Below are 55,411 nucleotides of genomic sequence, written 5' to 3' on the forward strand. Positions count from 1 at the left end.
GAGATCAGACATGTTCACCGCTCGTTTTTGAACCGTGAATCACGCCGCAAAACGGAAATCAATGGGTCCTGACCCTAAGCCGACATTAGCGCCCCCCTCCGACTGGGCAATGTGCTCAGAAAAAGCACGCGCCCAACAAAGGCGATCCGACCAATCCTTGAAGCCACAGCATTGATCCCCATCTTAACCCGCGACCGTGCGCCCTCTGGTACTTTCTGCACAAGCAGCGTAAAAAGGGTGCTGCGCGAAATATTTGGAGCCTCGCATCGATGAAAGAACATCGTGGCCGTCTGACCAAGGACGGTATCCGTATCTATGAACAGGGTGACTTTGCCGGCATGCAGGCGGCAGGGGCTTTGGCTGCGCGGATATTGGATGATATTGCCGATCATGTGTTCGTCGGCCAGACCACTGGCGCGATTGACGGGCTCATAACGCAGATGGTCGAGGATGCAGGCGCAACTTCGGCCACGATTGGATATAAGGGCTATCAGCATGCCAGCTGTATCAGCGTCAATCATGTGGTCTGCCACGGCATTCCCGGCGACAAAAAGCTGAAGGATGGCGATATCCTGAATATCGACGTGACCGTTATTGTCGACGGCTGGTTCGGGGATACCTCGCGCATGTATGTAGCGGGAAAGCTGCCGCGCAAAGCCGAACGGTTGATCCAGATCACTCATGATGCCCTGTTCAAGGGCATCGAGATGGTCAAACCCGGCAACACGTTCGGCGATATCGGCCACGCGATTCAATCATTTGTCGAGGCACACCGGATGAGCGTAGTCCGCGATTTTTGCGGCCACGGGCTGGGCCGGGTCTTCCATGCACCGCCAAACGTTCTGCACTATGGCCGTCCGGGCACTGGTGCGGTTCTGGAAGAGGGCATGTTCTTTACCATCGAACCGATGGTCAATCTGGGCCGCCCCGAGACCAAGACGCTGGCCGATGACTGGACCGCCGTGACGCGCGACAAATCACTGTCGGCACAGTTTGAACACTCGGTCGGTGTAACGGCAGATGGGGTCGAGATCTTTACCCTGTCGCCAGGCGGTAAGTACCACCCGACTTATTCTTCCTGATCCGCGGCCTGATCCCGTAACAGCTTTAGCAGCAAGGTTTCCGGCCCCCATGGCGTGACCGCATCATGGATGAAGACCGGCGCGCGCAGAGGCGTGCGCTGGGGATCGGTTGCGGTGTCAGCCTCTTGCGGAAGTGACCAATTCGAAGGGGTCAGTGCACGGTCCATACCTCGCAGGGTAACATGACCCGGTCAAATCCCCAAAAGCGCCGGAACCTGCGCCATGTTAGAGAAGACTTCGCCCCCCGCAGCGGCCAGTTTTTTATCGCCTCCATGCGGCGCATAGGCCAAACAGCGCATATGTGCCCTGCTGGCTGCGGTCACACCGCTGAGGCTGTCCTCGATCACCACGGGGTTTACGGCGTTGAAACGCTCAGCCGCTGTCAGAAACAATGTCGGGTCCGGCTTGGCCGTTCCCAGGACATGGGCCGAAAAGGCGAAATCGCAAAACCGCTCCCACAACCCGTTCTGACCCAAAGTGATCTGCATCTTGTCCGGGCTGCCGTTCGAGGCGACACAGAAGGGCAGCCCGTTTGCCTCGAGAACCGCCAGCAGGTCCGCCACGCCGGGCATCAGCTGCACGCCAAGTCGGAGCCGGTCATAGGTTTCCGCATAGACCTCATCAACCCAGCCTGTGGGCAGCTCCGCGCCCAGCGCCCTTGCCTTGTCCCGCACCCCGGTCATGGTGCCCCCAACGAACAGCTTCATACTGTCTTCGATTGTCAGGTTCAGGCCATAACGGGCAAGATTGTCGACCAGTACCTGATTGGACAGCGGCTCACTGTCGACCAGGACTCCGTCGCAATCAAAGATCACCAGATCATGCATCCGGATCGCCATTCCACATCAGGGTGATATGCGTGTCGCCATATTTGCGGCTGTTATGCAACACGAACCCCTCGGGCGGCTGCATGGGCGCGTTTTCCTCCCAGACGACAAGGGCGCCTTGTGCGAACCAGCCGTCAGACAGAGCCGCAATCGCCTTTTGCCCAAGGGATTTGCCATAGGGCGGGTCCAGGAAGATCAGGTCATAAGGCGCTGCAGGATTGGCCCCCAGCCGCGTTGCGTCGCGACGGATCAGCTCGGTACAGTCAGAGCTGCGGGTCAGGTCGATATTCTTGCGGATCAGACCCTGTGACACGCGGCCATCATCGACAAAGCTCACATGTGCCGCACCGCGCGACAAGGCCTCAAGCCCCAGCGCACCGGTGCCTGCGAACAGGTCCAACACGCGCAGCCCGTCAAAATCAATCTGATGGGCCAGTACGTTGAACAGGCTTTCGCGTACCCGGTCTGTGGTCGGGCGCAGATGCGCGCCGGCGTCCCCCTTGCCGACCGAGGCCAAAGCCCGACCTCGGAAGGCTCCGGCGATGATTCTCACGCTCTGAGCAGCGGTTTCAGGTCCGCATCCGGGTCGGCTACAATAGCAGGATCAGCTGTTTTTCCGCTTTCAATCAGACGCTTACCAACCATATAGGCACGCGGATCGTTCATCGCGTCGACAGCGATCAGCTGATCGCCCTTATAGTACCAGAAGGACACGGTCTGCCCGTCACCATTGCGGGTCACCACCCGGTCATACCCGGTGTTCAGGCCCGCGATCTGCAGTTTGACGTCATACTGATCCGACCAGAACCACGGGGTCGCAGTATAATCCTTTGCCGCGCCCAACATGTTCTGGGCAACAATCTCGGCCTGATCAATCGCGTTTGGCACGCTTTCCAGACGGATACGCCCGCCAGCATGCGGGAATGAGGCGCAATCGCCCGCCGCCCAGATCGACGGATCAGAGGTGCGCCCATGCGCATCGGTCTTGATGCCATTGTCCAGCTCAAGCCCGGCCATCTCGGCCAGTTGGGTTGCAGGAGCGATGCCAACGCCGACAACAACGAAATCGACCGCCAGTTCTGTTCCATCGGTCAGCACCGCGCCAGTGACCTTGCCGTTTTCACCCAGCAGTCGGTCCAACCCGACACCTTCGCGGATATCGGCGCCATATTCGGAATGCAGTGCTCGGAAATAGTCACTGGTTTCGGGGGCGGCGACCCGTTGCAAAATGCGGTCGGCCATTTCGACCAGGGTCACCTTGACCCCGCGCTTGGCGCAAACGGCTGCGGCCTCAAGCCCGATGTATCCCCCACCCACGATCAAAGCGCGCGCACCTTCAGAGACGAAGGGTTCCATTTCGTCCACATGGGCCAGATCACGCACCACATGCACCCCGTCCAAATCGCCGCCAATAGCGGCTGGAAGGCGGCGCGGATCCGATCCGGTGGTCAGGGCCAGCTCGTCGTAAGCAACAACCTGATCACCCAGCGTCACGGTCTTGGCCTGAGGGTCGATTCCGGTCACGCGCTGACCAAGGCGCAGGGTGATATTGTTATCGGTATAGAAGTTTTCGGGGCGCAGGAACAGGCGCTCTAGCCCCATCTCACCCAGAAGATAGGCCTTAGACAAAGGCGGTCTCTGATAGGGCAAATGCGGCTCTGCGCCGATCAGAGTAATCTCGCCGTCGAACCCATCTTTGCGCAGCCGGGCGACAAGCGAAGCACCTGCCTGGCCGGCGCCAATCACGACAATATGGCTCATATTCCCCTCACCCTGTCGAATTCCCGTGGTCACTTTTGTTGGCTCACCTATATTGCGGCTAGGCCCGACTCTGCAAATCCAAATGACAGGAGCGAAAAAATGATTTCAACAGGTGACACTCTGCCCGACGCCACATTGACCCAAATGGGGGCAAATGGCCCTGAAGAGGTCCGCGTTTCGGACAAGACCAAAGGGCGCAAGGTTGTCATTTTCGCCGTGCCCGGCGCCTATACCGGCACGTGCACAACGGCGCATGTTCCAAGCTTTATGCGTACCAAAGACCAGTTCGATGCAAAAGGCGTGGAAGAAATCATCTGCATCTCGGTCAACGACCCCTTTGTCATGAGCGCCTGGGGCGAGTCCACAGGCGCAACTGCGACTGGCCTAACCATGTTGGCCGATGCGGCGTCTGAATTCACCAAAGCCATCGGGATGGATTTCGACGCCCCGCCCGTTGGTCTGATCGGCAGGTCCAAGCGCTATGCGATGCTGGTCGAAGACGGCAAAGTGGTCGCCATGAACCTGGAGGAAAATCCCGGCGTCTGCGAGATTTCCGCAGGTGAAGGGCTGTTAGAGGTTATCTGACCTGATCTGGCCCCAGTGCTGCTGGGGCCATTTTCGCAATTTAACTTGCGGCACTCTCATGATGGGCGAATACTTGGTACATATTCATCAGGGAGTTTGTTTATGAACCTAAGGACATTTACCTTTCTTTTAGGTCTGACCGGCGCACTTGGCGCTTGTGGACCGGCCCCTACCCCGCAGCAACAGGCCGCACGACAGCATGAGATCGCCTGCCTGAGCGGCACAGTGGGTGGTGCCTTGCTGGGCGGTGTCATCGGCAATCAGTTTGGCGGCGGTTCCGGGAAAACCATCCTGACGGCAGCGGGTGCTGCGGTCGGCGGCGTTGAAGGTCAGAGGTTCGCATGTTGAGAGGGATGAAGATGAAAACCGCAATCGTCCTGTCGATGTTGTCCCTGGCGGGTGCCGCAACGGCCGAAACCGTGGCAGAGCTGCATGAGAATGAGCTTAAGGCCATCGACACCAATAATGACGGCTTCCTGTCGAAAGATGAGTTCGACGCCTTTTCCGACTATGCGTTCCAGACGATGGATGAGGACAAGAACGGCACATTGGGCCTGGATGAAGCCAAGCCGTTTCTGGATATAAAGCAATTCCAAAAGGTTGACCGGGACCGGGATAGTAATATTTCAAGAACGGAATACGATCAGCATATGACCGAAGATTTTATTTCTGCCGATCAGAACAGCAACGGTCAACTGGATTAGGCTCTGCGGCCCTGGACCAGACAGGAGTATGCAATGACCAAATGGAGCGCTCTTTTTGCGTTGGGGTTGCTTGCGGCATGTGATGTGCCGCAGGCCCCTATTGTGACCGGCCCTGATGGCCAACCGAGGATAGAGATCAGTACCAATGGCCTGACCTGCTATGACCGGCGTTGTCTCGACATCAACCCCGCAGCACGGTCCGTGCGCATGATCGGCAACAGAACTACCCGGATACCTGCCGAAATCGACGTTAGTGACAACCTGGTCACCCCAGCCGAGTTCAGGCGGCTGGGTCAGGTTGCCAGCCTTGCCGGTGGTGTCGGATCACGCGGTGACAGCGGCTAGACCAGGCTGTCCATCTTGCGGGCCAGTTTGGCGTCCAGCGCCGAAAGCCCGCCGACATCATGGGTGGACAGCGTCACCTCGACCGAGCGGTAGACATTGAACCATTCGGGATGATGGTTCCATTTCTCGGCAAACATGGACACTTGGGTCATCCAGCCAAAGGCGTGGACGAAATCTTCGAAGGTAAAGGTCTTGGTGATCGCATCCCGGTCCTTGACCATGGTCCAGCCGCTTTTGAACAGCGGGTCCAGCAAGGGGCCACGGGTCTCGGTCGACAGAAGTTCAGTCATTGGTATTCCTCCGGGTTCGACTTTCTGAACGGGCCATAATCAGTCAGAATCTCGATTTCTTCTCCCACTGCTTGGGCCTCGGCGTCCAGATATTTTTTGATCGCATCGGCAAAGCTGGGGTCATTGACCCAGTGCAGGCTGTGCGTGCGCGTGGGAAGATAGCCGCGCGCCAGCTTGTGTTCGCCCTGCGCCCCAGCCTCGACCCGAGCCAGGCCTTGGGCAATGGCAAAGTCGATTGCCCTATAATAGCACAGTTCGAAATGCAGGCAGGCATGATGTTCGACGCAGCCCCAGTAACGGCCATAAAGCGTCTCGCGCCCGATAAAGTTCAGCGCCCCCGCAATCGGATACCCGCCGCGCTCGGCCAGAACCAATGCCATGTCATCCGCCATGGTTTCCTGAGCGATATCAAAGAATTGCCGCGTCAGATAGGGCACGCCCCATTTCCGAGCGCCGGTATCCTGATAGAACTCCCAGAACGCGTCCCAATGTTCAGGGCGCAGGTCATCACCCGTCAACGCGCGGATTTCGCCGCCAAAGGCGCAGGCCTGCGCGCGTTCCTTGCGAATGTTCTTGCGTTTGCGCGAGGATAAAGCGGCCAGAAATCCATCGAAATTCGCATACCCGTCGTTCAGCCAGTGAAATTGCTGGGAATGGCGCAACATCAGGCCCATCTGTTCGCCCGCCAGCGCCTCATCTTCAGTGCAAAAGGTCGCATGGACCGACGATACCTGATTATCCGCGGCCAGCTGCACCGCCCCCTGCACCAAGGCGGACATTCCCACCGCCTGATATCCCGGCCGCAGCAGAAAGCGGCGCCCGGTGGCCGGGGTGAACGGCACGGCAATCTGCAGTTTGGGATAATACCGCCCGCCGGCGTTTTCATAGGCATGCGCCCAGTTGTGGTCGAAGATATATTCGCCCTGACTATGCGATTTGGCATACATCGGGGCGGCCCCGATCAACATTCCATCCAGATAAACCGTCAGGTATTGCGGCTGCCAGCCGGTACCCGGCCCGACCGACCCGCTCTCCTCCAAAGCCAAAAGAAAGCGATGAGTGGTAAAGGGATCAAGCGGACGGCCCCCATCCGCAGCCTCGGGGCAGGCACAGCTGTCCCACTCTGCCGCAGTAATCTGCGAGAGCGATCCAAGTACCCGAACCTCGATTTGTGCCTGATCCATGTGCCCTCTGCGTTTGATCTTTATCTGTGACGGAAGGGGCGCGGTTCAACCCGGATGCGCGGCTAAGTACCCTTCGAAAGTCACATTATCGGCAATCTTGCGAGCCTCGGCCTCTTGCGCGGCCGAGCGAACGGTCCAGCACAGGACCGGAACACCCTGCGCCTTCAGCTCGGCAACCCTTGGGCGGGACAGGTCTTCGACTTCGTGGCTGATGAAACTGGCCCCGACCCTTACGAAATCCGGGATGTCCCGCAGGTAATCGCACACCGCCGCAGGCAAAAGTTCGACTTTGGGCTGATACGAACAGGTCGTGATCCCCCTGGGCAAATGCGGCGCCAACCGCGCCAGTTCAGCCACCGAATTGGGGTTGAACGACATCAGCGCCACCGGACCTTCATAACCCTCAAGGGCTCGTACAGTATCGCGCTCGAGCGGGCCCACATTCGGGCCCATCACACCGTCCTGATCCTTAAGCTCGATCAGCAGGGGCACCTTGCCCGCCACGATTTCCAGCACATCATCCAGTGTCGGAATACCGTCATCAGCGTGCAACAGCTGTGTCTCGGACGCTACCTGCGCCGAAATCTGCCGAACTGGCCCCGGTCGCCCGGTCAGTCGCCCCAGGTCATAGTCGTGAAAGACCAAAGCCCGGTTGTCGGCGCTCAACTGCAGATCAATCTCAATCCCGTAACCGGCCATAACAGCGGCACGAACCGCCGCCCGGCTGTTTTCCGGGCGGTTGTCCAATTTGTCGTGCAGGGCCCGATGCGTGATCGGGGCCTGTAGGAACGTAGCGGGCAGTACCGGGGTCATGCGATCTCGAAGATGCCTTCGATCTCAACCGCGACGCCCAACGGCAACGACGCTGCACTCACGGCCGAGCGCGAATGGCGACCAGCCTCGCCCAGCGCCTCGACCAGAAAGTCCGACGCACCATTGATCACCTGCGGCTGGTCGGTGAAATCGGCGGTTGAATTCACGAACCCTGTCAGTTTGATCACACGCACCAGCTTTTCTATATCGCCACCGCAAGCAGCCTTGACCTGCGCCAGAAGATTGATCGCGCAGACCTTGGCGGCCGCAGCACCCGCTGCAACATCCATGTTATCACCCAGCTTGCCGGTGATCAGTTCCGCATCCTTGGAAATCTGTCCTGAAACGTAGACGATATTGCCGACCCGCACGAAAGGCACATAGTTGGCGGCGGGCGCCGGCCCGTCCGGCAGACTGATTCCCAGGCTTTCCAGTTTTGCTGCGATACTCATCGGTTGATCCTCACCTGATATAGACTCGGCCGGACGCTATCCGGGATCGTTCGGCTGGAAAAGTGTGAAACCAGTAAAACTGCGGTCAGTGGCGTATTAAGCGTAACTTCTCTTATCCCGAGGTGTTGAACTTGTGTCACTTTACCTGATGCAGTCGGCCGGGTTAAACGCGAACTGTTTCAAAATGGGACCAAAACCTTTATGTGACGACAGATTGAGCCGCAAAATGGCCGCAGGCATTATTGATTGAGCGTCCAGCCCCACTCACAAAACGGCTGGCGCGTTTGGAGTTGAAATACCGTGTTGAGCAAGATCAGATTCAAGCCCCTGATTGTCGTGACCCTGATGACCGTTCTTGGCGCTTGTGCGTCCCAACCCGCCGATCAGGCCGCGCGAGGCGATACTTTCGATCCCTACGAGAATACAAACCGCGGCATTCACAAGTTCAATCTGGGCGTCGACCGGTTCCTGTTCCGTCCGGCCTCGAAAGGCTATGTGAAGATCGTGCCCGATCCGATGGTGACCAGTTTCAACCATTTTGCCGAAAACCTGACTATGCCGGGTCAGGCTCTGGATTATCTGCTGCAGGGCAATCTGAAGCAGTCGGGCAATGCCCTGCTGCGGTTCCTCATCAATACGACCGTTGGTGGCGCGGGTCTGTCTGACCCGGCCAGCGAATTGAACCTGCCGCCCGTGGATACCGATTTCGGTGAAACCCTGCACGTCTGGGGTTTTGGCGAAGGTGCCTATGTGGAATTGCCCTTCTATGGTCCCTCAACATCCAGGGATGCGGTCGGCGTCGTCGTCAACCTGTTTTCGAACCCGATCAACTTCACACCGGTGCGCCCGGTTGAGAATATCGGCGTCTACGCCGAAATCGTAAGGCGGATGGGCGACCGTGGACGGTTCTCGGACACAGTCGATTCCATCCTCTATGAAAGTGCTGACAGCTATAAGCAGGCACAAACAATTTACCTGCAAAATCGACGTTTCGAACTGGCACGCGATGATGAGGACGCCTATCTGGGATTGTATGACGATCCCTATGCAGATATCGGGACCGACCCTGTCAGAGACCCCTACCTTGACCCCTACGAGGATCCATATGCCGAGTAATTATTTGAAGAGAAGAGAGTTTATTGCATCTGGCATCGCCGGCCTGGCGCTAGCCACCCTCCCCTTGCCAGGCTTTGCCCAGACAGAGGCCAGTGCAAAAGCGTTGGTCGTTAGCGTTGTGGATGACATCAACCGCGTCATCAGTTCGGGAAAATCCGAAAAGAGCATGATCCGCGATTTTGAAAAGATCTTCGTGCAATATGCCGACGTTCCGATCATGGCCCGCTATGTGCTGGGGGCCGATGGCCGCTCGGCCAGTGCGTCACAGATAAAGCAGTTCACCGACGCGTTTCAGGGCTATATCTCGAACAAATACGGACGTCGCTTTCGCGAGTTCATTGGCGGCGAGGTGACCGTTCGAAATGCGCGCAAGATCAAAGCCGGATACGAGGTGCGTACCTCGGTCAAGCTGCAGGGCTCCTCGCCTTTTGAGGTGACCTTCCTGGTGTCCGACAAATCCGGCCGCGACAAATTCTTCAACATGTTTATCGAAGGCGTGAACATGCTGCTGACCGAACGCACCGAGATCGGCGCCATGCTGGACGCGCGCGGCGGTGATCTGAACCGTCTGATCAAAGATATGAAGCGAACCGGGTGAATTCACAGCGAATTGCTGCAGTCAAAACTTTCAAATCCGCTCGTAGTTTCGACCAGTTCGGCCTCATAGTGTGCGATCATTGGCATTGCAATGGGTTCGATCTGGTCATTCCAGACCGCCTCACCATAGAAGCTGTCCTTTATCCTGTCGCGTTCTTCCAACGAAGAAAACGCGCGCATCCAATGCACTTTGTCAGGATTTTCCAGGTCTCTGAGCGGCCCAAACACAAGCATTCCTGCATCCCGCAACGCAGCGCGATTGTGTTTCTCAAAGAATTCTATGAACGCTTCTCGGCGGCCCGGTTTTAGTGTGTAATGTCGAATTTCCAGTATCATCATATACCCCGGGCAATCTCGTTGGCCTGACATGGCGTCAGTACTTGGCGAAATTGCCCGAGTTTAGCAAGAACAAGTCCTGCGCAGTGCGCTAGTTCAACCGCTCGCCGGTTTCCTTGGCAAAATAGGACACTTTGCTCATGTCAAAGGCCAGGTTCAGCTCTTGTCCGGCCTGGGCGCTGGTTTCCGCGTGCAGGCGCGCAGTGACCTGTTTACCGCCCAGTTCGGACACTACATAGGTGTCAGCTCCGGCAGGTTCGACCATGTCGACCATGCAGACCGCCTCCTGCACACCGTCGCCTGCGCGGAATCCGGCCTCGGCGATATCCTCTGGGCGCAGGCCCAGAATGACATCCTGCGGCAGCGACAGATCACGGGCATCCTTCAGGACTAGCGTTTCACCCGATGACCGCTCGATGGCAATTTCGGTGCCTGTGCCGTTCTTGGTTGCCTTTGCAGGGATCAGGTTCATCGCGGGTGAGCCCATGAAATCAGCCACGAACAGGTTGGCAGGGTTGTTATAGATCTCGGCCGGGCTGCCGATCTGCTGCACGATCCCGCCTTTCAGAACCACAATCTTGGTGGCCAGCGTCATCGCCTCGATCTGGTCGTGGGTCACATAAACGATAGAGGCATCCAGAGTCTGGTGCAGCTTCTTTATTTCTGTCCGCATCTCGACCCGCAGCTTGGCGTCGAGATTCGACAGCGGCTCGTCAAAAAGGAACAGTTTGGGGTCGCGCACCAGCGCCCGTCCCATCGCCACCCGCTGACGTTGACCACCGGACAGCTGACTAGGACGGCGGTTCAGCAGCGGTTCGATTTGCAGCAGCGCGGCCACATCCTTTAGCTTAGCGTCCATCGTAGCCTGATCCACGCCGCGCACTTTCATGCCAAAGGTAATGTTCTTGGCCACCGACATGGTTGGGTACAGGGCGTAGGACTGAAACACCATGGCGATGTCCCGGTCCTTAGGGCTGACATGGGTCATGTCTTTGCCACCAATGGCCAGCGTACCGCCGGTGATCGGTTCCAGCCCGGCAATGCAGTTCAGCAAGGTGGATTTACCACAGCCCGATGGGCCGACCAGCACCAGAAAGTCGCCCGGTTCGATCGAGATGTTGATATCCTTCAGGATCTCGGTTGCGCCGTAGTTCTTGTACAGCTTGTTGATATCAAGGATGGGAGCCATCATTCTATCCCTTCACAGAGCCAGCGGTCAGGCCGCGGATGAAATACTTACCGGCAACGACATAGACGAGCAGCGTCGGCAGACCCGCGATGATCGCGGCGGCCATGTCGACATTGTATTCTTTGACACCGGTGGTGGAGTTTACGATGTTGTTAAGCGCCACAGTCACAGGCTGTGTGCCCGCCTGGCTGAACGACACGCCGAACAAGAAATCATTCCAGATCTGCGTGAATTGCCAGATCACGGTTACCACGATGATCGGCAGTGACAGTGGCAGGAAGATCGACCAGAAAATCCGCAGGAACCCGGCCCCATCGACGCGAGCGGCCTTGGTCAGCTCGGCCGGGATAGAGACATAATAGTTGCGGAAAAACAGCGTGGTGAAGCCAAGACCATAGATTACGTGGACAAAAATCAGACCCGGAATGGTTCCGGCAATACCCATCATGCCCAGAAGGCGCGCCATCGGCAGCAGGACGACCTGAAACGGAATGAAGCAACCAAACAGCATCAGCGAGAAGATGATGTTAGCCCCTTTGAACCGCCACTGCGCGACAACGTAACCATTCAGAGCGCCCAGCAGGGTCGAGATAGCCACCGCAGGCACCGCAATCAGGACCGAGTTCCAGAAGTAAGGCCGCAGACCTTCGCATTGGATACCCGTGCAGGCGCCCGACCAAGCGGTTTTCCAGGCCTCGAAACTCACCTCACGCGGTAACGATATCAGACTACCGGTACGGATTTCCTCAAGACTTTTGAGCGATGTCGTCAACATCACAAATAATGGCATCAGGTAATACAGCGCGAACAGGCACAGCACCACGTAAAGCAGCCAGCGCAGGACGATTTTGCTTATGTTACTTTGACTGCGGGTTTGGGTGTGGGGCATCGACAGATCAGTCATTTTTAGCCCTCAATTCTGAGTAGAGATAAGGAACCACGATGGCAAAGACGACCAGCATCATGATCATTGCAGAAGACGCCGCCTGACCGATATCGCCGCGCGAAAAGGCCATCGCATACATGTAAGTGGCGGGCAGATCGGTGGCATAACCCGGGCCGCCGCCAGTCAGGGCGATGACAAGGTCAAAGCTTTTGATTGCCAGATGCGCCAACACGATGAAAGCGGACAGGAAAATCGGGGCCATCGACGGGATGATGATCGCGGTATAGATACGCCATGTTGGAATACCATCGACCTGTGCGGCCTTGATGATCTCGCCATCGACCGAGCGCAGACCGGCCAGAAACAGCGCCATCACAAAGCCCGAGCTCTGCCAGAGTGCAGCGATCACAATAGTGTAGATCGCGTAATCGGGGTTCACCAGCCAATCGAATTCGAAGTTGGGAAAGCCCCAACCCTGCACCATGGACTCAATCCCCAGACCGGGGTTCAGGATCCACTTCCACGCCGTGCCCGTGACGATCATCGACAGCGCCATGGGGTAGAGATAGATTGTTCGGATCGCTCCTTCGACGCGGATTTTCTGATCCAGCAGGATGGCCAGCAGCAGGCCCAGCAGCATCGCGATCACGATGAACAGAGTACCAAAGATATACAGGTTGCCAATCGCCGTATCCCAGCGAGGAGAGTCGAACAGGCGCTCATACTGGATGAAGCCATGGATCTCGTATTTCGGCAGCAGTTTTGAGCGTGTAAGCGACACCCATGCGGTCCATCCGATAAATCCGTAGACAAAGATCAATACGGCGATGAACGACGGTGCCAGCACCACCTTGGGCAGGTGGTTTTCCAGCCATTCGGACATGTTTTCCTCCGGGGAAAGATGCTCTGCCCCACACCTTGGGGGCAGAGCGTATTGGATCAGTAGCTGTTGGCCACCGCGTCCGCCAGTTGCTGAACCGCGTCAGCCGAGGACATATCCGAGTTGAAATGCGCGGTCACAACATCTGTGATCGCACCAGCCTGCGACCCGCGCAGCGCCATGCCATGGGCATAAGACGGCAGCAGTGAACCACCTGCCGAGGTCGAGCCCATGTCTTCGGCCGAGATTTGCGCGCAGATGTCAAAGGCATCCAGCGACACATCGGTCCGGGCCGGGATCGAACCTTTGTTCAGGTTGAACACTTCCTGAAAGTTCGGTGCAACAATCAGCTTGGCCAGCAATTCCTGACCGGCGCGATTGTCGTCGCCCTCAACCTCGAACATGGCAAAACTGTCGACGTTATACAGATATCCATCGCCGGGGGTCGAGGCGCAGAGGAAATCCTCACCAGGCTTCTTGCCCGCTGCCAGGAATTCGCCCTTGGCCCAGTCACCCATGATCTGAAAGGCCGCTTCGCCGTTCATCACCATCGCGGTGGCCAGGTTCCAGTCGCGGCCCGAGAAATTCTCGTCCACATAACCACGCAGGGTGCGCATCTGGTCAAAGACCTGGATCATTGTGTCCGAGGTCAACGCCTCGGGGTCCAGATCGACCAGAGCTTTCTGATAGAATTCCGGTCCGCCAAGACCCAGCGCGACGGCTTCGAAAACCGTAGCGTCCTGCCAGGCCTGACCGCCATGCGCCAGCGGGATTACACCGGCGGCCTGCAGTTTTTCGGCTGCGGCGTTGAACTCGTCCCATGTGGTCGGCATCTCGATTCCGTTTGCGGCCAGCACATCGGCATTGGCCCAAATCCAGTCGATGCGGTGAACGTTCACAGGCGCCGCGCACCAAGTGCCTTCGCACATCATGTGACCGGCAATCGACGCGGGTAGAACTTCGGCCCAGCCTTCGGCTGCGGCCACGTTCGAAATATCGGCCAGAACACCTTCTTCATACCATTCCTGAATCGCCGGGCCTTTCAGCTGAACTGCCGTCGGAGCGTTGCCGGCCAGAACCCGGGCCCGCAGCGCCGTCATGGCTGCATCACCGCCGCCGCCTGCGACAGGCATATCGGTCCATGTGCCCCCGTTCGAGGCAAACTCTTCCTGAAGCACGGCCACCGATTTGGCCTCGCCACCGGATGTCCACCAATGCAAGACCTCCGCCTGTGGTTCGGCCACCACAGATGATCCGGCTGCGACGGCCAATGCGGACACAGTCGCAAAAGAAAATCGTTTCATGTTTTCTCCTCCCTGAGAATTCGGTGCCAGTCAAAATGGCAATGCCGCAATACTGTGTCCCTATCTGAGTCTGACAACGCTAAATCCGGGCCAATACCCGGGAATGGCGCAAATTTTCACCGCTTTTGTTACAGCGTGTTACGTTAGCATTGAATCTGTTTCCGTTCGTTACAATGGACGAAGTTTGGGGCCAGAGAACAGGAGGACGAACACTGTGAGCATTCCGCGGCTGTTGGTGGTGGATGACGACCCTGAAATGCGGTCGATGATGACCCAGTTCCTGCAACAGAATGGCTTCATTGCGCTGCCCGCCAGTTCCGAAAGCGAAATCCGCGCCCATCTCAAGTCGGGTCGGATCGACCTGATTCTGTTGGATGTGATGCTGGGGGATGAAAACGGCGTTGATATCTGTGCCCGCCTGCGGGCCGAACAGGACGTGCCGATCATTCTGGTCTCGGCCTTGTCCGCCGATCATCAACGCATGGCCGGGTATGAGGTGGGCGCCGACGATTACATCGCCAAGCCTTTTAATCCGCAACTGATGCTGGCTCGCGTACGCGCCGTCATGCAACGGGCGCGTCGTACACCTTCGCTTGCCTATCGCCGCCGCACCCGCTCCTTTAAGTTTGACGGCTGGCTCTATGACGGCAAACGGGACGAAGTGCATTCGCCCGACGGATATCTGGTATCCCTGTCGCAGCGAGAAACAGCAATGCTCAAGGTTTTTCTGGCCAACCCGCATATTCCCCTGACCCGGGATGAAATCGCCGCGGCCCTGGATGTAACAGGCGCTAATGACAAGAGCGAAGGCCAGGGACGCGCCATCGACATGCTGGTCGGGCGGCTGCGATCCAAGATCGAAGCCAACCCCAAAGACCCGCAAATGCTGAAGACCGAACGCGGTGTGGGCTATATCTTTGCCGCAGAGGTGTCTGTGGACGAAACCGCATGACCGTCCGCGCCACGCGCCTGCGCAGCCTGGGCTGGATCTGGACCTGCGCCGCTTTTACCTCGGGGTTGCTGGCCGCAGGCCTTTGGTTCGCCTCGGCCCGGGCATGGCAGGAATTCCAGACCCGTGCATATGTTGCCGGGTTCGCTATTTACGAGGATTTGCGCATCGGTAAATCCCCACCGCCAGGCATCTCCATCGTACCATTGCCGCCCAAAGCAGCCAGCCTGGCGGATGCCGGGCAGTTTGAGCAACTTCCCGGGTTTTCGGATCGCAGCTTTGTCACCAACCTGTCGATCCTGACTGACAGCTCAGCACCCGTTTCAGGCCGAGAGCTGACGCTGGCTGTGATGTCAGACCGGCTGGTTTACCCGGTGTCCGACATCCTCTCCGGCATCGACCAGACCGGCCCTGAGAAAATGGGCAACCTGACCCGGCTTTTGGCGACCTATTGCAGCGAACCGATACTGATCGCCCGCTATGGGCGCGGCGCATGGCAACAGGTGGACGGGACAGATATCTGGGGATGCCGTGCAGCCCCAACCGACCTGCGTCTGCCTACGATTCTGGTCGCTATTGTCGCGCTGGCGGTGATCCTGACCTCGGTGGGCAATGTATCAGACAGTTTCACCCGCTTTTCTACTGCCTTGCGCGACCGCAAAAGGCGGGGTGGGCCGAACAGTTATGAGGCCGATGGCCCGGCCGAACTGCGCGACATCGTCTCTGCCGTGAACGAGCATCTGGACGCAGAGCGCATGCAACTGGAAAAGCGCGCCACTGTTTTATCGGGTGTCAGCCACGATCTGGGCACCCCGGCCACCCGCGTCCGGCTGCGTGCCGCATTGATCCCAGATGCCGAGCTGCGCGAAAAACTTGAGGCCGATGTCGATCAGATGACCGGCATGATCGAAAGCGTTCTGACCTACACACGGTCCGAGCTGAGCATCGAAGAACCGCGGCAGATTTCACTGACGTCGCTGGTCGAGGCTCTGGTCGCGGACTATCAGGATATGGGACTGCCGGTGACCCTGAAAAAGCTGGCCCCAGTGGCGGTACAGGGCGGCACGTCCGTTTTCATGTCGCGCCGAGGGCATGGATCCCTGCCCGAGACCCGGCGGATACTGGTCGTTGGCAGGCCAATTTCGCTAAAGCGCGCCCTGACCAACCTGATCGACAATGCGCTGAAATATGGGCGCCATGCCGAGGTTCAGCTGGAAACCGATGCCAAAATAGCAACCATCACCGTCGAGGACAAAGGGGCCGATCTGTCCGTCTCGGATATCGAAGCCCTGATGGCCCCGTTCCGGCGCGGGTCAAACTCCGGGTCTTCGGATGGGTTTGGTCTGGGACTGACAATCGCGGCGACAATCGCGGAACAGCATGGCGGCACCCTCAGCTTCGAAGCCGGAGAGCAAGGCCTGCGCGCACGTCTGCAGATCACCAGGCAGTGACGATTCATGTCATATAGCTACGCACCAGCGCGCTTGCGATCAGCGACCAGCCGTCGGCGATGACAAAGAAGGCTAGTTTGAACGGCAGCGACACTGTTGCAGGCGGAACCATCATCATCCCCATCGACATCAGCACAGCGGCCACCACAAGATCAATGATCAGAAACGGCAGGAAGATCAGAAACCCGATCTGAAACGCCCGCGCTATCTCAGAGAGCATGAAAGACGGCATCAAGATCGACAAGGGTGCCTCGGCCGACAAGGACACAGTATCACCCCCAGGGCGTAGGGCCGCCATGGCATGGAAGGTATCGGGATCAACTCGCCCTGCCATAAAGGCACGAAACGGCTGCAACGCGCGCTCCAACGCTGGTTCGACCTCCATCGCTTCTTCGACCATGGGGCGAATGCCTGTGGCCCAGGATTCGGAAAAGACCGGCTCCATGATGAAATAGGTCAGAAACAGTGCGAGGCTGACGATCAGCATGTTGGGGGGGGATTGCTGCAATCCGATCCCTTGCCGCAAGATGGCCAGAACGGTGATCAGGAACGGGAAACAGGTAATCATGATCGCCAGCCCAGGCGCAAGGCTGAGCACGGTAATCAGCAAAATCAACTGAATGGTGCGCGCGGAGATCGAACCACCTTCGCCCAGCGACAGCGACACCTCTTGTGCGGCGGCCAGAGACGGGGTCAGCGTCAGCAACACCGCCACCCAAAACAGGAAACGCATTACCCGATCCCGTTTTGCAGATCCGCGATTTCGGTTAGGCGCACGGCCAGTTGCCCGGCTTGATCACCCTCCATCTCTTCCAGCAGACCGCGCGCCACCAGTTGATCGCCAACATATAGGTCCACAGGATCTTCGATCCGTTTGTCCAGGGTGAGAACAGCGTTTTCCCCCATATTCAGCAGATCTCGGATTAGCGGGCGCGCCCGACCGACTGACACGGTTACCTCGATCGGAACGGAATCAAACGGGCTGGCTTTTTCGGGTTTGGGGGATTGCGGGTCACTCATTGTTCAATGCCTCTTTTGCCTCATACACGTAAGCGTCAAATGCTGAACGGATTGTCTCTAGCAAGGCGCTGCTATCCACCTCTCGCTGCGAGGTACCAACCTGCAGACGTGCCTGACCGGCCCCAAGAGACGGGTCCTCGACAACGCGGGTCGGGGTGGCCAATTCGGGGGGCAACAGCCCTTCGACAACACTCGCGAACCCCGAAGGCACAAAGATTTGCATCGGTTGGCCAATCTGTTCACCGGCCATTTCTGTAAGCTGTTCGACCAGCCGCGTGGCCTGCCCCCGATCCAGGGTGTTCGGCAACACCAGATTGACGAGGCTCTGGAACATGGGCTCCAACGACAGTGTCATCCGGCTCGTCGCCTCATGATAGGTAAAGGACATATCCTCGAGCGCGCGGGCAAGGTTGTCTGATACCTTTCCACGACCCTGTTCCTGGGCCTGAAGGGCATCGTCCCAACCAGCGCTGTAGCCGTGTTCGAAGGCGCCTAGCCGCTGTTCCTCCAGCGCCTCTTCGTCCAGAAAATGAACTTTGCCGCCGCCGGCCTGTACAGTGAAATCCTCAAGAAGATGAGCTATCGACATCACGCACGCTCCTCACTTTCTTCAAGCCAGCTGCGCAGAATTTCCACGGTTTCCTCCTGCTTGTCTCCGATCATGGCGCGCAGCCGATCAACCGGATCAGCGCCTGGATTTGCCGCCAATGCCGGCACGTCTGCTGGGGCGTGCCCCGGAATGGCGGCGAATTGCCCGCCCTCTTCGGTCGCGATCTCACCGGTCAGAACTGCCTCGGGCTCTGGCAGTGTTCCCGCTGGTAAAAGGGCGGGGGCAAGGGCCGGTTTCATCAGGATCGGACGGATCACGAACAATCCCAGAACCAGCATCACGATCGCCAGAACGGCCATTTGGACCAGTGACATCGCGTCAAAATGAACCTGCTGCCAGATCGAGGACGAAACCACAGTTCCGCCAGGCTCTACTGCGGGCAGATCCAGCGATTTCAGGGTGATGACATCACCTCGTTCTGCATGGAACCCAACGGCCGAGGCCACAAGCTCTCCCAATGCGTCAAGCTCGGTCTGAGGCAATGGCGCAAAGCTTTCTGCACCCGAGGCATCAACCGAGCGCATTCCATTCACCAGCACCGCCACTGTCAGGCGCTTGATCGCCCCGGGTGCGGTGTGAACCTCTAGCTCCGTCTCGGATACCTCATAGTTGACCCTCTCCCGCGTCTGTGTGGCATTTGAATTGGATGCATCCTCACCTGCGCCGTCGCCATCGGGCAGGTTCGACGCCACCGTGACATCGGACGATTGGTTCCGGGCGCTGTCAGACCGTTCCTCGACATCGGTGCTGATGGCTACGCGCCCCTTAGGATCAAAGCGCCTTTCACGGATGGATTCGGTTTTAGTGACCGTATCGACACTGACTTCGACGACTGCATTTCCGGCCCCCACTCGGGCCTCAATCAGACGCAGGACCCGTTCGCGCAGCTGGCGCGACTTGTCATCCGCAGAATCTGCCGCAACCGCAGTCTCTTTTGCGCCAATGACCGCACCATTTGAATCAATCACCGCCACATTCTCGGGTGCGAGGCCGCTGACGGCAGAAGAGACCAGAAAACGGATCGCCTTGGCCTGATCCGAAGTGAAATCCGCACCCGAGGACACCAGATAGACCGAAGCCGTCGGCGCGACGCTGCGCTGAAACGGGTTCGTTGACCCGTTGGCAATATGCACGCGTGCCTGACTTATGTGAGGGCTGCCGACAATCGTGCGTGCAAGCTCACCCTCTTTCGCACGCCAATAGGCAGCATCGAACATTTGCGAGGTGGTGCCAAAACCGCTGAGTGAATCCAAAAGCTCATACCCGCGGTTTCCGTTCGCAGGCAGGCCTTCGCTGGCCAGAGTCATGCGCAATTCGTCCCGCTGCGAGCCGGGCACGTAAATCGAACCGCCTCGAATCTCATACTGTACGCCGCGCTGATCCAGTGATCGAACGATATCCCCCGCCGCGGCGCTTTCCAGCCCGGCATAGAGTAGGGTCATCGACGGCGCCGTCGCCAACCGCGACATCGCAAGGACCCCCAAAAACACCAGCACAACTGCACCGGCGACAATGATTTGCTTTCGCCTGTCCAAACTTGCCCAGACAGTTCCGATCTGCTGCACGCTCACCTCCGACTCACCGACATTCTGCCCGGCGCACCCCCTGTTTGGACGATTGCCCTTAACAATCGGTTAGTCCCTGCCGGGTTATGACATCCCCAGACTGAATGAATGAGGACGTCATGACTGACGCGACTGCAGAACAGGCAGAAGCCCCGGAAAAATCGGGAAAAAAAGGATTGATCATTGGGGTGATTCTGGCCGTTGCCGGGGCTGCGGGCGGGTATTTCCTGACCACTTCGGGACTCCTGCCATTTGGCGGCCAACCAGCCGCGGAAGACGCCAAGGAAAAAGACAAAGGGACCGAGGTTAAAGCCCTGCCTGAGGTTGGTTTTATCGACCTGCCGGCGGTGATCGTCTCGGTCAGTGCCGGCGATTCGCGGCACCTGAAATTCCATGCCCAGCTTGAGGTGAACAGCAGCTACGCCTCGGATGTCGAGAAGATGAAGCCTCGAATCATGGATGTTCTGAACGGGTATCTGCGGGCGGTCGAAGTGTCGGACCTGGAGGATTCGCTCGCACTGATGCGCATTCGCGGTCACCTTTTGCGTCGCATTGAAATCGTCGTCGGGGAAGGGCGCGTGCGCGATGTCCTCGTGATGGAATTCGTATTGAATTAGGAGGCCGAGATGGAGCTGATTGCAGATATTTTGCTGGTCGCAGGTGCGCTGGGCGCGGGTCTTTACTGTTTTGTGCTGTCCCGTCGGTTAAAGCGGTTCACTAATCTGGAACAAGGTGTCGGTGGCGCGGTCGCTGTCCTGTCATCCCAGGCGGATGAGCTGAAGAAATCGCTTGATTCGGCACGAACTGCTTCGGACCAGTCGGGCCTTGTACTTGAGGCACTGACCCAAAGGGCGGAATCGGTTGCTCAGCGGCTCGAACTGATGATGGCCTCGATGCACGATGTCATTCCGGCCGAAGAACCCGCCGAAGACATCACGGTTGAAGAACCCAAGCTGCAAGAACCCGGAGCCGAGGAACCAACGGCGGAACCTGAGCCTGATGAGGCTCCGGTCGAAGCGGTGGAAAAGCCAGAAGCCCCTGTCGCGCCCAAATCCGGGGACGCTAAGGAAAAAAAGCGCCCGGGCGGGCTGATGTTTTTCCGCCACGACCGCAATAGCGAAGAGGCCGCGACATGAGCGGACGCGTTGTAGAGAAACGACCAAGAAGCGGTGTGCTGACAGTGATCTCACTGTTGATGCTTGGATCAGCCGCGATTCGGCTGGGGTTTGAGGCTGCACCAGCCCTGGCAAAAGGGGCCGAACAGGCAGAATCAAAACCGAAAGAGACCCAAGCAGAACTGCCCGGTGCCCGAATATTGCTGACCGAATTGCTGCGGCGCGAAGAAGCGTTGAAAAAACGCGAAGCCACAGCCATTGATCGGGAAAAGGCGCTGGCCATTGCCGATGAGGCCATTGAGACCCGCCTGGCCGCCCTGCAGCAGGCCGAAGAGGCGCTGCGTGAGACGCTGGCCATTGCAGAAAAAGCGGCTGAGACAGACCTGACGCGCCTGACGGATGTCTATCAGAACATGAAGCCGAAAGATGCGGCCGCCCTGTTTGAAACGATGGACCCGACCTTTGCCGCCGGATTCCTGTCACGGATGCCGCCCGATGCCGCAGCCGGTGTTTTGGCAGGCCTGAACCCCGAGGCTGCCTATACAATCAGCGTGATTATGGCCGGGCGAAACGCTTCGGCTCCGCAGGAGTAGCCCCCATGATTTTCAACCCTGCATCGGAATTCGCCGGAGACCTCTTATGATCGGAATTGTCGGAATTGTTGTTATTTTCGTCATGGTGTTCGGCGGCTATTTGGCGGCTGGCGGGAAAATGACCATCATCATGAAATCCCTGCCGTTCGAGATGATGATGATCGGTGGCGCCGCGGTCGGCGCATTTATGATCAGCAATGACCTGAGCGCCGTGAAGCACACGATCAAGGATATGGCAAAAGTATTCAAGGGGCCGAAGTGGAAGCCCAATGACTACCGTGATCTACTGTGCCTGTTGTTTTCGCTGATCCGCATCGCCAAGGCCAACCCAGTCGAAGTCGAACAACATATTGAAGAACCCGAAAACTCGCCTCTGTTTTCGACTTATCCTAAAATTCAGGCCGACAAAGAAGCCGTCGACTTGATCTGCGACACAATGCGAGCTGCCTCTTTGAATTATGACGATCCCCACCAGGTCGAAGAGGTGCTGGAAAAGCGGATGGAGGCGAATTTTCACCACGCCATGCATTCTAGCCACGCGCTACAGACTGTTGCTGACGGCCTGCCCGCACTTGGAATTGTTGCGGCAGTTCTGGGCGTTATCAAAACGATGGGCTCGATTGATCAACCCCCAGAAGTGTTAGGAAAGCTGATCGGTGGCGCTTTGGTCGGGACGTTCCTGGGGGTCTTTCTAGCTTATGGGCTGGTCGGCCCATTTGCAGGAAAACTCAAATCCGTGGTGGAAGAAGACAATCATTTCTATCAGTTGATCAAAGAGGTTCTGGTTGCCAACCTGCACAACCACAACCCAGCCATGTGCATTGAGGTCGGGCGGCAGAACACTCCCACCCATAACAGACCGGGTTTCTCAGAACTTGAAGAGGCCTTGAAAGAACTCAAGCAGGCAGCGGCATGATCCGATGCGCCCTGATGGTTTCGGCAGCCCTTGCTGCCGCAGGACAGGTAAGCGCGCGCGATATTCCTGTGCGATCGGGTGAGCATGGCGGGTATACGCGTCTTGTTGTGCAGGTGCCCCCGGGTACGGAATGGGGTCTGAAGCAAACGAAGAATGGCGCAAGACTCGACATAGCGCTTTTTGATGCCGAATTTCAGACCGGGGCAGTGTTTCAGCGGTTGTCGCAGAACCGTCTGTCTGCGATCTCACAGACCAACCCGGGTGATGCGTTAGAGATGGAATTCGGCTGCGACTGCTTTGCCACCGCATTTCTGCATCAAAACACGATGATCGTTGTGGATATTGCGCCGGGGGCAGCCCTTCCACCGATCAGCAGCGACATTCCACCCCCAACGCTGCCCAAAGCCGCTGTGGTAAACGCCCCGCTGCCCGGGCCACAGGCGCTTGATCCTCTGGTATTGCCGCTTTTGAATCTCAATGCGCAGGTATTTGAGGACCAGCTATCGACGCGATTGTTGCAGGGCGCTGACCGAGATCTGGTTAATCTTGAACTATCTCAGATTGGGCCCAGGAACTCGAATGGCAATCAATCGCTCGACATGCCACCGCGTATGGACCTGAACATCGCAGTTACGTCGGTACTGGACGATCTGGATGGCTTGCTGGGACCATCCATTCCACAACTGGAAAAGAAACCAGCCTGCATTTCCAGCGCCGAGCTAGGCTTTGACAGCTGGTCCGATGGGCGCCTGTTCCCCGAACAGGTGGCAGAGCTGCGCACCGGCCTGTTTCAGGAATTCGACCGCGTTGATAAAGAACGGGCCCTGAAGCTTGCCAAGCTCTATGCGTATTTCGGCTTCGGTGCCGAGGCGGTTCGCAGCCTTAGCTGGATGGGTGAAGAGACGCCAGAAACGAACCGGATTTCTGCGATTGCCGCTGTTCTGGACGACCGGCCACTGAAAGGGTCGAATCCATTCCGCGACCTACAGCGTTGCGAAAGTGACGCCGCAATCTGGGCCGCTCTGACCGAGGGTAGGCTCGCCGAAGATGCCCAGATAAGGGTTATGGAACAATCCTTTGCTCGACTACCGGATCATCTGCGCCGGCAAGTCGGTCCTATGCTGTCCGACATTTTCGTTGCAGCCCAAAAACTTGAAGCCGCGCGGCGCGTCTTGCGGGCTGTTGATCGCATCGAAACCAAACCCAGCCCCGGCACAACACAGGCCAAGGCCGGTGTTGCAAAGGCTGAAGGTAATCAGGAAAAATCCGAATCCTTGCTGAATGACGTAGTGAGCAGCTCGGAAGCGGGGCTCGAAGCGCCTCTGGCGCTGGCGCGACTGATTGAACAGCGGTGGGCGGAACGCGGGTCAGCCTCCGCCCGGGAGCTCGAACTTGCCGCATCTTATACGGTCGAATTGCGCCGATCTGAGATCGGCCCACTTATGCAACGTACATATGCGCTGGCGCTGAGTTTGGGCCAAGAGTTCGACCAGTCTTTTGATCTGTTAGAAGATATTCCGAATTCAGCTGAAACGCTGGACCGGGCCGTTCAAGTACTGACTGCGCGCGCCGACGACGATACCTTTTTGCGGCGCATCTTCAACCTGCCCGAACCGATGGCACAATCGCTGACAACCGAAACAGCAATCTCCATTGCCGAAAGGTTGGCATCGCTGGGGTTTGCCCGTCCAACGCTCTTTTGGTCCAACCGACCTCTGGACACTATCAGGCGAAAGGACCGAGCCCTTTTGCGCGCGCAAGCGGCATTGTTGTCCGGCCAGCCACACAAAGCCTTGCTGGAGTTAGGGGATGACCCCTCGGACAAGGCCATGTCACTGCGGGCGCAGGCCGATCTGGATATAGGTGAGTTTGAAAATGCAGGGCGGGTATTGTTGCAGTTTGACAGGGTGAACGAAGCAGAAAGATTGTTCTGGCTTTCTGATAAGGAAGACGTCCCGCAGCCTGCGGTCGACCAAAAATTCGGACAGGTCAGGCGGTCGACTCTGGCATTGGCAGAACCTGTAACCAGGATTGAAGAACAACCATTGGCGGATGCAACTGCCCTGCTTGAAAACAGCGCCAACGCCCGGGAGAATATCGCTCAGCTTCTCGCACTTGTGAGGGCAGACTGAAACGTCTGGGCAAAACTCAGGGTGGCCACCCAGTCAGGGCTGATCTCCTGACGAACCGCGGCATCCAATGCTCTGTTCCAGAGGGAAAACCCCATGAACAGAGCCTGAATTGGTGGGTTTAGTCAGTAAGGCGCCTCGACGTCATTCATCGAGACATAAACCGTTTTCATCTCGCTGAAATGATTGATTGCCAATTTCGAGTTTTCCCGCCCGACCCCAGACATTTTTGACCCGCCAAACGGGGCTTCAACCGGTGCGAGGTTGTAAGTGTTGATATAGCAGCTGCCCGCCTCGAACGCGGCCGCGATACGATGGGCTCGGGTCAGATCTTTGGTGAACACACCGGCTGCCAGACCGAATTCGGTGTTATTGGCGCGGGCCATCACCTCTTCCTCGGTTTCGAAATCCAACACTGACATAACCGGGCCGAAGATTTCCTCGCGCGCGATGGCCATGTCATCGGTCACATCGGCAAAGACGGCGGGCTGAATGTAGAACCCGTCGCCTTCGATACGCGCACCGCCATAGACCAAACGCGCACCTTCTGCCTTGCCTTTTTCAACATAACCCAGAGCGATATTCATCTGGTTTTCGCTAACCATCGGACCGAAATTAACCTCTTCATCCATCGGGTTGCCGATTTTCACATTCGCCAGACGCTGGGACAGGCGATCGAGGAAGGCTTCTTTGATGCCTTTGTGTACAAAAACGCGGGTGCCGTTGGAACAGACCTGACCCGAAGAGTAGAAATTCCCCAAAATGGCGCCAGACACGGCGTTTTCGATATCCGCATCGTCGAACACGATCATGGGGGACTTGCCGCCTAGTTCCATCGTGACATGCTTCATGCCATCGGCTGCCGCGGCATAAACCTTGCGCCCTGTCGGTACCGATCCGGTCAGCGAGACCTTGGCAACACGGGGGTCCGTCACAAGTGATGCGCCCACATCGCCATAACCCTGAATTACGTTATAGACACCCTTTGGTGCCCCGGCCTCGACCAGGATTTCGGCCACTTGCAGAGCAGACAAGGGCGTGGTCTCGGAAGGCTTGAATACCATCGTGTTGCCGCAGGCCAAAGCAGGCGCGCCTTTCCAGCAGGCAATCTGGGTTGGATAATTCCACGCACCGATTCCGACGCAAACCCCAAGCGCCTCACGGATCGTATATACGAAATCCCCACCACCCAGCGGGATATGCTCGCCGGTCAGCGAGGCCGCCAGACCTCCGAAATACTCCAACGCATCGGCTCCGCTAGTAGCGTCGGCAACCAACGTTTCCTGCAGCGGTTTTCCAGTATCGTGGGTTTCGATGATCGACAGATCACGATTGCGTTCGCGCATGATGTCCGCGGCGCGGCGCAGAACACGGCCCCTTTCGGTCCCAGACATCGCGGCCCAGTCTGCCTGTGCCGATTTTGCGCTGTTTAGAGCCTGATCTATGATCTGCGGAGTAGCAGAATGCAGCCGTGCGATCACTTCCCCTGTTGCAGGGTAGATCACGTCTATGGGTGCTCCGGTCGTATCGTCGACATATTCACCGTTGATGAAATGGCTCGCCTTGGGCTGAAATCTCATTGTGGGGATTCCCTGATCAGAAGCTGTTTCCTCCGCATCTATATTTTATTGACTCAGCAGTCAATAAAACTGATCCAGAGCGATTTCCTGCCAATTCCAACAGGCCGCGGCTTGAAATTTTCGGTTAATGTTCTATTTATGTTCTACATAGTCAGAGGATCAACCGATGGCCCATTCATTGCGAAACGCCGCCCCGCACGGCCCGACAAACGACTATCACCTGCTGCCCGCCACCGATCGGCAGATACGCTATGCCCGCGCCATCGCGGAGCAAACTGCACTTGAGATTCCGGTCGAGGCGCAGCGCGACCGTCAGTCCATGTCTGCCTGGATTTCCAAACACAAACCTGATGATCCCTCGCCATTTGCAAATTACCCGACCGGCAAGCAGGTTGCCTTTGCCGAACGTATCTCGCGCAGCAAACGCCGCCCAATCCCGTCGGAGTGCTTTCGCGACAAACAGATGATGTCGCGTTGGATAGATCAAAACAAATAGACGAAATCAGAGCCTAATCCGGACTATGATTGCGGGCATACAACGCCACCGCCGCCGCGACGAACAGGCCCAGTAGGATATAGCCGGTCACCGCCTCGGCCACGGCCAGGGCGCGGCACAGCCCGGTTGGGGACATATCGCCGTACCCAACGGTGGTGAATGTAACATAAGAAAAATACAGGATATCAGCGGGCCCTTGCGCCCCGATGACGCAATTATCCTGGTACCCGAATGCGCCATAGGCAGCGGCGAACAGGAACGGAACGACCTGAATAAAGGACACACCCATCAAAAACAGAATGCGGCGCGGTGATTTCACCTGAGTCATATAGAACCAGGATTGAGACACCATCCACACAACCAGCCCCACAGAGGCGATCGTACCGATCGTGTCACCTGCAGTGCCCTCGCTCAGACGGGACAGACCGAACCATGCGAGGAAACTGGCAACCACCATTGCGGCTGCCGCCAGCAGCGTTGATTTCCATTCTTCCAAAGTCGTGGGTTTTCGGGACATGGAACCTCCAACGCGCTGAAATCTCCGGGATTATCCGGTGGACTGTCCTGCGTGGCAACCAGATTTCAGCAAATCAGTCTGCGCCCAGATGCTCCTGTCCCCGCTGACGTGCCAGCAGGATCTGTTTTTGACGTTCCCGGAACCGGGTTTTGTCGACCTCAGAGGTTTCCTCTATGCATTGATGGCAGGACACGCCGTGTTCGTATTCGGCACGTTTCACATCCTCGGGAAGGATCGGGCGACGGCAGCCATGGCACAGGTTGTGCGGCCCTTCGACCAGCCCATGCCCAACAGATACGCGGTTGTCGAACACAAAGCATTCGCCCTGCCAGGTGCTGTTCTCGACGGGCATTTCCTCGAGGTATCGCAAGATGCCACCTTTCAGGTGATAGACATCCTCGACCCCCTGACCCAACAGGTAATTGGTGGATTTCTCACACCGGATGCCACCCGTGCAAAACATCGCCACACGCTTATTGTGGAACCGGTCCTTGTTTTCTTCCCACCAGGTGGGGAATTCACGAAAACTGCTTGTTTCAGGGTCTAACGCGCCCTCAAACGTACCGATTGCCACCTCGTAATCATTTCGGGTGTCGATCACCACCACATCATCCGAGCGGATCAGATCATTCCAGTCTTCGGGCTCGACATAATTGCCGACACGGGCGCGCGGATCGATATCCGGTTGGCCCATGGTCACGATCTCTTTTTTCAGGCGTACCTTGATCTTGCCAAATGGCGGTTGGTCAGACGTGGCCTCTTTCCACTCCAGATCAGCACAGCCGGGCAGCGCACGGATATGGGCCAAAACCGCGTCAATGCCAGCGCGGGGTCCGGCAATAGTGCCATTGATCCCTTCCTGTGCCAGCAAGAGCGTCCCTTTGACCGATTGCGCGCGGCACAGCTCAAGCAAGGGCTCACGAAGGGCTTCGTGGTTGGCGAACCGGGTGAAATGATAGAGAGCAGCGATCGTATACATGCGCGCGGTCTAAACCCGCGCGGACAGAGTCGCAAGAGACCGGATTGACGCCCCTTGTCGCGCCCACTACCGATAACGCAACCGAAGGAGGTCCCCATGACCCATGCCCTTATTGTGATCGATGTTCAGAACGATTTCTGTCCCGGCGGTGCGTTGGCGGTTCCCGGCGGAGATGAGATCGTGGCTCCGATCAACGCGATGATGCCAGATTTTGACGCGGTGATCCTGACTCAAGACTGGCACCCTGCGGGGCATTCGTCCTTTGCCAGCAGCCATGCGGGCAAAAACCCCTATGACATGACCGAGATGCCTTATGGGCCTCAGGTTTTGTGGCCAGATCACTGCGTGCAGGGAACAAATGGGGCAGCATTTCATGCGAACCTGCGTACGGATGGCGATCTGATCCTGCGCAAAGGGTTCCGCAGCAACATCGATAGCTATTCGGCGTTCTTTGAGAACGACCAGACCACGCCCACCGGGTTGGAAGGGTATCTGCGCACCCGTGAAATCGAGAGACTGACACTCGTCGGACTGGCCACGGATTTCTGCGTCTACTACTCTGCGGTTGACGCAGCGCGGCTGGGTTTCGACGTGTCAGTTCAGATGAGAGCCTGCCGGGCAATTAATCTGGATGGGTCATTGGCCTCGGCAGAGACCGCGATGAAAGATGCTGGCGTTCGGCTGATTTAAGGGGTTGCCCCCGCAGCCGCCAGATACTTGAGCAGTGCAAAGATAATCACCGCCAACCCCAAAGCAAACCCAACCCGGCCTGGTACAGTTCGGCGCTTTGGTCCGACCGATTCCGCCTGCTGTGGCCTAGGTTTCCACATCGGAACCTCTTTGGGCAACCCGGCGCGCGGCTTGGCGGCTTTTACATCGTTCATGAACTTCAGGAAATCAAACTCGCCGCAATATTCGCCTTTGACTCCCGTCGTCCGGATATTGTGAAACAAGGCTCGCAGAATGCGATCCCTGTCCGCCGTATCCTGTGGACGGTAATATCCATGGGTAATCTCGCTGCGCGTCGAATCCAGACCAAAACCGGCATCATGAAAAATTTTGCGTATTTTGGGTGACGCTGCCCGCAATGCATCGGCTGTTTTCACATTCCGAAACAGCGCACGCACCTTGCGTCCGTTTTGCGCCCCTGACGGGGTCGTCTCCGGATCGTTTTCCCCCGAAGCGATCGTTACAATATCAAAGTCGTACTCGAGAACCATTCACTAACTAAACCTCGACTATCCATCCCCCTCTTTCCACTAACCGGTGAAAAGACCCCACAATATGCTCGCATTGTGACTTGACCTTGTCATTGTCATCAATTTAGCGACTCTTGCCATTCCACGCACCTATTGATCTAACAACGGAAATCGCAGGAGTTCCCAATGGTCGATATTGCGACGCGAGTATACAATCACAAATGGAAGATTGACCCGATTGTCCGGTCTTTAATCGACACAGACTTCTACAAACTGCTGATGTGCCAGTCAGTGTTTCGAAATAAGCCCCAAACGGATGTGGTGTTTTCACTTATTAACCGGTCGAATCACATTCCATTGGCTGAATTGATTGATGAGGGAGAGCTGCGCGAACAGCTGGACCACATTCGGTCACTCAGCCTGAGCCGGGGGGAAAGCACTTGGCTGCGCGGCAATACCTTCTATGGCAAACGTCAGATGTTCCGTTCGGATTTCATGGGGTGGTTCGAGAACCTGCGACTGCCGCCCTATCACCTTGAACGCAAAGGTGATCAGTACGAATTGACCTTTGAAGGCAAATGGCACGAGGTCATGCTGTGGGAAATTCCTGCATTGGCAGTCCTGATGGAGCTGCGATCCCGCTCGGTGCTGAATGCGATGCGGCGGTTCGAGCTACAAATTCTCTATGCTCGTGCGATGACCCGTGTATGGGAGAAAATCGAACATCTACGAGGGATTCAGGGGCTGGGCATCGCCGATTTCGGCACCAGACGGCGGCATTCCTTTCTATGGCAGGACTGGTGCGTCCAAGCCATGATCGAAGGTCTGGGCCCTGCATTTACCGGCACCTCGAACTGCCTGATCGCCATGCGGCGCGAGGTCGAGGCCATCGGCACCAATGCCCACGAGTTGCCCATGGTTTACTCTGCGCTGGCTGATACTGATGAGAAACTGGCGCAGGCACCCTATGACGTGCTTAGCGATTGGCACGAGGAACATGACGGCAACCTACGGATCATCCTGCCTGATACCTATGGCACCAAGGGTTTTCTGGACGACGCGCCAGATTGGTTGGCGGGATGGACCGGCATCAGAATCGACAGCGGTGATCCGGCAACCGGTGCAGAAACTGCGATCAAATGGTGGCAATCGCGCGGTGAGGATCCCAAACAGAAACGCGTGATCTTTTCTGACGGTCTGGATGTCGGCAAAATCCGCGAACTGCAAAGTCAGTTTGCAGGCCGCACCAAAGTATCCTTCGGCTGGGGCACGCTGCTGACCAATGATTTCAGAGGGCTGGTTCCCGATGACGCGCTGGCACCCTTCTCGTTGGTCTGCAAGGCGGTTTCGGCCAATGGTCGCCCGACGGTCAAACTGTCGGACAACCCGGAAAAAGCGATGGGTCCGGCAGATCAGATTGAGCGCTACAAACGTGTCTTCGGCGTCGGGGTGCAACAGCCAATCGAGGTCATCGTTTAGGCCCTAACCATGGAACGCAGCTACCGTTTTCACCTGTGAGAACCCGTACAGCGCTTCGAACCCTTTTTCGCGACCATGGCCAGATTTCCCGACACCGCCAAAGGGCAGCTCCACACCGCCGCCAGCGCCGTAATTGTTGATAAACACCTGCCCCGACCGCAACTTCTTTGCCAGCCGCATCTGCCGCGCGCCATCGCGTGTCCAAATGCTGGCAACCAGCCCGTAATCGGTGGAGTTGGCGATCTGCAGGGCCTCTACCTCGGTCTCAAAGGGGATCAGCACTTGGACTGGGCCGAAAATCTCATCCTGTGCCAAAACATGATCAGGGGGTACGTCGGCAAACAGGGTCGGTTGCACATAGGCGCCAGTCTCGGGTGCGTGGCCAACAATCGGCCCCTGGCCCACGATATTCAGATCTGCGCCTTTGTCGATAAATCCAGTCACGATGTCCTTCTGGCGCGCTGAAATCAGGGGCCCCAGGCGCAAATCTTCGGACGCGGGCCCAACGGTCAACTCGGAATAGGCCGAGGCCATGCGCGATTTGACCTGCTCATACACTCCGCGTTGCACCAGAACGCGGGAGGAGGCCGAACAGGTCTGCCCTGCGTTCTGAACGCCCGCATTCACCAGAAATGGCAGGGCCGCATCCAGATCTGCATCGTCGAACACCAGCTGCGGGGATTTCCCGCCCAGCTCCAGCGTCACTGGCACCACGTTATGCCCAGCGGCCTGTTGCACCAACGCGCCGGTGGCAACGGAGCCGGTGAAAGACACATGCTGAATCCCCGGATGCGCCGACAGCGCCGCCCCGGCCTCGGCCCCCAGCCCCGGAACCACGTTCAAAGCGCCCGCCGGCAACCCGGCCTGCTGCGCCAGATGGGCAAAGGCAAGCGCGGTCAAACAGGCCTCTTCCGCTGGTTTCAGCACACAGGCATTGCCCATCGCCAAAGCCGCCCCGACAGAGCGGCCGATGATCTGCATAGGGTAATTCCACGGCACAATGTGGCCCGTCACACCATGCGGTTCACGCAGGGTATAGACGGTATAGCCATCCAGATAAGGGATCGTTTCGCCCATCACCTTATCCGCCGCGCCTCCGTAAAACTCACAATACCGCGCCAGTGCCACCGCATCGGCGCGCGCCTGTGTCAGGGGTTTGCCGACATCCATCGCTTCCAACGCGGCCAGATCATCGACACGCTCCAGCACCATCTGACCCAACCGGGTCAGAATGCGCCCGCGCTCTAATGCGGATTTGCGGCCCCAGTCCCCATCCAACGCTTTTTGGGCCGCGGCCACGGCTGCGTCGATGTCACCGGCATCTCCGCGCGCGATCCGGCAAAGTTCAGATCCGTCCGAGGGGTTGATCAGCGGCAGATCGGCCTGCGAGGCTGGGCGCTGCCATGCGCCGCCAATCAGGCACAAGCTGGGATCGAACCACAAGGGGTTGGTCATGTCAGGCTCCATTTCGTCTCTAACATTGAAGTTTACGCCACATCCTGACCGATATCCGGCAGGATAGGTGCAGCGGCAATCAGAGTTTGGGTATAAACGTGCTGCGGGTTGGAAAAGACCTGTTCCGTCTCGCCCTGCTCGACAATCTGCCCTGCCTGCATCACCAAAACCCGGTCGGTGATTGTACGCACGACGCTTAGATCATGGCTGATGAACAGATAGGTTAGGTCATAAGCAGCGCAGAGCTCGGCCAGCAGATCCAGAATTTGCGCCCGGACAGAAACATCAAGGGCCGAGACCGCCTCATCAAACAGGATCAGCTCGGGCCGGATGATCAGGGCACGGGCGATGGCAATACGCTGCCTCTGCCCGCCCGAGAATTCGTGAATATACCGACCCGCGTCATCGGGGCTGAGACCTACGGCTGTCAGAATCTCGGCGATCCGATCCTGCCGCTCGAACCCGGTTGGAGGATGTTCGAGCAGGTGAAACGGCTCGGTGATCAGGCGCGTGACCCGGTGTCGGGGGTTGAAGCTGCCATAGGGGTCCTGGAACACAACCTGCATCTTACGCCGGACGGCCAGATTGGGTTTGTGCCCGGTGAATACTGGCTGCCCGTCCAGCAGAATCTGGCCGCTCTGCACCTCTTCCAGCCCCAGGATAGCCCGTGTTAGGGTCGATTTTCCGCACCCGGACTCTCCGACTAGGCCCAAGCGCTCGCCTTTGTTCAGTGTAAAGCTGACCCCAGCCACAGCCCTGTGGTGTCGCGGCGCATCAAACAAGCCCTTTCGGGGCAAACGGTAATCCCGGACCACCTGTGCAACCTCAAGCAAAGGCTGTGTCGGTTTGGGTTCCGGCAGGTTGACCTGATGGCCCGAAGCCCGGAACAGCATGCGTGTATAAGGGTGCTGCATGTTCCGCAGCAAGGGTTCGGTGGCGCCGGCCTCGACGACTTCGCCATAGCGCATGACGATGATCCAGTCGGCCATATCGGCCACAACCGCCAGATCATGGGTGATCATTAGCAATCCCATGTCGTATTCGCGCACCAACCCCGTGAGCAGGTCTAGAATCTGCGCCTGCGTAGTGACGTCCAGCGCCGTCGTAGGTTCGTCCGCGATCAGCAACCTTGGGCGCAACGCGATGGCCATGGCGATCACCACGCGCTGACGCTGACCACCGGACAGCTCATGCGGATACCTGGACAGAGGGAACCTTTCGGGCGGAAGGCCGACGCGCGTCAGCACTTCTTCGGCACGGGACCGGGCCTGTGCAGTAGGCATGGCTTTGTGGATCAGGATTGTCTCCATCACCTGATCCCCGATGGTTTTGACCGGGTTGAGCGCGGTCATGGGTTCCTGAAACACCATCCCGACCGAGGCGCCACGCAGGGCGCACATCTCATCCTCGGAACAGTTCAGCAGGTCCAGCCCGTCCAACCGGATCGCGCCCGCGGCATCCGCACCGTTTGGCAGCAGTTGCATCACCGCCAACGCCGTCATGGACTTGCCCGAACCGCTTTCACCGGTGACGGCGACGATCTCACCCGACGCAACAGACAGGCTGACCTGTTTGAGGATGTCCATGCCATGAATCGACAGGTTGAGATTTTCGATTTCCAGCAAGCTCATGCGCGCGCCACCCGTATTCTTGGGTCCAGCCAATCCCGCAAACCGTCGCCCAGCAGGTTCAGCCCCAAAACAGTGACAATGATTGCAAGCCCCGGAATCAGAGCCAAATGCGGGGCAAAACTGACCATCGTCTGCGCATCTGCCAACATCCGGCCCCAACTGGGCGTAGGCGGTTGCGCACCCAACCCGACATAGGACAGGCCCGCCTCGGCAAGAATGCCAAGGCTGAATTGGATGGTGCCCTGTACGATCAGCAAGTTCGCCACATTAGGCATGATATGTTCCGCCGATATCCGCGCCGCGCCCTTGCCCGAGACCCGGGCGGCCAGGATGAACTCTCGCTCCCACAGGGACAGCGCAGCGCCACGGGTGATACGGGCAAAGACCGGAATGTTGAAGATACCGATGGCAATGATGGCGTTGACCGCCCCGGCACCGAAAACGGCAGTGATCAGGATGGCGATGACCAACGACGGGAAAGCAAAAACCAGATCGTTGCCGCGCATGATCACCTCATCCAGCCACGTGCCTTTGCGCGCCGCTGCCGCCAGACCAAGTGGCACGCCCAATGTCATGCCGATCCCCACCGCCACCAAGGCCACAGCGATTGAAGTGCGCGCACCCACCATGATCATTGAGAACATGTCCCGCCCAAAATGATCGGTGCCAAACCAGTGCTGCGCGTTGGGTGGTTGCAGCTTGGCGGGAATATTCAGCGCGGCGTGCGCATAGGGCGTCCAGACAAAGGAAAGTGCGGCCGCCAAGACCACCAGCGAGGAGAGCACTGCACCAAGGATGAGGTTGCGGCTCATGTCCTGCTCCTCAGACGGGGGTCAACGGCGGCATAGGCGAGATCAACCAGAAAATTCACCGTGATCACTGCAAAAACCAGTAGCATGACCACGGATTCCACCACGATCAGATCGCGGGCCGAGATCGCTTGAAACACCAGCCGCCCGAGGCCGGGCAGGTAAAACACCTGTTCGATAATGATGGACCCGGCCAGAAGAAAGGAAAACTGCAGCCCGATGATGGTCAACACCGGGATCAGCGCATTGCGCACCCCGTGACGCCACAGCGCCTGTCGGCGGGACAGGCCCTTGGCCCGTGCGGTGCGCATGAAATCCTCACCCAGAATATCCAGCAGGGCCGACCGCATGACCCTTGCAAGAATCGCCGCCTGTGGCAGAGCCAGCGCTATGGCTGGCAGGGTCAGCGAGTGTAGACCGGTCCAAAACCCATCGTCCCAGCCTGCGAACCCTCCAGCGTTGAACCAGCGCAGATTGATGGCAAAGACCAGCACCAGCATCATGGCAAACCAGAAATTTGGCACGGCGATGCCGAGCTGTGTGGCCCCCATGACCGCCACATCGCCGGGCCGCCCCCGGCGCGCAGCAGCGTAAATCCCTGCGGGAAAGGCGATCAGGGTTGAAAGGGTCAGTGCATAAAGCGCCAGCGGCAGCGACACCCAAAGTCGGTCCGCAATCATCTGCGACACCGGCGTGCGATAGGTGTATGAAGTGCCGAAATCCCCGACCAGCATTCCGCTGACCCAGTTGAAATAGCGCTGCGGTTTGGACACATCCAACCCCAGCTCGGCCCGCAGCGCGGCCAGCGTGTCCGCCTGCGCGTTGACGCCAAGCATGAAGGATGCCGGATCGCCCGGCGCGACCTCGATCACTGCAAAAATGACCACCGAGGCGATAGCCAGGCTGATCACCAGCGAAATCAGACGTTTGAGGGCATAGCGTAGCATTACAAACAGGTTACGGGTGCGAGCGGCGCCTACGCAACAGCTACTTGTAGGACTGCTGCTCTTGCCGGACCAAATCAGTCGCGCAGGTCGAAAGCTTCGCCGCGGGTGCGCTGTCCACCAGCGTTTCCAGATTTGTCTCGGTCCGGGCCAGTGCCGCCCGACGAAGGACCATCAGGCGCGCGCGAGGACTGTCCAGAAACTGCTCCTGCGGGATGAGCGTTTCCAGCGGGCTGTCGATGCGGATGACCTCGAAATAGCCGCCAAACAGGGCAAGGAAGGCAAAGGCGCAGTTTGGTGCCTCGGCCCCGCATTGGTCAGAACAGAGCTGCGCGATGGGGCGGGTCGACTGGGATGTCATCAACCAGTTTTCCACCGCCGGGCGCCAGCTATTGTCCACAGACAGATCGCCATATCCCAGCCCCAGGGCCAGCAATCCCGCCATGCCCAGCGCCTGATCGGAATTCATGTCAACTGGATCAGGCTGAATGTGGCGCAGCGCTGCCAGACCGTCGCCGCGCGGCTCGGGATCGACCGTCAGATAACTCAGATAAGGTTTGAGGTCCTGCATCAGCTGCCCATCCGCCAACAGATCGCCGCGCATTTCTGGATCGCCATAGAGCGCCACGATTCGCGTCGGGTAGTCCGTAGCTTGATGTTCTCCCAACGCATTGAGCTGTGCAATCAGCTTCGGGTCTGGTGTGGGGCGTTTGGCATCCAACAGCGCTTGGGCAAGCTCATTTCCACCTTTCGCCTCGACCAACAGCCAGGATCGGCCAAAGGCCGTCAGGTCTTTTTGACGAAACAGCTTGCGCGAACCCTTTCGGCCCAGCGATTGGCGGAACGGAGATGGTCCAAGATCGGCGGTTTCAATTCGCCCCAACAGCAGACGAGCCTGCGCGTTGCCATCAGCCGCCAGTTCTGCCAGCAGTGGCAGAGCGCGTTCATCATCGCCCTCCAGCCACAGTGTCACCGCCTGTTCAAGCGGCGTATCCCCTTTGGCGACCGGCGCAATCACGGCTAAAACCGCAATCATCAACGCAACGAGGGTTGATCTTCTCATGCGCCGGTCTCCTCTCTGGAACTGGTCTTATTCCGCCCAACTGATGGCGGTCAGGTCGATGGCCGCTGTGGGTGCGTTTTCCCAAAGGCCCTGAACGCCAGCCTTGGCAACGCCAAGCTTGGCCAGCTGGAACAGATACCCGTTGACGTAATCATTTGCGATCAGACGCTGCGCTTCGCCCAACAGGCGGGTACGCTCATCAGGGTCGGTGGTGGCGTTCAACGTCTCCATCAGCGTCTGAAAGTCGATGCTGTCATACTGGAAATAGTAGTCGGGCCGCGCATAGATGCCGATATCCATCGGCTCGGTATGGCTGACGATAGTCAGACCAAAATCCTTGCCCTTGAACACCGATTCCAGCCACTGCGCCCATTCGACATTGATGATTTCAGCCTCAATCCCGACCTCGGCCAGTTGCGCGGCGATGATCTCGCCTCCGCGGCGAGCATAAGAAGGCGGCGGCAGGTGCAGAGTGGTCTTGAACCCTTCGGCATAGCCCGCATCGGCCAGCAACTGCGCGGCCTTCTTGGGGTCATACGCCGAATTGCCGGTCAGATCGACATAGGCCGGGTTATGCGGGGCAAAATGCGTTCCGATGGGCGTGCCATAGCCGAACATCGCGCCGTCAATAATTGCCTGACGGTCGATGGCATGGGCCAGCGCCTGCCGCACCCGGATGTCGTCAAAGGGCGGCTGCTTGTTGTTGGTGGACAGAATCGTCTCACCCTCGGTCGAGCCGACAAGCACCTGAAAGCGCGGATCAGCCTCGAACTGCGGCATGTTCTCAGGCGCCGGGAAAATGTCGAACACATCCACATCCTCGGCCATCATGGCGGCAAAGGCGGCGGTCGGGTCCGAGATGAACTTGAATGTAGCAGACTCTAACGCGGGCTGATCACCCCAATAGTCGGGGTTTCGCGTCAGCGTGATGCTGTCCCCCTGCACCCAGTCCCCAAAGGCAAACGCGCCGGTGCCGACCGGGTTGGTCTTGATCGCCTCTATGCTTTCGGGGGCGACAATCACCGCATCCCCCCAGGCCATATTGAACAGGAAATTCCCGTTTGGCCCTGACAGGGTGACCTTGACGGTCAGCGGATCCACGACCTCAACGCTTTCGATCCCGGCAAACAGGGCCTTTTGTGCATTGGCGCTGTCTTCAGCGCGGGCCCGGTCGAGGCTGAATTTGACGTCCTCGGCATCCATGGTGGTGCCATCGTGGAAGGTCACACCATCGCGCAGCTTAAAGGTATAGACGGTGCCGTCGTCTGATATCTCCCAGCTTTCCGCCAGCCCGGGCACGACCGATCCGTCGCCCATGAACCGGGTCAGACCTTCGAAGATATTGGTATAGACAACCGAATCGATGGCCTGTGCCGCAGCGCTGGTCGGGTCCAGATGCGGCGGCTCAAGCTGCATTGCGATGGTGATGTCGGATTTGGCCAGGGCTTGGGTGGCTATCAAACTGGCTCCAATCGCCAGCGCCGATGCAAAAGACCGAAACATCTGCTTTGTCATATCGTTGTCTCCCCACTGAAACTGCGTGGTCCTGCATGTCGCGGACCGGTCTGCGGACCAATGTCCCTTTAAACCTTAGGTCAATCAAGGAAATGTTCGCGCAACCGGGCTATCTTTGGCCCGGCCCAATCTGCTATGCCGCACCGCAACATGAACCGCGAGGAGCGAGCATGAGCGCCACCGCCCGCAAAAGAGCCCCGAATGCCGTGGATATTCGCGCCCGAAAAGGTGGCGAGCCACTGGTCAGTCTGACCGCATATACAACTCCGATGGCCCGACTGATGGATGATCATTGCGACTTTGTTCTGGTCGGTGACAGTGTCGGCATGGTGCTACACGGGTTGGAATCCACCCTTGGCGTGACGATGGAGATGATGATCCTGCATGGTCAGGCTGTTGCTCGCGGGCTGGACAAGGCGATGATGGTCATCGACATGCCCTTTGCCAGTTACGAGGAAAGCCCCTCACAGGCGTTCCGCAATGCCGCCCGCCTGATGGCGGAAACCGGTGCCGGTGCCGTCAAGCTTGAGGGTGGGGTCGAAATGGCCGAAACCATCCGCTTTCTGGTCAAGCGCGGCATCCCGGTGATGGCGCATATCGGCCTGACCCCACAGTCGATCAACACGCTGGGCGGCTACAAGGTGCAGGGCCGTGATGATCAGGCACAGACGGTACTGGCCGATGCCCATGCCGTGGCTGATGCAGGCGCCTTTTCCCTTGTGTTAGAGAAGGTTCCGCAGGGTCTAGCCAACCAAATCACTGCCGAGGTCGCCATCCCTACTATCGGCATTGGCGCGTCCGCCGAATGTGACGGGCAAATACTTGTGGTGGACGACATGGTCGGCTTTTTCACCGCTTTCAAACCGAAATTCGTCAAACGATATGCCGAGCTGGGGCCACTGGCCGAGGCCGCTATAGCCGAGTACGCCGCCGAAGTGCGCGCACGCGCTTTCCCCGCCGATGAACATGTCTTTGCCGATCAGGCTCCGTCACAGGGCTCAGCTAAATGACCGCTCCGATCCTGCGTCGCCTCTCCGATCTGCGCGCCTTGACCGCCAACTGGCGCAAGAATGGTGAGGCAATCGGCGTCGTCCCAACTATGGGCGCGTTGCATCCGGGGCATCTGTCTCTGGTTGAGGCGGCCAAAAATGGCACCGACCGAGTTATCGTGACGATTTTCGTGAACCCAAAGCAGTTTAACAACCCCGAGGATCTGGCCAATTATCCGCGCACCGAAATCGAAGATGCTCAGAAACTGGCGCCCTATGGCGTTGATGCGATTTATGTGCCGGACCCGGACGAGATCTACCCGCAAGGCTTTGCCACCAGCGTATCTGTAACTGGCCTGACCAATGTGATGGAAGGCGAATTCCGCCCCGGTCATTTCGATGGCGTCGCAACTGTGGTCGCCAAACTGTTCCTGCAAACCCAGGCAGACAGAGCCTATTTTGGGGAAAAAGACTATCAACAGCTGCTGGTCGTGCGCCGCATGGCGCGCGATCTGGATATCCCGATCGAAGTGATCGGCTGCCCCACGGTGCGTGAACCCTCGGGTCTGGCCATGTCCTCGCGCAATCAGCGCCTCTCGCCCGAGGGGGTGGAGATTGCAGCGCACAAACACCGCATCATGCTGGATCTGGCCAACGCGCTAAAGAACGGCGCCCCGTTCGACACACTGGCAGCACAGGCCAGTACCGATCTTTTGGCCGCAGGTTTTACACAAGTGGAATATATCCAACTGCGCTGTGCGGAATCTCTGAACCCGCTGACACATGCCGACCGACCCGCCCGCCTGTTTGCCGCGGCCTGGGCGGATGGAGTGCGTCTAATCGACAATATTCCCGTCTGAACACTCTGGTACGCAACCGACTGTTTGCGCTAAAGTCTCGCAAAACCAAATGCGAAGGGGGGCGCAGGCGTGACCTATATTCTTGCCATTGATCAGGGCACCACATCATCACGGGCCATTCTGTTCGACGCGGACATGCAACGGGCAGGCACCGCGCAGCATGAATTCACGCAGCATTTCCCACAAGAAGGCTGGGTCGAACACGATCCCGAGGAAATCTGGGACAGCGTCCTACGTGTCTGCCGCGAGGTGATGCAGAGCGTTGGCGCAACCCCCGATCAGATTGCCGGTATCGGCATCACCAACCAGCGTGAAACAACCGTGGTCTGGGATAAACAGACCGGCGAGCCTATCCACAACGCAATCGTCTGGCAGGATCGACGCACCGCCGATATCTGCGCCCGCTACAAGCAGGCCGGTTGCGAGGATGACGTGACCCAGCAGACCGGGCTGTTGCTGGACCCGTATTTTTCGGGCACCAAAGTCAAATGGCTACTGGATAATGTCCCCGGCGCCCGCGACCGCGCCGAGGCAGGCGATCTACTGTTCGGCACCATCGACAGTTTCCTGATCTGGCGCCTGACCGAAGGCTGCAACCACGTGACAGACGCCACCAACGCTGCCCGCACACTGCTGTTCGACATCCACAAAGGCTGTTGGAGCACCGAGATCTGCGATCTGTTGGATGTGCCCATGTCCATGCTGCCCGAGGTACAGGATTGCGCCTCGGATTTCGGAAAAACGACTCTGATTGGGGGAAATATCCCGATTCTGGGTGTTGCGGGCGATCAGCAGGCCGCGACCATCGGGCAGGCCTGTTTTCAGCCCGGCATGATGAAATCAACCTATGGGACGGGGTGTTTTGCGCTGTTGAATACCGGGCCACAGCCGGTCGCGTCGAAGAACCGCCTGCTGACGACGATTGCCTATCAGTTGGACGGGCAAAAAACCTATGCGCTTGAGGGTTCGATTTTTGTCGCAGGGGCCGCGGTGCAATGGCTGCGCGATGCGCTGCAGATCATCGAAACCGCCCCGGAAAGCGGCGAGCTGGCGCAGCAGGCCGACCCCAACCAGCATGTTGTGCTGGTGCCCGCATTTACCGGATTGGGCGCGCCCTATTGGAAACCAGATTGTCGGGGCGCGGTCTTTGGCCTGACCCGCAATTCCGGGCGGGCAGAATTTGCCAAGGCAACACTGGAAAGCATCGCCTATCAGACTCGTGACCTTTGGCATGCCATGCAGGGCGACTGGGGTGCAGATACCGATGTCATCTTACGCGTCGACGGCGGTGCCAGCGCATCTGATTGGGCGATGCAAGGCCTGTCGGATTACCTCGGCGCCGAGGTCGACCGACCCGTGATGCAGGAAACCACTGCTCTGGGCGCGGCCTGGCTGGCGGGTATGCGCGCGGGCATCTACCCTGATCAACAACAATTCGCAGAAACCTGGGCGCTGGATCGCCGGTTTGAACCCAAACTATCCGCAAATGACCGCGATGCCGCCTATGCACGCTGGCAACGCGCTGTTCAGGCGGCCATGGCGTTCTGATCGCTGCCGCATTTGGGCTCTGCTTTGTTCAAAGTTGGGTTCTTATGGGGCCACCTGTGCGAACGGTGAATTTCTACGGCAAGTCAGTGCTGCGAGTTAGGCTGATGGTCAATGTCGGTAGAGCGGACAAAGCTGCCCTTGATGTTTCCAGCCCGAACGGCTGCATTGTACTCGTATGCGACAGCCGCGGAACATAGCAAGGACAGGCAACTCAAGTGCTCCGCAACCGGCATCAGGATTCGCTTCGCGTATCGGTGTTCTCCGGCACTGACAGCGCCGTCGGCTATCTGTGTTGTTTGCCCTCAAAAGAGAGACTATCGCAAATCCAGTTTGCAGCGTCGCCGTGAGTTCGCGAACTCAACCGTAATGCATGAATTTGCGACACAACCCGATACGTCTCAGGCGCAATCTCGACAATTTCTCCTCCGTTCTTTTCCCAAATTGCAGCGTAGTGAATGGGGATCAAGCCTACATGCGCCCCCGCGAGGGTCAGATAGGTCGTTGATTCTATGTTGCCTTGAGAGATTTCCGAGTTTTGTTCGAGCAGACGGATATCTAGGCTTTCATCAATCGGATTGCTCAGGAAGCTATGGGCCGAGATCTTGCTTCGCCGAAGCATTTCCTTCAATGCGCCTGGGTTTTTGGTTCCGTTGCAGGGGTGATCCACGTGACAAAAAAGACCGCTGGGCTCGTCGTAGAGATGTCGAGCTTCAATGTCGCCGGGCAGTGTCTCGCCAACTCCAATCCCAACAATCGCAATATCTAGGCGACCAGCACGCAGCTCAGTCAGGCAATCAAGATAGTCGTAAACGCCAACTCTGATATGAAGGTCTTCAAACTCTCGACTTGCAGCACGCAACGTTTCTGCAAGTGGGTTGGCTGGGTCTGTCACAAGGCAATCGACAACCCCGATCCTGACCAGTTGTTCGGTTTTCCGGCCGATCTCATTGAGACGCGAGGCATATGAATCCAGATGCGACAGCAGCTGGTTGGTTTCGTTCAGAACCTCTTCACCATCCGGTGTCAGAGAAAATCCCTGTCGGCCCCGGTTGCAAAGCCGGACATTTAGTCGCTGTTCAAGGTTGGCAATATGTGAACTTATCGCTGGCTGGCTGATTCCCAGTTCGTCCTGCGCTTTGACAAAGCCCCCAGCCTCGGCGACGGCTTTGAAGACGCGCAGCAAACGCAGGTCGATATCGGTCAGTTTCATGTCTTTCCCCGGCGCTGATCTTTCTGAAAGCAAAGCAAAAAACTGGATGCATGTCGATTGGCTTATGCATGTATCACCAGAACAATATGGTTCGGGGGGCGGCGACTGCCTAAGGTTAAAGCAATCAACGATCCGCCGGGGGCGACCCGTGGCGGACAGACCAACAATCGGGAGCCCGAAAGATGAACCTGCGTAAACCAATTGCCCTCGCCGCCAGCGTGATTGCCTTTACTGGCAGCGCCGTGATGGCCGAAGAAATCACCGTCAGCGCGTGGGGCGGGTTCTTTGAAGAAACCCTGCGCGACGTGATCTATCCGGGTTTCACCGAAGAAACCGGCATCACCGTGCGCTCGATTGCGCAGCCCGCCGACCAAGCGTGGCTGACCCAACTGACGAACGCCGCCCGAGCCAAAACCGCCCCCGCCGACCTGTCCCTGGTCGCGGACGAGGTCTTTTTGCGCGGCCAGTCCATCGGGCTGTGGGCCAATCTGAACGCAGACAGCATCCCCAACACCGCCACCCTTCTGGACGGCTTCACGAAGACCAGCGAAGCGGGCGATCTGAACGCCGTGGGGGCCCTGTCGTGGTACACAACTTTCGTCACCAACACCGAAGCCGTGGCTGACGCCCCGACCTCGTGGGCCGATCTGTGGACCCGCGATTGGGACGGCAAGCTGGGCCTGACCTCGAACGCGAATAGCGGGTTGATGGAGGCCACCGCCCTGACCTTCTTCGGTGGCTACGAGATCATGGAGACCCGCGAGGGGCTGGAACAAGTCATCGCCAAAATCGCCGAGCTGAAGCCGCAAGTGCAGCTGTGGTATCGCGACGAAGGTCAGTTCCAGCAAAGCCTTGAAGCAGGCGAGTTGGTGGGCGGTCTGTATTACCATGACGTCACCATGCTGTCGGCTGCCGATGGTCTGCCGGTCGTGTCGACCTTCCCGAAAGAAGGCGGCGTCTTGGGTGACGCCTATTGGATCGTACCGCGCGATTCCAAAAACATCGAGGCAGCCGAGAAATTCATCAACTACATGATCCGCCCCGATGTGCAGGCCGCAATGGCCCGCAACCTTGGCATCGCTCCTGTGGGCAAGCGTGAGGCGATGGACCTGACGGACGAAGAGTTCGCATCCGTCGGCAGCGCAGGCACCCCGATCCGCACCCAGACCCATATCCACCTGCGTGAAGGGGATTGGCTGTCCGACAAATACCTCGAGATGATCTCGCAGTAATCGGTCTCTCCCTGCCGGGTCTGTGCGTCTGCACGGGCCCGGCGCTTATGAAAGTGTTCCGTGATGGCCCAGCTTTTGCTTCAAAACATCCAGAAATCCTTTGGCACTTTCCAGGCGCTGGAAGATGTCAGTCTGGACATTGCCTCGGGCGAGTTCATTTGCCTTCTTGGCGGCTCTGGCTGCGGCAAGACCACGCTTCTGCGCATCATCGCAGGGCTCGAGGAACAAAGCTCGGGTGACATGCTGCTTGACGATGCCGACTTGTCCGCCGTGCAATGCCACAAGCGCAATGTCGGCATGGTGTTTCAAAGCCTCGCGCTGTTTCCCCACCTGAATGTGGGTGAAAACATCGCCTATGGGCTGGAAATTCGCGGCGTCGGCAAGGACAAACGGCTGGAGCGCGCGCGGGATTTGCTTGAGGTTGTCGGGCTTACGGGGCTGTTTGATCGTCCGGTCTCGGCCCTGTCTGGCGGTCAGCGTCAGCGTGTCGCCATCGCGCGCGCCTTGGCCATCGAGCCCGCCCTGTTCCTGATGGACGAACCCTTCAGCGCCCTTGACGCGGGCCTGCGCGAGCACCTTCAGATCGAGGTGAAAAAGCTGCAACGCAAGCTGGGCGTCACAACAATCTTCGTCACCCACGACCAGAACGAGGCGATGTCGATCGCCGACCGGATCGTGATCCTGAACGAAGGCCGGATCGAACAAGCCGGCACCCCGACCGAGGTCTACGCGCGTCCCCAAACCCGTTTCGTGGCCGACTTCATGGGCACCAACAACATCTTCAGCCCCGAGTTTACGGCGGGCGGTCCCGTGATGCTGGATGGCGTCGATCTGGGCGCCGCCGTAGGGGATCTGAGCGGCCTGACCGGCAAGCACACCATCGCCGTGCGCCCCGAGTATGTGCGCTTGCAGACGGCATCCGAAGGCGGGTCCGGCCTGATCGGCACCGTCGATTTCACCCGCCACCTTGGCGCATCCATCGAAACCGAACTTAGCGTCGGGGACCGGACATTCATCCACACGATGGTGTCCGACCGCGCCCCCGAATTCAAAGTCAGAGACCGCGCCGAAATCAAATTCGACCTCGATCACGCATGGGTCATCCCGTCATGAAACACGCGCTTGCTCCATATCTGATCGGGCTTTTTCCGCTGGCGATGATGACGCTGTTCTTCCTCGCCCCGCTCGCCTTCATGGTGGTGGTCAGCTTTTACGAACGTGACCCGCTGGGCTTTTACAAGGTCGCCTTTGTCTGGGACAATTACGCCAAGTTCTTTACGTCCTTTTACTTCACAATCTCGATGCGCTCGCTGTGGTCGGCGTCGCTTGGCGCCGTGGTCGTGGTGCTTCTGGCCTTCCCGGCCATGTATATCATCGTCGACATGCACCGCCGCTGGCAGCTCTTTTGGGTGATCCTTTTGCTGTCGCTCATGTGCCTGAGCGAGGTGATCATCGGTTTCGCTTGGCTGATCCTATTTTCCGAAAACTCGGGCATCCCGAAATTCCTCGGCTGGGTCGGGCTGTGGAGCGACCCGCGGTCCCTGTCGCCCAGCTTCGGCGCGATGCTGATCGGGTTCATCACGCTGGGTTTCTCGCTGGTGGCGCTGATGTTTTTCCCGCAGATGGCGCAACGCGACCGCAGCATTGAAGAGGCCGCTCTGACCCTTGGCACCCCGCCCGCCCGCGTGTTTTCCAAGGTGGTTCTGCCCAACTTCCTGCCCGCAATCCTATCATCCGTCGTGACAATGTTTGTCTATTTCCTTGGCGTCTTCGTCATGCCCACCATGCTGGGCCGCCCGCAAGACTGGAACATGACCGTGATCATCACAGACAAGGCCGTGGGCGACGCCAACATGCCCTTGGGGGCCGCCCTGTCGGTCATCATGCTGGTCTTCACTTTGCTGATCATCGGGGGCCTCATGCTGGCCTCGCGCAAGAAAGGGACGCCGTCATGAGCACCCTTCTGAAACGCCTTTTCGTCACCGTCATCGCCATCGGGCTGATCCTGCCGTTCCTCATCGTCGCTGGCGTCTCGATCAGTGCGGAAAGCAACATTTCCTTCCCCCCAAACGAGCTGTCGGCGCGTTGGTATACCGAGCTATTGACCCAGAAAGACTGGCTGATCCCGATCCGCAATTCGCTGGTGATCGCGGCCTTTGCCGGGCTTCTGGCCGTATCCATTGCGCTGGCCGCGAACTATGTGCTGTGGCGGCTGAAATCGGGCTTCGGCAAGCTGGTCTTCGCGCTTGGCGTCGGGCCCTTCATGCTGCCCCCGATCATCATCGCCATGGGCGCCAGCGTCTTTTGGGCCGAAATGGGCTGGTATGGCCGGGCCGAGGCGACCGTGATCTCACATGGCGTGTTCTTCGTCACCCTGCCACTGGTCATCATCGCGCGCGGGTTTGCCGCCCTGTCCGATGACGTGATCGAGGCCTCGCGTACCATGGGCGCGACCCCGTGGCAGACCTTTGCCAAGGTGATTTTCCCGCTGGTCCTGCCCTATGTCATCACCGGCTATGCGCTGGTCGCCATCATCAGCGTCAATGAGTATCTGATCTCGTATATGGTGTCCGGCTTCGCGGTCGAGACCCTGCCCATCCGCATCTTCAACAACGTGCGCTATGGCTATACGCCGGTCGTCGCCTCGGCCGCGATGGGCTTTGCGCTGCTGACCATCGGCGTGTTGCTGGCCCTGTCCATGGTCACCGATCTTCTGAAACTTCTCGGGGCATCGCGCGACTGACGCGCGTCCCATTCAACAGGAATATAGCCATGCAAAAACTGTCCCGACAGGATCTGGAAGACATCCTTTACGGCGCGGCCATCCTTGGCACCGGCGGCGGCGGCGAGCTGTCAGACGGGCTGGCGATGATCGACGACGCGCTGTCGAAGGGCAAAGAGTTCATCATGGTCAGCCTTGATGAGGCTCCACAAGACGCGCTGGTCTGCACGCCCTATATGCTGGGCGCGATCTCGGCCTTGCCAGAGGAAGAAGAGCGCAAATACGCCCGCCTGCCCCGCACCGGCATCCCCTCGATCCTGGCGGCCTATGACCGGTTCCAGACCTATCTGGGACGCGAATTCTATGGCACCATTTCGTGCGAGCTTGGTGGGTCTAACACAGCCACGTCCTTCTATGCCGCCGCCATGGCCGGGGCCTATATCATTGACGCCGACCCCGCAGGGCGCGCGGTGCCCGAGATCACCCATTCGACCTATTATATCAACGGCCTACCCGCCGCGCCCATCGTCATGGCCAACGAATTTGGCGAGGCGATCATCTGCGAAAACGTCATGGATGACGAACGTGCCGAGCATATCGTCCGCGCCCTGTCCAAGGTCAGCCGCAACGACATCGCCGCCATCGACCACGCCCTTGAAATCCACGAGATCCGCGACGCGGTCATCCCCGGTGCAATTTCTTTGGCCATGAATATGGGCCGGGTTTGGAGAGAAACGCGCGCGCAAGCTGGCAATGTAGCTCAGGTTATTGCCGATCACGGGGGGGGCGTCGTTGTCTTCCGCGGCAGCGTGGATGACTGTGATTGGGAAACCAGAGACGGATTCACTTATGGAAACATTTCCATTTTAGGAGACAGTGGGTTCGAAGGAGACACCTACAAGATCTGGCTCAAAAACGAGAACATGGTTGGAAGACTGAATGGTGAAGTTCATACAACCATTCCCGATTTGATCTGCCTAATCGACACCGAATCCGGAGAACCGGTTACCAACCCGAACTACTTCACCGGCCAACAGGTTGCCGTGGTCGTACTACCTGCTCCGAGACCCTTCACAACGCAAAAGGGACTGGAGGCATTTGGACCTGGCTATGTTGGCCTGGATGAACCTTACCGCCCTACGGTCTCCCAACCATAGCAACAAGTTTGGTGATTTTGTTAGAACTTGATTTGCTCGCGAAGTCGTCAAACGGCATATAAGAGACGCGAAAACAGGGTTCTCGGCATCTGCGCTCTGCGCAATATCCCAAAGAGGTTCATTGCTACGAGCAGTCATCCAGCTTGAACAGTGACGGCGGGTGCCTTCCCACTTGCATTGCGAGATTGACGAGAAACCGGTTGCTACACCTTTGCAGCATATAGCCGACGTTTTCCCTTTCGTGAGATGAACGTCTAATCTGGGCCGTCCTCAGGTGTCGCTATGTCCGCCTACAGAGCTTCGCCACCGTTCGTGCAAGCCGCAGCATTCGACACTATGGGCTCGAAGCAGACGTTCGGTTAATTCCGCTGAATGTCCGCCTTGCGGACCAAGCCGCCCTCAGATGGTATCGCTTGCATGTCTGCGTTACATTGGAACGGTCGTCGCCTAGAACAGCTTGCAATTCTATCGCGACGGAAACCCGAATAGTGGATGTCCATGTCCGACACAATCCTAGCTGCTGAACCAACTATCCGCATTATTGCCTTCCTATCCGTCCTGGCGGCGATGGCACTTTGGGAAGTGGCCGCACCCCGGCGAAGTCGGGATATTCCGCGCGTTATCCGATGGACAAACAACCTTGCGCTCGTGGTGCTCGACACCGCCATCCTGCGGCTGACCTTTCCAATCCTCGCAGTTGGTCTCGCAGCCATGGCCGAGGATCGCGGATGGGGGCTCTTCAATAACATCGAGGCGCCGGTTTGGGTTGCCATCGTGGTCTCCATGCTGCTTCTAGATCTCGCAATTTATCTTCAGCATGTGATGTTCCACGCCGTACCGGGGCTTTGGCGTCTGCACCGGATGCATCACGCCGACCTTGATTTTGACGCGACTACTGGCTTGCGTTTCCATCCGGTAGAAATCCTCATCTCGATGGGGATCAAGCTAGCGGTCGTAGCAACCTTGGGGCCGCCCGCTGTCGCCGTGCTCCTTTTCGAGGTGACCCTGAACGCTACCGCGCTCTTCAATCACGCAAACATTGAATTGCCGCGTCCGGTGGATCGAATTCTCAGATGGATCGTCGTCACTCCAGACATGCACCGAGTCCACCATTCAGTCGATCCAAGCGAGACCAACTCGAACTTTGGCTTTAATCTACCGTGGTGGGACCGACTTCTAGGCACTTACGTTGCGCAACCCAAGAAGGGGCACAAAAGCATGGAAATCGGCATCAAGCAGTTTCGCACACGCCGAGACCTCTGGCTCGACCGAATGCTGATTCAGCCGCTGCGCGGCCCGGCGAGCGGAGGTGCCCTCGACGCCGCGAGCCAACAGATGCGATCTTCATCTGTCTCGTCCGGGCAAACCAAGCTTGGCAATGACCAAATAGACCAATAGCGCTGAACCAAAGACTGCTTTGCCGCGCTTGAGTGTTATGCGCAAGGCTTTAAGCGTCGGCAGAAAAGTCCGCAAAGTGGACATACATCGCGATATTGCAAATGACCGCGTGGAGCCCATACCTGTGTAGTTTGCCCTCCGCAGCGAATGTCAGCTTGTCCCAGCTGTTCTATGCTCATGCGCTGCTTCCTCGTGCCGTTCCTCAAGAGCCTGACGAATGATCTGGTACGAAGATGACAAGAAGAGGCTTGCCATGATCGCAGCAACTATTAGGTCAGGCCAACCTGTTGCCGTGCCCCAGACGCCTAACGCGGCAATCATAACAGCTACGTTGCCGATGGCGTCGTTCCGCGAGCATAACCAGACTGATCGCACGTTGGCGTCTCCATCCTTGTAGCTAACAAGCAAGAATATGGCTCAAGTTCACTCGAGCGCTCGGCAATGGACCTCGCGATCAACGTCGTGGTGAGGTCCATAGCAACCTTCTAAGCCGTGGCCATGCCAATTGCCTTGATGGTGCCTGCCCATGCACCCTGACAATGCAATCACTATGACCAAGAATGCCGCTCTGCGCGGGTGCTTGATCCAACAGTTCTGTTCCATGTGCAAACCAACCTAGTAACAATCCGGCTACCTTTGCTTTGACGCAGGTCAACACCCCATTGCGGCAGCTTCCAAATAGCGGCAGTTAGTCTATCGTGAACAGCTCCTGTTTTTCAGCAACACCGCGCAATCTGTATTGCCCCAGGGAAACAAGACTTGGAATGGAGCCCACCAAGTCGCCCGCCACCTTGTCGGAAACAACAATGTTCTGATCAAGCGCACTGCACATGCCTAAAATGCGCGAAGTTGTGTTTACCGCTGGGCCGACCACTGTGAAATCTAAGCGAGATCTACCGCCGATGTTGCCGTAAAGAACATCGCCTGCGTGCAACGAAAGAGTGAAGCCGGTCGTTGGCAAACCATCCGCTTGCCGTCGTTGGTTGAGTTCCTCAAAAGTATCTCGCAACTCCGCTGCCGCGTAAATTGCGACGCGGCGAGCGTCCGGAACTTGATTGATATCGAAGATGGCAAGCATTCCATCTCCCATGAATTTCAGAACGTTACCGCCATTGCGTTCGACTACGTCAACAGCTTCCGCGAAGTAGTCGTTTAGCAATTCTATGATTGAGTCCCCCGGAAGCGCCTCTGACAATTTGGTAAATCCTTGCAGGTCAAAATACCAAATCACCGCTGAAATAGATTCCGATGAACCTCGGGTGATGTCCCCGGAAAGAACGCGCCTACTGGCGTCTTTGCCCAGATATGCGGCTGTAATGTCTTCAGCCATCAATCGGTTCGCCCCACATTTCAGCGTCAGGCAAAGTGGAGATATCAGTTGACGCAAACCATCAAGTTGCTCGCTCGTGAAGCCCCCGTTCGCGTCAGTTGTCAATGAGATTATAGCACCTTCATAGGCCTGCATTGGATCGACTGGCGTAGTATTGTCCTGAATAAGGAAAAACCGTTTAACAGCGAAGTAGTCAGTTGCACCGCGCTCGCGAAGTTCGTCGAAGATCGGAAAGTTGAGCGCGGGTTCTTCGACTGTCAGATCTTGTCTGATCTCTTCAACGTTGTTTGCCAAAAGATAATAAATTGGGCTTAGAACGTATTCCTCAGGCGCATCCATTCTTCGGACAAAGTTCTCTCGCTCATGACCGCCATCCCTGTGCCAGCGAAAAGCGACAGTCCCAATCTCGGGATGATGAGCGCGAACAGTGATGTTTGCTCTTTGAAGCGGAATTCCTGCCGAAACAAGACGGTTGCAGAATGCTTCAAGCCAGAGCTCCACAGGCGCATTCTCTAAGCCCTGTTGAACCAGCCAATCTGCTATGTCCTGGGTGGCGGCAGTCAGTTCCCAGTTTTGGACTAAAGGAGCTGCCATGGTGTCCTCTTAATGAGCTATCTGAACAGTTGGCTCTTAGTCTAATTCACTTCAAGGACACATCAAATTCAATTCTCCCACTGCGCTTGCAGCCCTAAGGTATATGCTGATCTTGTGGCGTATTGCACGCGCGACACTTGGGCAATGGTCGCAATTCATCAGGAATTGCTGGCGATGTGAGCTGTGGCGCATACCGCAAGACTTTTGCGACTGAGCTCTGCGGGGTATCTGTGTGATCTGTCGGCGTTGAGGCAACCGAAATACTCAATCTTGCCACTCCAACCGATACAAGGCGTGGTGACCGCGTAGACCTTTCAGAAGTCTGGGTTCAATTTCAGAGCAGCCTGATCAGATCATTTCAATCTTCGCCGTCGGATAAACTTCTGTTCTGCATTTCAGCAGCCCGTAGCTTGTCGATTGCCGCAGCGCGGTTTTTTTGCATTTTTGTCTTCGGGCCTTGCTTGTATGCCCTAAGGTTATCCAACTTTGGTCCTCAAATAGAAGTACTTAAAAATGCTCTGTCACGCATCAGCTTGTTATGATTGCCAGAATACTGGCACGACGCTTTTTACACAGCTTCTCTTAACCGCATTGCGACACCGCGCCTAGTCGGTAGCATTGGTGGTGTGTCAGTATGGTTTAACTCGGCCAACGTTTCTAATCGCAAAGAAATCTGGGGAGTTTTTCTATCTCCTAGTCTAGAAACTCCCACATGAGCCGTTATCCATTGCCTTTAGGATCACGTTTTCCGTGAGTATCGCTATCGATGATTTGACCCTTTTTATGAACAGCGCCATCGCGTGAAGCATGCTCTCTCACCTCGCCGCCTCCAGTCGATATTGCTAATTTTTTGGCTATTTCTTGGGCTTCCGCCTTCGTTCTTGCGGTTGCAGACGCTTTCTGTCCACCCGCTTTTAAAACCTTCCAACCCTCGCCATCTTTCGAAATATGATAATCAGACACTCAGTGAATCCTAGATTTTTTCAGCATTACACATGATGATAGAAGCACAACCATCGGTTGCGTCAAGAGTTTCCGCAAGGTAGCCCTGTTTATTAGACTTCAGGTTGCCGCGTCCAAGGTTTTGGGCCAAAGATGCAAATCTTTGGGCGAAATGCAAAGCTATGGGCGCACCTACAAAAATTGTAGGTGTGCTCATAACGCTGCGCGCGCAACACTGATTACATTCAGAAAATTACGGAGTCTGCGCCCATAACCTTGCGCGAGATTTGCGCATAAGTTTGCATTTTTTGCCCATAAGTTTGCGCGGCGCGTAGAATGCGTTCAATTTATAGTAGTCCTTGCATAACTCAATCGACTTTCGACGCTCATCCATAATCAAGAGTGCACTCTGGTCGAAAAAATTCAACCCTAGTCAGTGGGAAACAGTTCTAAGGCAATTGTGAGAGACTTGTTGGCCAAGATAACGTCGAGCGCCTTGTCTGAGCCGATCTTATTTTCCTAGCTAGTACCGCATACTCATTATCGAGCATCCGAAAGTGACGGCGCCGAGATCGGTTGCCTGCCATTGAAGCTGAAGCTTCGGGTTGAGATCAATGCCAGCTGATCAGTCGAGACGCGGATTCACTTGCGGAGCTACGGCGCATCTCGCCCGAAGCGCTGGTTGAGGTAGGACAATCTGGATGGATGCAATAACTATTCCTACGCGGGCGATATTGCTGTCCACCTGCTCGTGCAGGACCCGGTGGCCACCTTCAAATTGCGGACATTAGCATTCGGGCCAAGTCGTCAGGCCTATCGATCATCACGTAGTGCCCGAATGGCACCGAAATCGCCGTCCACCCCGGCTGATGTTGATATCGCTCGAAAAAAGGTTGGCCAAGCCCTGGAACCCAGCCGGTGGCATAGATGTAGGTCCGCTTTAACACCTTGGCTCCGCCGCTCACCAGTTGAATCGGTTGCTCAAATGTCTTGAGTGGTTGCGCGACAGTTCGGCGGTCCACCCACGCACAGTCTGCTCCGTTCGCCGAAAAAGCCTCCGCTGGGCCCGGCGCGACTTTACCATCGACGGCACTATCACGAAGCCCCGCCGCGATATCCGCAGGCAAAACGTCCAAGGCAGCCTGCCCATCGCCCGGCACGAGCGCATCGAGGAACACAAGTGAGCGAATTTGGTCGGGCGCTCTATCCGCGACTCCGGTGACAACCATGCCGCCATAGCTATGACCACACAAAACAATGTCGGAGAGTTCTTCGCACGTGATCACCCCCAGGACATCCTCGATATGCATGGCCAGATCGGTTTCGTCACTCACGAGGTGAGCACGTTCACCCACCCCTGTCAGTGTCGGGGTGAAAACGTCGTGGCCCTCCCTGCGCAGAAGGGCGGCTACGCGCGCCCAGCACCATCCTCCTTGCCACGCTCCATGGACCAAAACAAATGTCGCCATACCCGCTCAACTCCGTCGATACTGTAATGACATTAGATTCAACAGGGCCGCCTCGTCCACATCATCGTTTGGACGTTCAGCGTCGATCCCCTGCATATCTACACGGCTCTCGAACCCTTCAATCAAATGGCCATACTAAAATCATAAATTACGATTTGATTATACATTATGTATGAGTATCCTCCCACATAGAAACAGCATGTAGAGCGAAGCCGCAGGAGGTATTGGTGGGTCACGTTAAGTCGTTAGTCGCGATTTCGCTAACTGCATTGGTAACAATATTCCCCAACCCAAGCGTCGCAAACGAAATCTCAGAGCAGATTGCTTCTCTACTCGGTGCCAAGTTGGACGTGAGTAGCACGCTACCTGACAGCAAGAGCTTGGATGCTGAAATCCTAGTGCCGCGTTTTTACGAAGAGAGGGACTTCACTCCTGCGTGGGCACGCGATGTATTGTCGGACGAACTCTTTGATGAGTTGGATAGTGCAATAGAACAGGGCTTCAGACCAGAAGACTTTGACTTAGCGGAGCTTCAAGCCGCTTTTAAGGCCGCCCAAAGTGGGGATGTTTCTAATCAAGCATTGTTCGATATTCTGGCAACTGACGCTGCCGTGAAATTGGTTCATCATTTGGTGTTCGGGAAAGTTGACCCAAATGCACTAGACGACGATTGGAACTTCTCAAAGCCGGTCATTCAACAAGACCCAGCCGTTGTCCTGAATCAGTTTCTTCAAGGTGAAGGTTTTAGCGCGTTAATCGAACGCATCGATATCGACAATGCGCAGTATATGATGCTTGTCGAAGCACTGAGTAAGTATAAGGCCATTGCTTTACAGGGCGGTTGGACCAATGTTCCGGATGAAACCGTTCTTAAACCAGAAATGGTAGATCCTGCCGTCGCTAAGCTGCGCGAAAGGCTGGCGGCAGAAGGCTACGTTGAAACAAGCGGTTCTTCTGAAGATGGCGAAAACGGCACAAACCCAGCTTGGGTTTACGACGATAGCTTGGTGAAAATAGTCAAATCTTTTCAGAGTCGGCATGGATTGGAAGCCGATGGGGTCATTGGCGGTAAGACGTTCGCATCGCTAAACAAACCGGTGGCAGACCGCATAAACAAGCTGCGTCTCAGCTTGGAACGCGGCCGATGGCTTATGCGGGAAGTCGACGACGAATTCGTGCTGGTGAACATTGCAGGAGCCCGCACATATTTGGTCACATCGGATGGCACGCTTTGGACCACTAGATCAATCACAGGTTCAGCCTACCGAAAGACCCCGGTGTTTCGAGACGAAATCAAGTACATGGAATTCAATCCCACCTGGACCGTTCCCGCCTCGATTTTTCGTAAAGACAAACTTTCGCGCATCCGCAAGGATCCAGCCTATCTGACACGAAACAACTATGTCGTTCGGAACAAGGATGGCCAGACGATCCCCGCAAATGCAGTAAACTGGGGGGCGAATAACCCCGGCGTGACCCTGGTTCAGCAGCCGGGCCCTGACAATGCGCTGGGTTTGGTTAAGTTCATGTTTCCAAACAAATACGCTGTATACTTGCACGACACAAACGACAAAACCCTATTTGACCGAAACGA

59 protein-coding genes and 1 pseudogene (1 of these 60 cut by a window edge) are annotated in these 55,411 nt (G+C 57.3%); 27 read left to right on the plus strand and 33 right to left on the minus strand.

Annotated features, from left to right (window positions below; genetic code table 11):
• Positions 1-269 precede the first annotated feature (269 nt).
• Entirely contained in the window at positions 270-1,082 is an 813-nt protein-coding gene (gene map, locus AC2FHW_RS17355) for a type I methionyl aminopeptidase (protein ID WP_271952408.1), read from the plus strand.
• Here map and AC2FHW_RS17360 read toward each other — a convergent pair.
• Genes AC2FHW_RS17360 through AC2FHW_RS17375 form a run of 4 tightly spaced genes read right to left on the minus strand, consistent with a single transcriptional unit; the run spans position 1,070 to position 3,670 of the window.
• Positions 1,070-1,249: a hypothetical protein gene (locus AC2FHW_RS17360; RefSeq protein ID WP_271952407.1), complete on the minus strand. Its 180-nt coding sequence runs from the start codon at positions 1,247-1,249 to the stop codon at positions 1,070-1,072. The two genes, map and AC2FHW_RS17360, sit on opposite strands and share 13 nt — an antisense overlap.
• A 24-nt stretch (positions 1,250-1,273) precedes the next feature.
• Positions 1,274-1,921, minus strand: a complete 648-nt coding sequence (locus tag AC2FHW_RS17365; RefSeq protein ID WP_496822328.1) for an HAD family hydrolase — start codon at positions 1,919-1,921, stop codon at positions 1,274-1,276.
• Positions 1,902-2,462: a 16S rRNA (guanine(966)-N(2))-methyltransferase RsmD gene (gene rsmD, locus AC2FHW_RS17370; protein ID WP_142638680.1), complete on the minus strand. Its 561-nt coding sequence runs from the start codon at positions 2,460-2,462 to the stop codon at positions 1,902-1,904. The genes AC2FHW_RS17365 and rsmD overlap by 20 nt, the downstream gene beginning before the upstream one ends.
• Positions 2,459-3,670, minus strand: a complete 1,212-nt coding sequence (locus AC2FHW_RS17375) for an NAD(P)/FAD-dependent oxidoreductase (protein WP_142638678.1) — start codon at positions 3,668-3,670, stop codon at positions 2,459-2,461. Before AC2FHW_RS17375 ends, rsmD begins: the two co-directional genes overlap by 4 nt.
• Before the next feature lie 99 nt (positions 3,671-3,769).
• On the opposite strand from AC2FHW_RS17375, the gene AC2FHW_RS17380 reads away from it, so the two are divergent.
• From AC2FHW_RS17380 to AC2FHW_RS17395, 4 genes are all read left to right on the plus strand, one after another.
• Positions 3,770-4,255: a peroxiredoxin gene (locus AC2FHW_RS17380; protein ID WP_142638675.1), complete on the plus strand. Its 486-nt coding sequence runs from the start codon at positions 3,770-3,772 to the stop codon at positions 4,253-4,255.
• Between the two features lie 102 nt (positions 4,256-4,357).
• Positions 4,358-4,603 (plus strand): glycine zipper 2TM domain-containing protein, encoded by a 246-nt coding sequence (locus AC2FHW_RS17385; RefSeq protein WP_496822329.1) that lies wholly within the window; start codon positions 4,358-4,360, stop codon positions 4,601-4,603.
• An 11-nt stretch (positions 4,604-4,614) separates the two neighbouring features.
• Positions 4,615-4,959, plus strand: coding sequence for an EF-hand domain-containing protein (locus AC2FHW_RS17390; protein ID WP_142638671.1), 345 nt, complete (start codon positions 4,615-4,617; stop codon positions 4,957-4,959).
• A 33-nt stretch (positions 4,960-4,992) separates the two neighbouring features.
• The gene (locus AC2FHW_RS17395) at positions 4,993-5,304 is read left to right on the plus strand and encodes a hypothetical protein (RefSeq protein ID WP_281973287.1); all 312 of its coding nucleotides are present in this window, start codon (positions 4,993-4,995) and stop codon (positions 5,302-5,304) included.
• On the opposite strand, the gene AC2FHW_RS17400 is transcribed toward AC2FHW_RS17395, so the two are convergent.
• From AC2FHW_RS17400 to AC2FHW_RS17415, 4 genes are read right to left on the minus strand one after another with little or no spacing between them, the layout of a single operon-like run.
• Positions 5,301-5,594 (minus strand): 4a-hydroxytetrahydrobiopterin dehydratase, encoded by a 294-nt coding sequence (locus tag AC2FHW_RS17400; protein ID WP_281973288.1) that lies wholly within the window; start codon positions 5,592-5,594, stop codon positions 5,301-5,303. The genes AC2FHW_RS17395 and AC2FHW_RS17400 overlap by 4 nt on opposite strands.
• On the minus strand, positions 5,591-6,778 hold the full coding sequence (locus AC2FHW_RS17405) for a GNAT family N-acetyltransferase (protein WP_496822331.1): 1,188 nt from the start codon (positions 6,776-6,778) through the stop codon (positions 5,591-5,593). Before AC2FHW_RS17405 ends, AC2FHW_RS17400 begins: the two co-directional genes overlap by 4 nt.
• A gap of 45 nt (positions 6,779-6,823) precedes the next feature.
• The gene (locus AC2FHW_RS17410; protein ID WP_496822333.1) at positions 6,824-7,591 is read right to left on the minus strand and encodes a glycerophosphodiester phosphodiesterase family protein; all 768 of its coding nucleotides are present in this window, start codon (positions 7,589-7,591) and stop codon (positions 6,824-6,826) included.
• Entirely contained in the window at positions 7,588-8,043 is a 456-nt protein-coding gene (locus tag AC2FHW_RS17415; protein ID WP_142638661.1) for a RidA family protein, read from the minus strand. The genes AC2FHW_RS17410 and AC2FHW_RS17415 overlap by 4 nt, the downstream gene beginning before the upstream one ends.
• Before the next feature lie 345 nt (positions 8,044-8,388).
• Between AC2FHW_RS17415 and AC2FHW_RS17420 the strand changes: the two genes are divergently transcribed.
• Entirely contained in the window at positions 8,389-9,159 is a 771-nt protein-coding gene (locus AC2FHW_RS17420) for an MlaA family lipoprotein (protein ID WP_142638706.1), read from the plus strand.
• Entirely contained in the window at positions 9,149-9,757 is a 609-nt protein-coding gene (locus tag AC2FHW_RS17425) for an MlaC/ttg2D family ABC transporter substrate-binding protein (protein WP_271952395.1), read from the plus strand. The genes AC2FHW_RS17420 and AC2FHW_RS17425 overlap by 11 nt, the downstream gene beginning before the upstream one ends.
• 2 nt (positions 9,758-9,759) lie before the next feature.
• Here the strand turns inward: AC2FHW_RS17425 and AC2FHW_RS17430 are convergent, their stop codons facing one another.
• The 5 genes from AC2FHW_RS17430 to AC2FHW_RS17450 all read right to left on the minus strand — a co-directional run bounded on the left by AC2FHW_RS17430 (position 9,760) and on the right by AC2FHW_RS17450 (position 14,351).
• The gene (locus tag AC2FHW_RS17430; RefSeq protein ID WP_496822335.1) at positions 9,760-10,092 is read right to left on the minus strand and encodes a putative quinol monooxygenase; all 333 of its coding nucleotides are present in this window, start codon (positions 10,090-10,092) and stop codon (positions 9,760-9,762) included.
• Between the two features lie 91 nt (positions 10,093-10,183).
• Positions 10,184-11,281, minus strand: coding sequence for an ABC transporter ATP-binding protein (locus tag AC2FHW_RS17435; protein ID WP_142638656.1), 1,098 nt, complete (start codon positions 11,279-11,281; stop codon positions 10,184-10,186).
• A gap of 4 nt (positions 11,282-11,285) precedes the next feature.
• Entirely contained in the window at positions 11,286-12,185 is a 900-nt protein-coding gene (locus AC2FHW_RS17440; RefSeq protein WP_496729259.1) for a carbohydrate ABC transporter permease, read from the minus strand.
• Entirely contained in the window at positions 12,178-13,050 is an 873-nt protein-coding gene (locus AC2FHW_RS17445) for a carbohydrate ABC transporter permease (RefSeq protein ID WP_142638652.1), read from the minus strand. Before AC2FHW_RS17445 ends, AC2FHW_RS17440 begins: the two co-directional genes overlap by 8 nt.
• 56 nt (positions 13,051-13,106) lie before the next feature.
• The gene (locus AC2FHW_RS17450; RefSeq protein ID WP_271952389.1) at positions 13,107-14,351 is read right to left on the minus strand and encodes an ABC transporter substrate-binding protein; all 1,245 of its coding nucleotides are present in this window, start codon (positions 14,349-14,351) and stop codon (positions 13,107-13,109) included.
• A 214-nt stretch (positions 14,352-14,565) separates the two neighbouring features.
• Here AC2FHW_RS17450 and AC2FHW_RS17455 point away from each other — a divergent pair, with 214 nt between their 5' ends.
• Positions 14,566-15,303, plus strand: coding sequence for a response regulator transcription factor (locus tag AC2FHW_RS17455; RefSeq protein WP_271952387.1), 738 nt, complete (start codon positions 14,566-14,568; stop codon positions 15,301-15,303).
• Entirely contained in the window at positions 15,300-16,751 is a 1,452-nt protein-coding gene (locus tag AC2FHW_RS17460; protein ID WP_142638646.1) for a sensor histidine kinase, read from the plus strand. Before AC2FHW_RS17455 ends, AC2FHW_RS17460 begins: the two co-directional genes overlap by 4 nt.
• A gap of 4 nt (positions 16,752-16,755) precedes the next feature.
• Here AC2FHW_RS17460 and fliP read toward each other — a convergent pair whose 3' ends face one another.
• The 4 genes from fliP to fliF are packed head-to-tail and all read right to left on the minus strand — an operon-like array spanning position 16,756 to position 19,946.
• Positions 16,756-17,484 (minus strand): flagellar type III secretion system pore protein FliP, encoded by a 729-nt coding sequence (gene fliP, locus AC2FHW_RS17465; protein WP_271952385.1) that lies wholly within the window; start codon positions 17,482-17,484, stop codon positions 16,756-16,758.
• Complete coding sequence (locus AC2FHW_RS17470; protein ID WP_271952383.1) at positions 17,484-17,771, minus strand: FliM/FliN family flagellar motor switch protein; 288 nt, start codon at positions 17,769-17,771, stop codon at positions 17,484-17,486. Before AC2FHW_RS17470 ends, fliP begins: the two co-directional genes overlap by 1 nt.
• Positions 17,764-18,360 carry a FliH/SctL family protein gene (locus AC2FHW_RS17475; RefSeq protein WP_496729257.1) on the minus strand — a complete coding sequence of 199 codons (597 nt, stop codon included), beginning with the start codon at positions 18,358-18,360 and terminating at the stop codon, positions 17,764-17,766. The genes AC2FHW_RS17470 and AC2FHW_RS17475 overlap by 8 nt, the downstream gene beginning before the upstream one ends.
• Complete coding sequence (gene fliF / locus AC2FHW_RS17480; RefSeq protein ID WP_271952379.1) at positions 18,360-19,946, minus strand: flagellar basal-body MS-ring/collar protein FliF; 1,587 nt, start codon at positions 19,944-19,946, stop codon at positions 18,360-18,362. Before fliF ends, AC2FHW_RS17475 begins: the two co-directional genes overlap by 1 nt.
• A 119-nt stretch (positions 19,947-20,065) precedes the next feature.
• Here fliF and AC2FHW_RS17485 point away from each other — a divergent pair, with 119 nt between their 5' ends.
• The 5 genes from AC2FHW_RS17485 to AC2FHW_RS17505 are packed head-to-tail and all read left to right on the plus strand — an operon-like array spanning position 20,066 to position 24,702.
• A complete protein-coding gene (locus tag AC2FHW_RS17485; RefSeq protein WP_271952378.1) occupies positions 20,066-20,563 on the plus strand; it encodes a flagellar basal body-associated FliL family protein in 498 nt (165 codons plus the stop codon).
• A gap of 9 nt (positions 20,564-20,572) precedes the next feature.
• Positions 20,573-21,082 (plus strand): hypothetical protein, encoded by a 510-nt coding sequence (locus AC2FHW_RS17490; RefSeq protein ID WP_271952376.1) that lies wholly within the window; start codon positions 20,573-20,575, stop codon positions 21,080-21,082.
• Complete coding sequence (locus AC2FHW_RS17495; RefSeq protein ID WP_271952374.1) at positions 21,079-21,654, plus strand: MotE family protein; 576 nt, start codon at positions 21,079-21,081, stop codon at positions 21,652-21,654. Before AC2FHW_RS17490 ends, AC2FHW_RS17495 begins: the two co-directional genes overlap by 4 nt.
• Before the next feature lie 46 nt (positions 21,655-21,700).
• A complete protein-coding gene (gene motA / locus AC2FHW_RS17500) occupies positions 21,701-22,570 on the plus strand; it encodes a flagellar motor stator protein MotA (RefSeq protein WP_271952372.1) in 870 nt (289 codons plus the stop codon).
• Positions 22,567-24,702: a hypothetical protein gene (locus tag AC2FHW_RS17505; protein WP_496708248.1), complete on the plus strand. Its 2,136-nt coding sequence runs from the start codon at positions 22,567-22,569 to the stop codon at positions 24,700-24,702. Before motA ends, AC2FHW_RS17505 begins: the two co-directional genes overlap by 4 nt.
• A 122-nt stretch (positions 24,703-24,824) precedes the next feature.
• Here AC2FHW_RS17505 and betB read toward each other — a convergent pair whose 3' ends face one another.
• On the minus strand, positions 24,825-26,279 hold the full coding sequence (betB, locus tag AC2FHW_RS17510) for a betaine-aldehyde dehydrogenase (RefSeq protein ID WP_496822338.1): 1,455 nt from the start codon (positions 26,277-26,279) through the stop codon (positions 24,825-24,827).
• 166 nt (positions 26,280-26,445) lie between these two features.
• Between betB and AC2FHW_RS17515 the strand changes: the two genes are divergently transcribed.
• Positions 26,446-26,775 (plus strand): hypothetical protein, encoded by a 330-nt coding sequence (locus AC2FHW_RS17515; RefSeq protein ID WP_496690257.1) that lies wholly within the window; start codon positions 26,446-26,448, stop codon positions 26,773-26,775.
• 13 nt (positions 26,776-26,788) lie between these two features.
• Here AC2FHW_RS17515 and AC2FHW_RS17520 read toward each other — a convergent pair whose 3' ends face one another.
• Positions 26,789-27,292, minus strand: coding sequence for a potassium channel family protein (locus tag AC2FHW_RS17520; protein WP_281973307.1), 504 nt, complete (start codon positions 27,290-27,292; stop codon positions 26,789-26,791).
• 73 nt (positions 27,293-27,365) lie between these two features.
• Entirely contained in the window at positions 27,366-28,271 is a 906-nt protein-coding gene (gene trhO, locus AC2FHW_RS17525) for an oxygen-dependent tRNA uridine(34) hydroxylase TrhO (RefSeq protein WP_496694325.1), read from the minus strand.
• Positions 28,272-28,367: 96 nt separating this feature from the next.
• On the opposite strand from trhO, the gene pncA reads away from it, so the two are divergent.
• Positions 28,368-28,961, plus strand: a complete 594-nt coding sequence (gene pncA / locus AC2FHW_RS17530; protein ID WP_142638619.1) for a bifunctional nicotinamidase/pyrazinamidase — start codon at positions 28,368-28,370, stop codon at positions 28,959-28,961.
• Here the strand turns inward: pncA and AC2FHW_RS17535 are convergent.
• Positions 28,958-29,491: a hypothetical protein gene (locus AC2FHW_RS17535; protein WP_282022091.1), complete on the minus strand. Its 534-nt coding sequence runs from the start codon at positions 29,489-29,491 to the stop codon at positions 28,958-28,960. The genes pncA and AC2FHW_RS17535 overlap by 4 nt on opposite strands.
• 165 nt (positions 29,492-29,656) lie before the next feature.
• Between AC2FHW_RS17535 and pncB the strand changes: the two genes are divergently transcribed.
• Entirely contained in the window at positions 29,657-30,949 is a 1,293-nt protein-coding gene (gene pncB / locus AC2FHW_RS17540) for a nicotinate phosphoribosyltransferase (protein WP_142638615.1), read from the plus strand.
• Between the two features lie 3 nt (positions 30,950-30,952).
• Here the strand turns inward: pncB and AC2FHW_RS17545 are convergent, their stop codons facing one another.
• From AC2FHW_RS17545 to AC2FHW_RS17570, 6 genes are read right to left on the minus strand one after another with little or no spacing between them, the layout of a single operon-like run.
• On the minus strand, positions 30,953-32,404 hold the full coding sequence (locus AC2FHW_RS17545) for an aldehyde dehydrogenase family protein (protein ID WP_496702509.1): 1,452 nt from the start codon (positions 32,402-32,404) through the stop codon (positions 30,953-30,955).
• 32 nt (positions 32,405-32,436) lie between these two features.
• Positions 32,437-34,035 (minus strand): ABC transporter ATP-binding protein, encoded by a 1,599-nt coding sequence (locus AC2FHW_RS17550; protein WP_142638612.1) that lies wholly within the window; start codon positions 34,033-34,035, stop codon positions 32,437-32,439.
• Positions 34,032-34,847 (minus strand): ABC transporter permease, encoded by an 816-nt coding sequence (locus tag AC2FHW_RS17555; RefSeq protein ID WP_142638610.1) that lies wholly within the window; start codon positions 34,845-34,847, stop codon positions 34,032-34,034. The genes AC2FHW_RS17550 and AC2FHW_RS17555 overlap by 4 nt, the downstream gene beginning before the upstream one ends.
• Positions 34,844-35,791 (minus strand): ABC transporter permease, encoded by a 948-nt coding sequence (locus AC2FHW_RS17560; RefSeq protein WP_282027660.1) that lies wholly within the window; start codon positions 35,789-35,791, stop codon positions 34,844-34,846. Before AC2FHW_RS17560 ends, AC2FHW_RS17555 begins: the two co-directional genes overlap by 4 nt.
• A 40-nt stretch (positions 35,792-35,831) precedes the next feature.
• A complete protein-coding gene (locus tag AC2FHW_RS17565; protein ID WP_496822340.1) occupies positions 35,832-36,851 on the minus strand; it encodes a hypothetical protein in 1,020 nt (339 codons plus the stop codon).
• Positions 36,852-36,878: 27 nt separating this feature from the next.
• Positions 36,879-38,366, minus strand: coding sequence for an ABC transporter substrate-binding protein (locus tag AC2FHW_RS17570; protein WP_142638604.1), 1,488 nt, complete (start codon positions 38,364-38,366; stop codon positions 36,879-36,881).
• A 170-nt stretch (positions 38,367-38,536) separates the two neighbouring features.
• Here AC2FHW_RS17570 and panB point away from each other — a divergent pair, with 170 nt between their 5' ends.
• From panB to glpK, 3 genes are all read left to right on the plus strand, one after another.
• Positions 38,537-39,376: a 3-methyl-2-oxobutanoate hydroxymethyltransferase gene (gene panB / locus AC2FHW_RS17575; RefSeq protein ID WP_496822342.1), complete on the plus strand. Its 840-nt coding sequence runs from the start codon at positions 38,537-38,539 to the stop codon at positions 39,374-39,376.
• Positions 39,373-40,215, plus strand: a complete 843-nt coding sequence (gene panC / locus AC2FHW_RS17580; protein ID WP_496822344.1) for a pantoate--beta-alanine ligase — start codon at positions 39,373-39,375, stop codon at positions 40,213-40,215. Before panB ends, panC begins: the two co-directional genes overlap by 4 nt.
• A gap of 69 nt (positions 40,216-40,284) precedes the next feature.
• A complete protein-coding gene (glpK, locus tag AC2FHW_RS17585; protein ID WP_142638598.1) occupies positions 40,285-41,763 on the plus strand; it encodes a glycerol kinase GlpK in 1,479 nt (492 codons plus the stop codon).
• Between the two features lie 283 nt (positions 41,764-42,046).
• On the opposite strand, the gene AC2FHW_RS17590 is transcribed toward glpK, so the two are convergent.
• Positions 42,047-42,946, minus strand: a complete 900-nt coding sequence (locus AC2FHW_RS17590) for a LysR family transcriptional regulator (protein ID WP_496822345.1) — start codon at positions 42,944-42,946, stop codon at positions 42,047-42,049.
• Between the two features lie 209 nt (positions 42,947-43,155).
• Here AC2FHW_RS17590 and AC2FHW_RS17595 point away from each other — a divergent pair, with 209 nt between their 5' ends.
• From AC2FHW_RS17595 to AC2FHW_RS17620, 6 genes are all read left to right on the plus strand, one after another.
• The gene (locus AC2FHW_RS17595; protein WP_496822347.1) at positions 43,156-44,205 is read left to right on the plus strand and encodes an ABC transporter substrate-binding protein; all 1,050 of its coding nucleotides are present in this window, start codon (positions 43,156-43,158) and stop codon (positions 44,203-44,205) included.
• Between the two features lie 63 nt (positions 44,206-44,268).
• Positions 44,269-45,318 (plus strand): ABC transporter ATP-binding protein, encoded by a 1,050-nt coding sequence (locus AC2FHW_RS17600; RefSeq protein ID WP_496822349.1) that lies wholly within the window; start codon positions 44,269-44,271, stop codon positions 45,316-45,318.
• Positions 45,315-46,160, plus strand: a complete 846-nt coding sequence (locus AC2FHW_RS17605; RefSeq protein ID WP_496822350.1) for an ABC transporter permease — start codon at positions 45,315-45,317, stop codon at positions 46,158-46,160. Before AC2FHW_RS17600 ends, AC2FHW_RS17605 begins: the two co-directional genes overlap by 4 nt.
• Positions 46,157-46,948 carry an ABC transporter permease gene (locus tag AC2FHW_RS17610; protein ID WP_496822352.1) on the plus strand — a complete coding sequence of 264 codons (792 nt, stop codon included), beginning with the start codon at positions 46,157-46,159 and terminating at the stop codon, positions 46,946-46,948. Before AC2FHW_RS17605 ends, AC2FHW_RS17610 begins: the two co-directional genes overlap by 4 nt.
• A gap of 29 nt (positions 46,949-46,977) precedes the next feature.
• A complete protein-coding gene (locus tag AC2FHW_RS17615) occupies positions 46,978-48,084 on the plus strand; it encodes an S-methyl thiohydantoin desulfurase family protein (protein WP_496822354.1) in 1,107 nt (368 codons plus the stop codon).
• 498 nt (positions 48,085-48,582) lie between these two features.
• Entirely contained in the window at positions 48,583-49,482 is a 900-nt protein-coding gene (locus tag AC2FHW_RS17620) for a sterol desaturase family protein (protein WP_142639659.1), read from the plus strand.
• Between the two features lie 150 nt (positions 49,483-49,632).
• Here AC2FHW_RS17620 and AC2FHW_RS17625 read toward each other — a convergent pair.
• From AC2FHW_RS17625 to AC2FHW_RS17645, 5 genes and pseudogenes are all read right to left on the minus strand, one after another.
• Positions 49,633-49,890: pseudogene (locus AC2FHW_RS17625) on the minus strand (cation efflux transmembrane domain-containing protein); the annotation flags it as partial.
• Positions 49,891-50,170: 280 nt separating this feature from the next.
• Complete coding sequence (locus AC2FHW_RS17630; RefSeq protein WP_496822356.1) at positions 50,171-51,406, minus strand: adenylate/guanylate cyclase domain-containing protein; 1,236 nt, start codon at positions 51,404-51,406, stop codon at positions 50,171-50,173.
• Positions 51,407-52,126: 720 nt separating this feature from the next.
• Positions 52,127-52,369 (minus strand): DUF2188 domain-containing protein, encoded by a 243-nt coding sequence (locus AC2FHW_RS17635; RefSeq protein WP_271951937.1) that lies wholly within the window; start codon positions 52,367-52,369, stop codon positions 52,127-52,129.
• Between the two features lie 10 nt (positions 52,370-52,379).
• A complete protein-coding gene (locus AC2FHW_RS17640) occupies positions 52,380-52,565 on the minus strand; it encodes a hypothetical protein (RefSeq protein ID WP_271951938.1) in 186 nt (61 codons plus the stop codon).
• A 556-nt stretch (positions 52,566-53,121) separates the two neighbouring features.
• Positions 53,122-53,817 (minus strand): alpha/beta fold hydrolase, encoded by a 696-nt coding sequence (locus AC2FHW_RS17645; RefSeq protein ID WP_271951940.1) that lies wholly within the window; start codon positions 53,815-53,817, stop codon positions 53,122-53,124.
• Positions 53,818-54,044: 227 nt separating this feature from the next.
• Here AC2FHW_RS17645 and AC2FHW_RS17650 point away from each other — a divergent pair, with 227 nt between their 5' ends.
• Positions 54,045-55,411 carry the 5' portion of a L,D-transpeptidase family protein gene (locus tag AC2FHW_RS17650; protein ID WP_271951942.1) on the plus strand. 259 nt of this gene lie beyond the right edge of the window, so the window shows 1,367 of its 1,626 coding nt (coding positions 1-1,367); its start codon is at positions 54,045-54,047; its stop codon lies beyond the right edge, outside the window.

Source organism: Ruegeria sp. YTSA108, assembly GCF_059610185.1.

What these genes read in the sequence shown, in the direction of transcription:
- map (WP_271952408.1), top strand. Translation starts at nt 270, where the DNA reads ATGAAAGAACATCGTGGCCGTCTGACCAAGGACGGTATCCGTATCTAT.
- AC2FHW_RS17360 (WP_271952407.1), bottom strand. Translation starts at nt 1,249, where the DNA reads ATGGACCGTGCACTGACCCCTTCGAATTGGTCACTTCCGCAAGAGGCT.
- AC2FHW_RS17365 (WP_496822328.1), bottom strand. Translation starts at nt 1,921, where the DNA reads ATGGCGATCCGGATGCATGATCTGGTGATCTTTGATTGCGACGGAGTC.
- AC2FHW_RS17375 (WP_142638678.1), bottom strand. Translation starts at nt 3,670, where the DNA reads ATGAGCCATATTGTCGTGATTGGCGCCGGCCAGGCAGGTGCTTCGCTT.
- AC2FHW_RS17380 (WP_142638675.1), top strand. Translation starts at nt 3,770, where the DNA reads ATGATTTCAACAGGTGACACTCTGCCCGACGCCACATTGACCCAAATG.
- AC2FHW_RS17385 (WP_496822329.1), top strand. Translation starts at nt 4,358, where the DNA reads ATGAACCTAAGGACATTTACCTTTCTTTTAGGTCTGACCGGCGCACTT.
- AC2FHW_RS17390 (WP_142638671.1), top strand. Translation starts at nt 4,615, where the DNA reads ATGAAAACCGCAATCGTCCTGTCGATGTTGTCCCTGGCGGGTGCCGCA.
- AC2FHW_RS17395 (WP_281973287.1), top strand. Translation starts at nt 4,993, where the DNA reads ATGACCAAATGGAGCGCTCTTTTTGCGTTGGGGTTGCTTGCGGCATGT.
- AC2FHW_RS17400 (WP_281973288.1), bottom strand. Translation starts at nt 5,594, where the DNA reads ATGACTGAACTTCTGTCGACCGAGACCCGTGGCCCCTTGCTGGACCCG.
- AC2FHW_RS17405 (WP_496822331.1), bottom strand. Translation starts at nt 6,778, where the DNA reads ATGGATCAGGCACAAATCGAGGTTCGGGTACTTGGATCGCTCTCGCAG.
- AC2FHW_RS17410 (WP_496822333.1), bottom strand. Translation starts at nt 7,591, where the DNA reads ATGACCCCGGTACTGCCCGCTACGTTCCTACAGGCCCCGATCACGCAT.
- AC2FHW_RS17415 (WP_142638661.1), bottom strand. Translation starts at nt 8,043, where the DNA reads ATGAGTATCGCAGCAAAACTGGAAAGCCTGGGAATCAGTCTGCCGGAC.
- AC2FHW_RS17420 (WP_142638706.1), top strand. Translation starts at nt 8,389, where the DNA reads ATGACCGTTCTTGGCGCTTGTGCGTCCCAACCCGCCGATCAGGCCGCG.
- AC2FHW_RS17425 (WP_271952395.1), top strand. Translation starts at nt 9,149, where the DNA reads ATGCCGAGTAATTATTTGAAGAGAAGAGAGTTTATTGCATCTGGCATC.
- AC2FHW_RS17430 (WP_496822335.1), bottom strand. Translation starts at nt 10,092, where the DNA reads ATGATACTGGAAATTCGACATTACACACTAAAACCGGGCCGCCGAGAA.
- AC2FHW_RS17435 (WP_142638656.1), bottom strand. Translation starts at nt 11,281, where the DNA reads ATGGCTCCCATCCTTGATATCAACAAGCTGTACAAGAACTACGGCGCA.
- AC2FHW_RS17440 (WP_496729259.1), bottom strand. Translation starts at nt 12,185, where the DNA reads ATGACTGATCTGTCGATGCCCCACACCCAAACCCGCAGTCAAAGTAAC.
- AC2FHW_RS17445 (WP_142638652.1), bottom strand. Translation starts at nt 13,050, where the DNA reads ATGTCCGAATGGCTGGAAAACCACCTGCCCAAGGTGGTGCTGGCACCG.
- AC2FHW_RS17450 (WP_271952389.1), bottom strand. Translation starts at nt 14,351, where the DNA reads ATGAAACGATTTTCTTTTGCGACTGTGTCCGCATTGGCCGTCGCAGCC.
- AC2FHW_RS17460 (WP_142638646.1), top strand. Translation starts at nt 15,300, where the DNA reads ATGACCGTCCGCGCCACGCGCCTGCGCAGCCTGGGCTGGATCTGGACC.
- fliP (WP_271952385.1), bottom strand. Translation starts at nt 17,484, where the DNA reads ATGCGTTTCCTGTTTTGGGTGGCGGTGTTGCTGACGCTGACCCCGTCT.
- AC2FHW_RS17470 (WP_271952383.1), bottom strand. Translation starts at nt 17,771, where the DNA reads ATGAGTGACCCGCAATCCCCCAAACCCGAAAAAGCCAGCCCGTTTGAT.
- AC2FHW_RS17475 (WP_496729257.1), bottom strand. Translation starts at nt 18,360, where the DNA reads ATGTCGATAGCTCATCTTCTTGAGGATTTCACTGTACAGGCCGGCGGC.
- AC2FHW_RS17485 (WP_271952378.1), top strand. Translation starts at nt 20,066, where the DNA reads ATGACTGACGCGACTGCAGAACAGGCAGAAGCCCCGGAAAAATCGGGA.
- AC2FHW_RS17490 (WP_271952376.1), top strand. Translation starts at nt 20,573, where the DNA reads ATGGAGCTGATTGCAGATATTTTGCTGGTCGCAGGTGCGCTGGGCGCG.
- AC2FHW_RS17495 (WP_271952374.1), top strand. Translation starts at nt 21,079, where the DNA reads ATGAGCGGACGCGTTGTAGAGAAACGACCAAGAAGCGGTGTGCTGACA.
- motA (WP_271952372.1), top strand. Translation starts at nt 21,701, where the DNA reads ATGATCGGAATTGTCGGAATTGTTGTTATTTTCGTCATGGTGTTCGGC.
- AC2FHW_RS17505 (WP_496708248.1), top strand. Translation starts at nt 22,567, where the DNA reads ATGATCCGATGCGCCCTGATGGTTTCGGCAGCCCTTGCTGCCGCAGGA.
- betB (WP_496822338.1), bottom strand. Translation starts at nt 26,279, where the DNA reads ATGAGATTTCAGCCCAAGGCGAGCCATTTCATCAACGGTGAATATGTC.
- AC2FHW_RS17515 (WP_496690257.1), top strand. Translation starts at nt 26,446, where the DNA reads ATGGCCCATTCATTGCGAAACGCCGCCCCGCACGGCCCGACAAACGAC.
- AC2FHW_RS17520 (WP_281973307.1), bottom strand. Translation starts at nt 27,292, where the DNA reads ATGTCCCGAAAACCCACGACTTTGGAAGAATGGAAATCAACGCTGCTG.
- trhO (WP_496694325.1), bottom strand. Translation starts at nt 28,271, where the DNA reads ATGTATACGATCGCTGCTCTCTATCATTTCACCCGGTTCGCCAACCAC.
- pncA (WP_142638619.1), top strand. Translation starts at nt 28,368, where the DNA reads ATGACCCATGCCCTTATTGTGATCGATGTTCAGAACGATTTCTGTCCC.
- AC2FHW_RS17535 (WP_282022091.1), bottom strand. Translation starts at nt 29,491, where the DNA reads ATGGTTCTCGAGTACGACTTTGATATTGTAACGATCGCTTCGGGGGAA.
- pncB (WP_142638615.1), top strand. Translation starts at nt 29,657, where the DNA reads ATGGTCGATATTGCGACGCGAGTATACAATCACAAATGGAAGATTGAC.
- AC2FHW_RS17545 (WP_496702509.1), bottom strand. Translation starts at nt 32,404, where the DNA reads ATGACCAACCCCTTGTGGTTCGATCCCAGCTTGTGCCTGATTGGCGGC.
- AC2FHW_RS17550 (WP_142638612.1), bottom strand. Translation starts at nt 34,035, where the DNA reads ATGAGCTTGCTGGAAATCGAAAATCTCAACCTGTCGATTCATGGCATG.
- AC2FHW_RS17555 (WP_142638610.1), bottom strand. Translation starts at nt 34,847, where the DNA reads ATGAGCCGCAACCTCATCCTTGGTGCAGTGCTCTCCTCGCTGGTGGTC.
- AC2FHW_RS17560 (WP_282027660.1), bottom strand. Translation starts at nt 35,791, where the DNA reads ATGCTACGCTATGCCCTCAAACGTCTGATTTCGCTGGTGATCAGCCTG.
- AC2FHW_RS17565 (WP_496822340.1), bottom strand. Translation starts at nt 36,851, where the DNA reads ATGAGAAGATCAACCCTCGTTGCGTTGATGATTGCGGTTTTAGCCGTG.
- AC2FHW_RS17570 (WP_142638604.1), bottom strand. Translation starts at nt 38,366, where the DNA reads ATGACAAAGCAGATGTTTCGGTCTTTTGCATCGGCGCTGGCGATTGGA.
- panB (WP_496822342.1), top strand. Translation starts at nt 38,537, where the DNA reads ATGAGCGCCACCGCCCGCAAAAGAGCCCCGAATGCCGTGGATATTCGC.
- panC (WP_496822344.1), top strand. Translation starts at nt 39,373, where the DNA reads ATGACCGCTCCGATCCTGCGTCGCCTCTCCGATCTGCGCGCCTTGACC.
- AC2FHW_RS17595 (WP_496822347.1), top strand. Translation starts at nt 43,156, where the DNA reads ATGAACCTGCGTAAACCAATTGCCCTCGCCGCCAGCGTGATTGCCTTT.
- AC2FHW_RS17600 (WP_496822349.1), top strand. Translation starts at nt 44,269, where the DNA reads ATGGCCCAGCTTTTGCTTCAAAACATCCAGAAATCCTTTGGCACTTTC.
- AC2FHW_RS17605 (WP_496822350.1), top strand. Translation starts at nt 45,315, where the DNA reads ATGAAACACGCGCTTGCTCCATATCTGATCGGGCTTTTTCCGCTGGCG.
- AC2FHW_RS17610 (WP_496822352.1), top strand. Translation starts at nt 46,157, where the DNA reads ATGAGCACCCTTCTGAAACGCCTTTTCGTCACCGTCATCGCCATCGGG.
- AC2FHW_RS17615 (WP_496822354.1), top strand. Translation starts at nt 46,978, where the DNA reads ATGCAAAAACTGTCCCGACAGGATCTGGAAGACATCCTTTACGGCGCG.
- AC2FHW_RS17620 (WP_142639659.1), top strand. Translation starts at nt 48,583, where the DNA reads ATGTCCGACACAATCCTAGCTGCTGAACCAACTATCCGCATTATTGCC.
- AC2FHW_RS17630 (WP_496822356.1), bottom strand. Translation starts at nt 51,406, where the DNA reads ATGGCAGCTCCTTTAGTCCAAAACTGGGAACTGACTGCCGCCACCCAG.
- AC2FHW_RS17640 (WP_271951938.1), bottom strand. Translation starts at nt 52,565, where the DNA reads ATGAGCACACCTACAATTTTTGTAGGTGCGCCCATAGCTTTGCATTTC.
- AC2FHW_RS17645 (WP_271951940.1), bottom strand. Translation starts at nt 53,817, where the DNA reads ATGGCGACATTTGTTTTGGTCCATGGAGCGTGGCAAGGAGGATGGTGC.